Raw genomic sequence first — 56,755 nt, forward strand, 5'->3', positions numbered from 1 at the left:
CAACTTCCTTATCCAGGAGCAGTGTCGGGGCATCCACTACAACAAGGACGCGGACCTGTTGTCGTACCTGGTGGACCCCGAGCCGTTCCGGTTCGTCGACGGACACGCCTCACGCGGCGATGCCCCCGGCCTGGGCGTCAGCGTCGACGAGGCCGCCGTACGGTCGGCCGACCGGTCGGGCCACGCCTGGCGCAACCCGGTGTGGCGCCACCCCGACGGTTCCTTCGCGGAGTGGTGAGCATGCCGCTGGAGGTGGTCACCGACCCGGCGCACGGCGGCCGTTGGACCTCCCTGCGCACGACCGCAGGCCGGGAGTGGCTGTGGCACCGCGAAGCCCCCGAGCGGGAGGGGGTCTCACCGGGCGACGCCTTCGTGGACGCGGGCGGCCTGGAGGAATGCGTCCCCACGATCCGAGGCACCCCCGACCACGGATCGGCCTGGCCCCGCCCCTGGACCCGGGTCCCGGACCAGGTCCCGGGTCCGGCCTTGGCCTCGGGCTCGGCCCCGGACCCGGAGCGGGCCGAGGACCAGTACGTCGTCCGCTGTGACCGCTTCACGCTCGGTCGTACGATCCGTCGCACCGGCGACGGCGTGGCGGCCGACTACGTGCTGACGGCCGACGTGGGGTTTCTGTTCGTGTGGGCCGCTCATGCCCTGCTCGATCTGTCCGACCGGGCCCGCCTGCGCATCCGCGACGGGACGCGGACCCGGCTCTTTCCCGAGGCGGCCCCGCTGTTGGCGCGGACGTGGCCCGCGGGCGCCGCGTGGGTGGAAGGGGACTGGCCCGCCCCCTGCGGACTGCGTCTGGACCGGTTCGGTCCAGACGACGGCACCGCGGTCGGCGCCGTCGTGGACGCCCCCGGCTGCTGTGTCCACGACGGCCAGGACCGGCTGTCGACGGCCCTGGAGGCCGACGGGCAGCCCACGTCCGTCGCCCTGTGGCGCAACCTCGGCGGCTTCCCCGCCGGGCGCCCCTACCGCAGCACGGGCGTGGAACCCATGCTCGGCCGCGTTTTCGACCTCGCCGAGGCGGGTCCCGGCGACGCCGCCCGGGTACCCGCGTCCGGCGAGGTGCGGTGGCGGCTGACGTTCAGCACGAACTGCCGCTGCGCCTGAACCGACCTGTCCCACAAGGAGTACGCATGGACCTGCTGGACCTTCGCGCGGCCCTCACCGCCCACCGCCTGGTCGCGATCGTGCGCGGCGACGACCCGGAAGCGGCGGTACGCACCGTGCTGGCCCTGGCCGAGGAAGGGATCGAGCTGATCGAGGTGTCCCTCAGCGGCAAGGACGCCCTGTCGGTCATCGAACGGGCCCGCGAGGCGCTCGGCCCCGACCGCCCCCTCGGCGCCGGTACGGTCCTGACCGCCGCCGACGCCCACGCCGCCCGGCAGGCCGGCGCGGACTTCGCCGTCACCCCCGCGCTCGGGGACGGCGTCACCGCGGCACGCGAACTCGGACTGCCGGTCCTGGCAGGGGTGATGACCCCGACCGAGATCCTGGCCGCGCGGACCCTCGGCGCCGCCGCCCTGAAGATCTTCCCCGCCGCCCAGGCCGGCGGCCCCGGCTACCTCAAGGCCCTGCGCGGCCCGTTTCCGGACGAGCTGTTCGTGCCGGTGGGCGGCGTCGACGGGGCCGCCGCCCGGGCGTATCTGGCGGCCGGGGCGACCGCCGTCGGCGTCGGCTCACCGCTGATCGGGGACGCGGCCGACGGCGGCAGCCTGACCGCGCTGCGGGACCGCGCGCGGGCGTTCCTCGCCGTGGCGAACGAGGACACCGTCACCGTCGATGCCGCCGTCGCCTCCGTGGCGCAGGAAGACGCGTCATGACCGACGCCGTATCGCGGACGGCGTCGCAAGCCGCGAACGCCGGCCACCCCGCACCCGAGGCAGAGGCAGGGGGAGAGGGAGAGGGAGAGGAAGAGGCAGAGTGCATGAACAGCGCGTCCGCGCCCCGCGCCGCCTGGCGGCCCCGCGAAGGACCGGTGGTCTGCGTCGGGGAGACCATGGCCGCGCTCGCCCCCGCCCCGGCCGAGTCCCTGGAGAGCGCCGAGGACCTGCGGGTGTCGGTGGCCGGGGCCGAGTCGAACGTGGCGATGTATCTGGCCGACCTCGGCATCCCCGTCTCCTGGCTCTCGGCGCTGGGCGACGACGCGTTGGGCCGGCGGGTGCGCGCCACGGTCGGTGCGGCCGGTGTCGACGTCGGCGGAGTGCGGCACGACCCGGACCGGCCCACGGGCCTGCTCGTGAAGGAGCCCGCCGCCGCCCGTACCCGCGTCCACTACTACCGAGGAGGCTCGGCGGCCTCGGCCCTGGGCCCCGAGGTGCTGAAGGACGACAGGCTGCGGTCCGCCTCCGTCGTCCACCTCACCGGGATCACCCCGGCCCTGTCCCCGTCCTGCCGGAGCCTGGTGGAGGAGGCGCTCGCCACCCCGCCCGACGAACGCCCGTACGCCATCAGCTTCGACGTCAACCACCGCCCGGCGCTGTGGCCGCCCGGCACGGCCGCCCCCGCACTGCGCGACCTGGCCGACCGCGCCGACATCACCTTCGTCGGGCTCGACGAGGCACAGGACCTCTGGGACGCCGACCTCGAACCGGACGGCGTACGGGCGCTGTTGCCGCATCCTCGTCTCCTCGTCGTCAAGGACGGCGGCCGGACAGTCACCGTCTTCGGGGAGGACGGCTCCTGGACCGTGCCCGCCCTGCGTACGGATGTGGTGGAGCCGGTGGGCGCGGGAGACGCCTTCGCCGCCGGGTTTCTGACCGGTCTGCTGCGGGGCGCCGGCCTGGAGCGCGCCCTGCGGCTCGGACACATCACGGCCGGCTCGGCACTCCAAGTGACCGGCGATCACGGCCCGTTGCCCGACCGTGTGAAGATCGAGGAACTTCTCGACCTGTCCGCGCACGACTGGGCCCGGGTGAACCGCGCGTGACGGACCGGTCGCGGTGAGGTGGTCAAAGGCCGAAGGTCACCTTCGGGTACGACGAAGGTCACAATTACATATCGGACACTTCGCACTTCAATCTTCACGCGAGACACACAAGTTGGCTAAGTTGACGGCTGGGCCGTACGACTCCCTCCGGTGAACCTCGCCGGGTCGCGCGGTCTCCGCCGAATCCGACAGGCCCTCGTGGCGGCCGGAGCCGGAGGTCCAGTCGACTTGCAGGGTGAATCGGCCCAACTGTCCAGCGGACAGAGGTCGTAGGGCATGCCTTTCGGAGCAGTCCGCCCGAACCCCACAGCCGACCCGGCAGGCGGTGCACGGAAGGAGTCGTCTCCCATCGCGCCGGAACGAACGCAGCGCCCCGGAGGCTCCGGCCTCCCCGGCATGTCCCGCTCCGCCCTCGTGAAGGCGGCCCCCGCTTCCGGAGACCAGTTCGCCTCTGCGGGCATTCCCGCCCAGCGGAGCGACGAACCCAGCCGCGAGGAAGTGCAGCAGCGGATCACCAACCTCTACGACCGGGTCGAGAACGCCACAGGAAACTTCAACGTGACCCGTGCGATGAGCACGGCGACGCGCGACACGGTCAGGCCGGCCTCCGGGGACAGGGGCGGCCGGGGCGGATCCGCCGACGCCGCCGCTCCGCTGCCGGACGTCGCGAAGCAGTGGTTCGACGTGGGCCGCTCGCAGCTCGGCCCCGTCTTCCCGGCGGTGCTGCCGCCCGACCGGACGCCGGACCGGGGTGCGGACAGGTCCCGGCCCGCCGACGCGGGCGGCCGTCCGGGCGGCGGTGGCCGTGAGGCACGCGGCGGACGTGAGGGTTCCGACAAGCCCGTCCTGGAACTGACCGCCGGCCCGAGCGCCGGCCCCGGTGCCGGAGGTGGCGCAGGACCGGTCGCGGAACTGACCGCGCGGCCCGTCGCCGAGTTGACCGCGGGACCCGTCGCCGCGCTGCCGGCCGTTCCGGCCCAGCGCCAGGCGGCCGAGAAGGCCTTGCCCGGGCCGTCCGGCGGACCGTCGCAGGCGACCCTGAGGACTTCGAAGCAGCGGAACCAGCGCAAGCTCGGACAGGCCCGCGACCTGCTGGCCGGACACGCGGCCCGGCGCAGCGCGCCCGTCGCGGAACTGCGGCCCTTCCAGGCGGTCGAGGGCGCCTGGGGCCCTGCCGCCCAGGAGCAGAACTACCGCGCGGCCGGGACAGGCGTGGACGCTTGGCAGCAGACCGCCCTCGGCACGGACATGCGCGCGGGCACGGACATGTACGCCGGTACGGCCATGTACCCCGCCCTGCCCGGCACGGGAGCCGGTGTCGCCGCCGACCGGAGCATCGGCGACGGCGTGTACCTCGGAGTCGACCAGTACGCCGGTGCCCAGTACACCGCCGCCCAGCAGACCGACACGGGCCTGTACGTCGACGCGAGCACGCCCATCGCCATGGGCGTCGCCCTCGACATGCAGAGTGCGGCCAACCCCGGATACGGCGTGCCCGCCGCCGCACCCGCCGCCTCGTACGACTCCTACGACACGTCCGCCTACGCCGCGCCCACGTATGCCGCGCCCGACTCCGGGTACGGCGGGAAGGGCGCCAGAGCCGTCGAGTTCGCCCGCGCTCAGATCGGCAAACCGTGCGTATGGGGTTCGATGGGGCCGGGCTCGTACGACTGCTCCAGTCTCACGCAGGCCGCCTGGAAGGTCGCCGGAGTCGCGCTCCCGCGTTCCGTCCAGGACCAGGCGACCGCCGGCACGATGGTCCCCGTCTCGGACATCCACCCCGGTGACCTGGTCCTCTTCAGCGGACAGGTCGGCCACGTCGGTATCGCCACGGGCAACGGCATGATGATCCACGCACCGAGCCCGGGCGTCGCCATCCGCGAGGAGTCGATCTACTGGGCCGGTGAGGCGGCGATCCACAGCGTGATCCGCCCCGCATAAGCCCGCGTTGCGGGCACAGGGCACAGTGCTCAGGGCTCAGCGCGACTGCGGCGTCTCCGCAGGCTGTATCAACACCTTGGTGAAGCAGACGCTGAACGGATTGCGGTCGTACGGGGCGTACGGCCGCACCTCCTCCCAGCCCTCCCGCGCGTAGAGAGCCCGGGCCTCCGGCTGGAGCGCGCCCGTCTGCAGCCACAGCCGGTCGACGCCGAGGTCCAGCGCGGTCGACTCCACCGCCGCGAGGGCCGCTCGCGCCAGACCCCGGCCGCGGTGCTGGGCGTGCACGAACACGCGCTTCACCTCGTGCCGGTTGGGCAGCCTGCGCAGCGAGGCGGTGGCCACCGGCACTGCGTCGGCGTAGGCGACCCAGGTGACGACGATCTCCTCGGCCGCGGGCTGCGGCGCACGTACGCGCCGGTGCTCGACCGGCGCGTAGCGCGGGGCCAGTTCGGCGGACATCTGCTCCCGCAGCCGCGCCGGGGCCGGGGCGTCCCACTCCTCGGTCACCCAGCGGACCGCCGGCTCCCGACGGACGGCGAGGACTTCCTCCCCGGCCGCTGTTCCGACTTCTTCCCCGGCCTCTTTTCTGGCCTTCTCCCTGATCATGCGCACATGCTCACACCGGTGGGTGAGGTGTGTCGTCGGCCCGGGCCTCCTGTTCGCAGAACGGAAACACCGTGTTCGCAACGGCCGCCGGGCCGCCCTCTAACGCCTCGCCTGCCCGGTGCCGGAGAAGGCCGGGTGCAGGCCGAGCCGCCGGACGTACCGATCCAGATGGAGGTACGAAGACAGGGCGTCGTCGGCCGTCCCCAGGTGGGTGAGCGCCACCCAGAGGTCCACGTCGGCGGCCGTGATGGCGTCCCCCAACACATAGGGGCTGCAAGCCAGTTGGTGGTCGAGCAGGGTCAGGGTCGCCGCCCGGGCGTGGGACGGGGAGGCCGGTGTGACGTCCCGGGCGAGGAGTTCACGCAGGGCGTCGATCTCCGCGGCGAGGGCCGGCGGTCGCAGCGCGGGCACGCCGGACCCTTCGTCGTCGTGGAGTTCGGCGCGTTCCGCGAGGTCGGCGAGGTCGCGCAGGATGTCGGGCGTGTGGTTGCTGACGACACGTCCGCTCCACCGGTCGCACAGGGCGGGCGCGGTGAGCGGGCCGTCGTAGTGGTGCCAGGTCGCCTCGTAGGCCCGGCGCAGCGAGGCGAAGGCGTCCGGTGTCTCGGCGGGACGGGTCAGCACGGTGGTGGCCGTCGAGTTCTCAAGTCCCAGCAGGGCGAGGGTGATCGAGACGCGCAGCGAACGCTGACAGCCTTCGGACAGATACAGCTGATAGCGGTGCGGCGCCGGGTAGAAGCCGCCGGCGAGGCCGACGCCTATGCGGCCGCGGAAACGGTGCGGACGCGCGGTCGCGCTCGGTGCGACCGTGCCGCAGGCGGGCATGCCGGTGACGGGCGTACGTGCCGCCGTCGCGAAGGTACCTGTGCTCGCACCGCGGGAAACTGTCTCGGGCATGGCTCTCCAGAGGGAATCGCGGAAGCCCTGGCCGCCTTGTGGGCACCAGTGGCGAAACGGAGTGACTGCGCTGTGTCGTGCACGTCCGACGGTCCGGGTCGAGCGGACCGGACGGATGGCAGTGGACTAGTAAGCGCTGGAGACGCGCAACAGATCGATGTGCAGTCGCCTCGTCAAGCCGTTCCTGGGCAATTCCCACCCGTCCCGGTCGGGGCTCGCACGAGGCGAGACCACGCTTGTCCCGCCCCACCGGCGGAACCCGGTCGTCACCCGGGGCACCCCGTCGCGGTGGAAGGGTTGCCTGTCAGCGGGCCGGGGCCGATGACCGCACGGACGGGAAAAAACCCGTCCGACGGGCGCTGACAATCGTGACCGTCCCCGCAAGTGTCGGTGCGCTGAGTGAGGTCGTCAAGAAGGGACGAGACGGCGTCTCAGCACGTGGGCAGATCAATTTCGAGGCTGTCGGAAGAAAAGGCTCGGCCGTACTGTTGTGTGCGTCGACGAGCAGACGGTGCCCGCCACCGGGACCGTGACGGCGACCGAGGCCGGACGGACCCGCGTCCGCCGGGCCGCAGGACGGACAGGACGACAGGACGGAGGAGACGCACGTGCGACCGCACCCGGTGCCCCGCCTCCGTGTCCCGAAGCTCTCTCCGCGCCGCCGCGTACGCCTGTACTCGCGACAGCACATCGACCTGCTGCGCGTCGCCGGCGCGCTCTGTCGTCCCTGACCCGTACCTCCGCGGCCCCGCCCTCCCGTGGTGAGGGCCGGCTTCCTCCACGGTCGATCAGGAAGGCACCTCCGTCGTGTCGTCAGTACCTTCTTCCGCCCTGCCCTCTTCCCCCGCCCAGCCCTCCTCCTCCGCGCTGCGGCTCGCCGTCGCGCTCGACGGAGCCGGCTGGCATCCCGCCGCGTGGCGCGAACCGGTGGCCCGCCCCCGCGACCTGCTCACCGCCGGTTACTGGACGGACCTCGTCACCGAGGCCGAACGCGGCCTGCTCGACTTCGTGACCATCGAGGACGCTCTCGGCCTCCAGTCCTCGCACTTCACCGAACCCGACGGACGGACCGACCAGGTACGCGGCCGGCTCGACGCCGTCCTCATCGCCGCCCGGGTCGCGCCACTGACCAGCCACATAGGTCTGCTGCCGACCGTGGTGGCCACCCACACGGAGCCCTTCCACATATCGAAGGCGATCGCCACGCTGGACTATGTGAGCACCGGCCGTGCGGGCGTACGGGTCCAGGTGTCGGCCCGCCGCAACGAGGCCGCGCACTTCGGCCGCCGTACGGTCCCCTCGTTCCGCATCGAGGAGTTGGAGAGCCCCGCCGTCCAGGAGTTGACACTCGACCTCTTCGACGAGGCGGCCGACTACGTCGAAGCGGTGCGGCGGCTGTGGGACAGCTGGGAGGACGACGCCGAGATCCGGGATGTCGCCACCGGCCGCTTCGTCGACCGGGACAAGCTGCACTACATCGACTTCGAGGGCGCGCACTTCAGCGTCAAGGGGCCGTCGATCACGCCCAGGCCGCCGCAGGGCCAGCCGCCCGTCGGGGCGCTCGCCCACGACACGGTGACCGGTGCCCCGTTCCGGCTGCTGGGCCGCTCCGCCGACCTCGGGTTCGTCACCCCGCACGACACCGGACAGGCCCGGACGATCGTCGCCGCGGTGCGCGCCGAACAGGACGCGGCCGGGCGGGCGGGGGAGCCCCTGCACCTCTTCGGCGATCTGGTCGTCCTCCTGGACGGCGACCCCGCCGAGGCCGCGGCCCGCAAGGAGCGGCTCGACGGCCTCGCGGGCTACCCGTACACGAGCGACGCCCGGATCTTCACCGGCTCCCCGTCCCAACTGGCGGACCTGCTGCAGGAGTTGAGCGAGGCCGGACTGACCGGTTTCCGGCTGCGCCCCGCCGTCGTCGGCCACGACCTCCCGGCGATCACCCGGGGCCTGGTCCCCGAACTCCAGCGCCGGGGCGTCTTCCGGCACGCGTACGAGGCCGACACCCTGCGCGGGCTGCTCGGACTCGAACGCCCGGCCAACCGCTACGCCGCCGCCTCCGGGGCCATCGCCCCCGAGGCCGCCGCCGCCGTCACCACCGCCTGAGCCGGAAGGACCCACGAACATGAGCGAGCCCCGCAAGCCCGTCAAGCAGATCCACCTCGCGGCCCACTTCCCCGGCGTCAACAACACCACGGTGTGGAGCGACCCCCAGGCCGGCAGCCACATCGAGTTCAGCTCCTTCGCGCACTTCGCGCGCACCGCCGAACGCGCCAAGTTCGACTTCCTGTTCCTCGCCGAGGGTCTGCGCCTGCGCGAACAGGGTGGCAAGATCTACGACCTGGACGTCGTCGGACGGCCCGACACCTTCACGATCCTGTCCGCGCTCGCCGCCGTCACCGAACGACTCGGCCTGACCGGCACCATCAACTCCACCTTCAACGAGCCCTACGAGGTGGCACGGCAGTTCGCGAGCCTCGACCACCTCTCCGACGGCCGCGCCGCCTGGAACGTCGTCACCTCCTGGGACGCCTTCACCGGCGAGAACTTCCGCCGCGGCGGCTTCCTCCCGCAGGAGGAGCGCTACTCCCGCGCCAAGGAGTTCCTGGCCACCGCGAACGAACTCTTCGACTCCTGGCGCGGGGACGAGATCGTCGCCGACCGGACAACCGGCACGTTCCTCAGCGACGCCAAGGCCGGCGCCTTCGTCCACCAGGGACAGCACTTCGACATCGAGGGACAGTTCAACGTCCCCGCCTCCCCGCAGGGCCGCCCGGTCATCTTCCAGGCCGGGGACTCCGAGGAGGGCCGCGAGTTCGCCGCCGCCGGAGCCGACGCGATCTTCAGCCGGTACGCCACCCTCAAGGAGGGCCAGGCCTTCTACACGGACGTCAAGGGCCGCCTGGCCCGCCACGGCCGGACCCACGACCAGCTGCTGATCCTGCCCGCCGCGACCTTCGTCCTGGGCGACACGGACGCCGAGGCCGCCGAGCTGGCCCGCGAGGTGCGCCGCCAGCAGGTCAGCGGGGCGACCGCGCTCAAGCACCTAGAGTTCGTCTGGAACCGCGACCTGTCCGCGTACGACCCGGACGGACCGCTGCCCGACATCGACCCCGACCTCGGCGAGCACACCCTGGCGCGCGGCCGGGCCCAGGTGCGCATGTACCGCGACCCGCTGGCCACCGCCCGCGAGTGGCGGGAGCTGGCCGCCGCCAACAACTGGTCCATCCGTGACCTGGTCATCGAGACGGGCAACCGCCAGGCGTTCGTCGGCTCGGCCGAGACGGTCGCGACCACCATCAACGAGTTCGTGCAGGCCGACGCCAGCGACGGCTTCATCCTCGTCCCGCACATCACCCCCGGCGGCCTCGACGTCTTCGCCGACACGGTCGTCCCGCTGCTCCAGGAGCGCGGCGTCTTCCGCACGGAGTACGAGGGCACGACCCTGCGCGACCACCTGGGACTGGCCGAGCCCGCCGCCCGGCCCGGCACCCCGGAGCGGGGCGAGCGGGCGGTCGCCTCGTGAAGTTCCTGGCGATCACCCTGATCGTGCACGCGCCGGACCCGGTGACCGGCGTCCAGAAGTCCACCGCCGCCCGCTTCCGCGAAGTGCTCGACAACGCCCTGCTGGCCGAGGAGTTGGGCTTCGACGGGTTCGGTGTGGGGGAGCGGCACGAGCGCCCCTTCATCTCCTCCTCGCCGCCCGTCGTCCTCAGCCACATCGCCGCCCTCACCTCCCGGATCCGCCTTTTCACGGCGGTGACCACCCTCAGCCTCCTCGACCCGGTCCGCGCGTACGAGGACTACGCGACCCTGGACCACCTGTCCGGCGGGCGCCTCGAACTGATCATCGGCAAGGGCAACGGCGCCGCCCAGCGCGACCTGTTCCACGTCACGCCCGAGGACCAGTGGGACCGCAACGCCGAGAGCTACGAGGTGTTCCGCAAGCTCTGGCGGCAGGACAAGGTGAGTGCCGCGACCCGCTTCCGCCCCGAACTGGTGGAAGCGGAGGTGTGGCCAAGACCGCTGCAACAGCCCGTCCGCGTCTGGCACGGCAGCGCCACGAGCAAGGAGTCCGTGGACCTCGCCGCCCGCTACGGGGACCCGCTCTTCTCGGCGAACGTCTCCAACCCCATCGAGCCGTACGCCGAGTTGATCCGGTACTACCGCGAACGCTGGGAACACCACGGCCACGACCCGGCCCGTATCGTCGTCGGCGCCGGTACCGCGGGCTACTACGCGGCCCGTACGTCACAGGGGGCGATCAGCGCCTACCGGCCCGTCTTCGAAGGGCAGTTGGCGTTCCAGAAGCGGCTCGGCCTCGAACCGGTCTTCCCCACCCTGGACGACTTCGTGGAGCGCAGCTCGGCCCTGATCGGCAGCCCGCAGCAGATCATCGACAAAGTGCACCGCTACCACGAGCGGTTCGGCCACACCGTCCTCCATCTCCACGCGGACGCGAACGGTCTGACGGACACTCAGCACCGCGACTCGCTCGCCCTCTTCCAGTCGGCGATCGCCCCGGTGCTGCGCCGCGAGATCCCCGACCCGCCGTTCCCCTGGGGCCCGGTGCTGTCCGGACCCACGCCGGTACCCGCCGCCGACCGCTGAGGAGAACCCCCGCACATGTCAGACATCCCTCTCGGCGTCCTCGACCTCGTCCCGGTGTCGTCCGGCTCCACGGCGGCCGACGCGCTGCGCAACTCCATCGACCTGGCCCGGCGGAGCGAACAACTCGGCTTCTCCCGCTACTGGTTCGCCGAGCACCACCTCAACCCCGGAGTCGCCGGGACCTCCCCGGCGGTCGTGCTCGCGCTCACGGCGTCCGCGACCTCGACGATCCGGCTCGGCTCCGGAGCCGTACAACTGGGCCACCGCACCGCCCTGTCCACGGTGGAGGAGTTCGGGCTGATCGACGCGCTGCATCCCGGGCGCCTCGACCTGGGCCTGGGCCGCTCCGGCGGCAGGCCGCCCGGCGGACCCGTGGAACCGCTGCCGGACGCGACCCCGGTCGTGGACGGCCGGGCGCCCAACGGCCTGCTGATCCCGCCGAAGTTCTCCTTCGCGCACCTGCTCGGCTCACCCCGGGTGGCTCTCCAGCTGAAACTGCTCAAGCAGCCGAACGCCGAGTCGCAGGAGTACGGCGAGCAGATCGACGACATCCTCGCGCTGCTGGCGGGCACCTACCGGTCGGCGGACGGTATCGAGGCCCATGTGGTCCCGGGCGAGGGCGCCGACGTCCAGGTGTGGATCCTGGGCAGCAGCGGCGGCGAGAGCGCCGAGGTCGCGGGCCGGGGCGGTCTGCGGTTCGCGGCGAACTACCACGTCAGCCCCGGGACCGTACTGGAGGCGGTGGACGCGTACCGGGCCGCGTTCCAGCCCTCCGACGTACTCGACAAGCCGTATGTGAGCGTCTCGGCCGACGTGGTGGTCGCCGAGGACGACGAGCGCGCCCGTGAACTGGCCGCCGGATACGGGCCCTGGGTCCGCAGCATCCGCACGGCCGAGGGCGCGATCCCCTTCCCCACCCCTGACGAGGCCCGCGCCCATGTCTGGACCGACGCGGACCGGGCGCTGGTCCAGGACCGGATCGACACCCAGTTCGTCGGCACGCCGGGCCGGGTCGCGAGCCAACTGGAACAACTGGCCGAGGCCACCGGCGCCGACGAACTGCTGATCACGACCATCACCCACGACCACGCCGACCGCGTCCGCTCGTACGAACTGCTGGCGGCGGAGTGGCGACGGCGGTGAGGGGGCGGCTGAGGTGAGCGGGCGGCGGGGCCCAGTGCCCCGCCGCGGGCTCAGCTCAGGCCCACGTAGTCCTGCAGCGCCTGCGAGCGCGAGGGGTGGCGCAGCTTCGACATCGTCTTGGACTCGATCTGCCGGATCCGCTCACGGGTGACCCCGTAGACCTGGCCGATCTCCTCCAGCGTCTTGGCCTGGCCGTCCAGCAGCCCGTAGCGGAGGGTGATGATGCCCGCCTCGCGCGGAGTCATATGGGAGAGGACGGTCTGAATGGTGTCCCTGAGGAGGCGGAACGACACCGCGTCGAACGGGGAGACACTTTCGCTGTCCTCGATCACGTCACCGAGTTCGGTGCCGCCCTCCTCGCCCAGTGGCATATGCAGCGAGACGGGTTCCTTGATGTAGGTGTCGAGTTCCAGGATCTTCGAGACGGGGAGATCCAATTTCTCCGCGATCAGTTCCACCGTGGGCTCGACACCCAGTTCCTGCAGCAATTCCCGACGAAGCCTGGCCACTTTGTTGATCGCTTCCACCGCGTGGACCGGAATGCGGATGGTGCGGCTCTGATCGGCCAGGGCCCGGGAAATCGCCTGCCGGATCCACCAGGTCGCGTACGTCGAGAACTTGAATCCCTTGACGTAGTCGAACTTCTCGACGGCCCGGATCAGGCCCGTGTTGCCCTCCTGGATCAGGTCCAGGAAGTTCAACCCGCGGCGTGTGTAGCGCTTGGCTATGGACACGACCAGCCGGAGGTTCGCCTCCGTGAGGTGCGACTTCGCCCGCAGACCGTCCTCGGCGACCGCGGTCAGCTCCCGCCGGAACAGGGGGTCGAGACCGCGCTCCTCGCCCAGCTTGCGCTGGGCGAACAGGCCGGCCTCGATCCGTCTCGCGAGATCCACCTCCTGCGCGGCGGTGAGCAGGCGGACCCGGCTGATCACCTTCAGGTAGTCGCGCACCTGGTCGACGGAGGCGCCGTCGGACGTGAGCACGGGTTCAGGGGCGTCGGACTCGTCGTCCGGAGACAGCGCGAGGGCCGGCTGCTCCTGGTGGTCTGTCTCCATCGCGTTCAGCATCTCTTCCCGGGCCTCGGTCCCCGTGCACACTCAAGCAATGTCAACCAACGTGAACCAGGACCGCTGGGCCCTCGGAAACCTCACATTCTCGTCATTCCACTTTCCGCTCATAAAGGTACACCCGCCCGAGCGGTCGGAGACGGTCCACAATTACCGCAAAATTCGGGTGACAAGTATCACGTGATCTGCGTGCTTGCTTTTCGGGGCGTTTCATGGGTCCGGTCCTGTGATATTTCCGCGCGGTGAGAAGCGCCGGCCGCCAGGACCCGCAGGGCGCGTGGGACGACGTCCAGCGTGTACCGCGTGGCGTCACCGGAGCGGACCAGGTCGCCGTCGTACTCGAAGAGCAGCGGGCGGCCGTCGGTGCGTTCCAGGACGACCCGGCGGCCACGGGCGTAGACCACACCCTCGCGGCCCACATGGTGTCCCTCGCGCGCCAGTCGCAGCAGTTCGGGGGTGGGCAGGGCGGTGCCCGCGACACAGACGTCGAGGAGGCCGTCGTCCAGGACGGAGTGCGGACAGGCCATGAAACGGCCGGCCCGGTAGCGGCCGCCGCCCACGTTGGCGCAGACCGTGTCGCCGGAGTGAACCTCGGCGCCGTCCACGGTCACCCGGCCGGGATAGGGCGGGAACCCGGTGCGCAGGGCGTCGAGCAGCGCCTTCTCGTAGCGGTCGCGGCCCCGTGCCGCGTTCCCACGGGCCGGGTTCAGCGTCTGGGCCGCGAGGCCGGTCGAGGCGCCCAGCAGCGCGGTGCCACGGGTCTCCGCAACCCGGATCAGGTCGACCTGCCGTACGTGGGGTGCGGACAGGGCGGTCTCCAGGACCGACTGCCAGGGGCGGTCCGACCAGAGCTCCCGGTAGAGGGAGTTGCCGCTGCCCCCGGGCAGGACCAGCAGGGCCGGGTGCCCGGGGGAGCCGGCCAGGCCCGTCATCAGCTCGTGCGCGGTGCCGTCGCCGCCCAGCGACACCAGTACATCGGGGCCGCCGGGACCGGTGGCCGCCCTGGCGAGCGCGCGGGCGTGGCCGGGATGCCGTGTCAGGAGCAGATCGACGGCGGGACCGGCCTCCCGGACCAGCCGCAGCGCCTCGGCGGTGACGTCGGCGGAGTACGACCCGGCGGCCGGATTGACCACGAGGAGAACGGACTTGGGAACGCTCATCGGCGGACTCTCCGACGCGATCGACGACAGGGGGACGACAGGGTCGGGCGGCGTACGACAGAGACGGGCGGCGTACGACAGGAACGGGCGGAGAGGGCAGGATTCGAACCTGCGTGGGCTTGCACCCGAACCGGCTGACGCCGGCACCCCGTTGGGCCGCTGCGGGCACCTCTCCCGGTGGATCCGTGGAATTGGTGAGATCCGCGCGATCCGTGCGATCCGTGGATTCCGCGGAACCTTTACGAGTCCGATGCTGCCGCGTGCCGCTGAGACGCCGCTGACACGGGGCTGAGATCCAGGGTCCGTCCGCAGCCCGTCCGCGACCCGTCCGCGGCCCGACCGCGGTCAGGGGGCGGCGGGTGCCGCTCCCGAGTGCTCGGGCGGCCCGCCGAGGCCCCGGTGCGTCAGTTCCCGTACCGCCGTCACGACCGCCTCCGGGTCGATGTCCTCACCGCGGCTGATCATGTCGTCGAGCAGGCCGTCCGCCGCGTAGAACAGCATCCGGCACACCAGCCGTGGATCGCACGCCTCGAACGCCCCCGCCCGTGCGCCGCGTTCGACGAAGTCGCCGACCAGGTCCACCACCCGCCGGTTCGAACTCCGGCACAGTTCCAGGGCCTTGGCGTTCGCCGAGCCGTAGACGATGCGGTGCAGGGCCGCGTTCTCCACGGCGTGCTCCACGAGGGCGCGCAGCAGCCGGTCCAGGGTCGGCCACCAGTCCTCGCTCTCCTCCAGCCGCTCCCGGGTGGCCCGCAGGAACCCGTCGACGTACTCCTCCCAGATCGCGCCCAGCAACTGGTCCTTGGAGTCGAAGTACAGATAGAAGGTGCCCTTGGCGACCTCGCCCGCCTCCGCCAGCTCCGCGATCGTCGCCGCCGCGAAGCCCTTCTCCCGGAAGACCTTCGCCGCGCCCCTCACCAGCGCGGCCCTGCGGTCCTCGGGACTCCTGGCGACCCGTTTGCGTCGTGTGGCTGCCGGTGTCATCAGTTCGCCCTCTCTGTCCGGGAGTCGACCGACTGTCGGTCATGTCGCGTTGACTGACTGACCGTCGGTCATTACCTTCTCACGCAAGCCCCGCTCCGGCCCCTCACGGTGAGGACCCGCAATGAGCGACGCAGCACCCGCGACCGGTGCACGCACCACGCGCCGTTGGACCAGGCGCCGTTGGACCGCGCGCCGGCGGACCACGCACCACTCGAAGGGACTGCTCCTGTCCTTCGTCTGTTTCGGCGTGTTCATGGTCTACCTCGACGCCACGATCGTGAACGTGGCGCTGCCCGAGATCCAGCGCGACCTGAACGCGGACCTGTCCGGACTCCAGTGGGTGGTCGACGCCTACGCTCTCGCCTTCGCCTGTCTGCTGCTCACCTCGGGCACCGTCGGCGACATCATCGGCCGCAAACGGCTGTTCCTCGCCGGTCTGGCCGGCTTCACGCTCAGCTCGGTCCTGTGCGCGCTGGCCGGTTCGACGGAGACCCTGCTGCTCGGGCGGGCGCTGCAGGGCGTGTGCGGGTCCATCATGATCCCGGTGTCGCTCGCGCTGGTCTCGGCGACCTACACCGAGCCGGCCGCCCGCGCGAAGGCCATCGGCGTCTGGGCCGGGATCGGCGGACTCGCCCTGTCCGCCGGGCCGTTGGTCGGCGGACTGCTCGTCGACACCGTCGGCTGGCAGTCCATCTTCTGGGTCAACGTACCCATCGGGGTGCTCGCCACCGCCGTACTGGCCCGGCTGCTGACCGAGAACCGCGGACCGCGCGCCCGACGTCCGGACATCGTGGGACAACTGCTGTTCGTCGTCACGATCGCCGCACTGGCGTACGCGCTCATCGAGGGCAACAGCCAGGGCTGGACCTCCGCGCTCATCGTCGGCGCCTTCGCCGCGTCGGGTGCGGCACTCGTGGCCTTCGTGCTGTGGGAGCTGCGACAGGCGACACCGATGCTGCCGCTGACACTGTTCCGGGAACCGGTCGTGGCGGTGGCCGGAGCCGTCAACTTCCTGAGCCTGTTCGGCCTGTTCGCGGCGATCTTCCTGCTCACCCTCCAGCTGCAGAGCGTCCAGGGACTGAGCAGCATCGAGACGGGCGTACGGTTCCTCGCGCTGACCGTGCCCATCATGATCGCCTCGTTCGCGGCGAGCGTCGTCGCCGCCAGAACCGGACCGCGCGCCCCCGTCGTGGGCGGCTCGCTCCTCTCGGCGGCCGGTCTGTACGGCCTCACCGTGCTCGAGGCCGACAGCGGCTTCGGCGCCTACTGGTGGGCGCTGGCCCTCCTCGGCGTCGGCGTCTCCTTCACGGGCGCGCCCGCGACCGTCGCCCTGCTCGGGTCCGTACCGCCCGAGCAGGCCGGCACCGCGTCCGGCATCTCCAACACGTTCCGCCAGGTCGGGGCCGTGTTCGGGGTCGCGCTCGCGGGGGCGCTGCTGCTGCGCCATCTGCGGGACGCGCTGCCCGGCGCGCTGGCCGGGGTGCCCATGCCGCAGGACACCCGCGAGCGTGCGTACGCGCTGCTCAGGGACGGCGACCTGTCCCGCGCCGACGCCCTGCCGCCCGCACTGCGGGAGCCGGTCCTCGACGCCGTGGGCCCCGTGTTCGCCGACGGCATGCACCTCGTGACGCAGGTCGCGGCGGCCGGCACGCTTCTCGGCGGGCTCTGCGCGCTGCTGCTCCTCGGGCGCGGCGCGGGGCGGGTCGCCGCTGACGTCCCCGCCGTGCCCGAGGCCGCCGAACCCGCCGGGACGACGACGGGACACACCCGGTGACCTCCGCGCCGGCCGACGCCTCCGGTGGCCGCACCCTGATCCGGCGACTCGCCGAGTGGGCGAGCGACCTGGAACTCGACGACGCCCCCGACCGGGTCGTGGCCCACCTCGGAAGCCAGCTCCTCAGCCAACTGGCCGCCGCCCGCACCGGATACGCGCATCCGCTCGGCAGACGGATCGCGCGGGCGTACGGCGGCCCGCTGCAGCCGGACCCCGCGCGGGCGGCCGTCTCCCTGGCGATGGCCGCGATCTGCCTGGACCACGACGACACGGCGTACGCGGGACACCTCTCGCACTCCTGCGTCACCGTGCCCGTCGTGTACGCGCGGCAACTGCGGCTCGACGGAAGGCAGTTGCTCGCCGCGATCCTGGCCGCCGACGAAACCGCCGCCCGGGTCACGGCCGCCGCCACCCTCGGCCCCTTCCGTGGCCAGGCCGCCGCGCACACCCACCTCGCGGGCACGGTCGCCGGCCGGCTGCGAGCCCTCGATGCTCCCACCCGCACCTGGGTGAACGGGCTCGGCCTGGCCTTCTCCGTGCCCCCGTGGCCCCTCACCCCGGGTTTCCTCTCCACCGACGCCAAGGGGTTCGCCGCGGCGGCGCCGATCCAGACCGGCCTTACCGCCTGCGACGGGGCCCTGGCCGGACTGCGCGGACCCGCGGACGTACTCGAACACCCGGAGGGATTCCTCCGGCGGTACGCGGACGTGCCGCTGCCCGAGGAGGCGGTGGCCGGGCTCGGCACGCTCTGGCACACGGAGACGCTCTCCTACAAGGTCCACCCGGGCAGCGCCTACATCGGTGCCGCCGTCGACTGCGCGGTCGACTGCGCGGCCGGGCTGCGGGCCGCCGGGGCCGACCCCGACGACATCGCGGAGGTCGTCGTCGAAGGATCCCTCCTCACCAGCGGACTCGACCGGGCGTCCCGGGCACGGCACATCGGCCCGGACGCAGACGTCGCCGCACTCAACTTCTCCCTGCCCTACAACGTGGCGACCGCCCTCCTCACCGGCACCCTCGAACCCGCTGACCTCATGCCTCCCGCCGTCGAACGCCCCGAGCGCTGGAAGCTCGCGGCGAAGGTACGCACCGTCCACGACCCGCACCTCAGCCGCGCCGCGCTCCTGTCGACCGCGCCCCTGGGCCAGGCCCTGCGGCGCGCGGGCGAACACGCCGACGCCTGGGTGCGCGCGGCCGACGCGCGCGCCGCCGACATGCTGCCCCCCTCCTGGCTGGCCCCCGAGACCGACTTCCGCTTCGCGACCAAACGCCTGGGCGCGCGGGTGACCGTACGGCTGCACGACGGGCGGGAGCTGTCCGCGCACCGGGCGCAGGCCGTCGGGGCCGCGGGCGGCGGGGAGCACACGGCACTGGCCGGCGAGAAGTACCTGAGAAGCGGCGGGCACCCCGAAGTCCCGCACATGGTCGCGGATTTGGCGGGCCTCGATGCGAACGGGGTGGCAGAACTGATCTCCCTCGCGCTGTCCGGAGCGGCGGACGAGGCGCGGGCGGAGATCTCCCGGGGCGAACGGCGGCGCCCCGGACGGAGTCGGCGGACCCTCTCGGTGGACACCCGTGCGTTGGAGGGGGCGTACGGGCGTCTGCTGGGGTCCGCCGACTCCGTCCCCGACCGTGAGCTGGCCGAACTGGCGCTGGAGGCAGCCGCGTTGGCGGCCTCGGGAGTTCTCTCCGAGGCCGAGGTGGAGGCGGCGGCCGTCGACGCGCTCCTCGCCTCGGCGCCGCGGGACGTGCTCGTCGACCTGGTCCGCCGGAACGCCGCCCACCTGCTCGGGGTGCTCGACCGGATGCCCGCGGGCGACGAAGGTCACTGGGCACGGGTCGTCGAGGAACTCCGCGACCACGTCGAGCGTGCGCAGAAGAGCGCGGGGGAGCAGCGCGGGACGAGCGGGGAGAAGAGCGCGGAGCGGGCCCATGACGGATGACACGGACGCACCGCCCCGCACCCCTCCCACGGAGGACGACGACCCGCGCTGTCTGCGTCCCGGCGAGGCCGTCGCCGCCCTCGCGCACGCCCCCTGGCGGCGGGTGGTGATCCTGGGGGAGCACGAGTCGCGTCCGGCACGGGCCGCCGTCGTACCCGGCTACCGTGCCGTGAGCTGGAGCGACCGGGTGTCCGCCGCGCTCCGTGCGGCGCACCCCGACCTCGCCTGCCGTGCCGCGCGCGGCCGCAAGGACCTCTCCCTGTTCGAGATGCGCTCCCGGCAGGTGCAGGACGCCCTCGTCTTCCGCGGCGACCTCGCGCTGATCTCGTGCGGCGGCCCCGAACTGCGGGAGGCGACGTTCGACCTCGACTCCATGGAGGTCGAACTCAGCCGCGTCCTGGACTCCCTGCTGTGCGCCACCTACCGCCACGCCGTCGTGATCAGCCCCTTCGACCGGTCCACGGCGGGCGGCCCGCAAGCGGCCCCGCCGGATGCCGTACGCGAGCGTCAGCTGCGGCTGGTCCAGCGCATCGCCCTGGTGACGCTGCACCACGCGGCGCAGCACGTCGACCTGATGCGGCACCAGCGCGGACTCGACCCGCGGACCCTGTGGGCGCCGGGTCCCGGCCGGCTCAGCAGCAGAGGGCACGCGGTGGCCGCCGCGGCCGTGGTGCGTGCCCTCGCGCGTCGGCAGGGGTGAGTCGCGGGCCGTGTGTCAGACGGCCTCCGGCAGCCCCATGTACGCGAGCCGCCGGTTCTGCATCTCCTCCGACCACCGCAGCGCCGTGCCGACCCGCTCCTCGACGGTCGTGTCCACCAGGCGCCGCCCGGGCCAGATCTCGTAGTCGCCGACCAGATCGGCGTGCTGGTCGAGCCCCTTCTGGAACAGGGCCTCGCGGCTCAGCACCATGTCGGTGACGGGCAGTTCGCTCCACAGCCGCCGCCCGCGGACGATGAGGTCCAGGATGCGCGGCCGGTCCTCGGGGTGGGCGAGGAGGTGTTCGCGGGCGACGGAGCTGCCGACCGTGAGGTGGCGTATCTCGTCGATGCCCGCGCCCCGCTCGATGTCCGAGGCCGCCGGGTCGAAGATCCGCCACTTGCGTTCGCTCAGCTCGGCGGCCGGCGCCAGGACACCCTCGACGAGGATCGTCAGCACGACGACACCGCCGATGAAGTCGCTCTCCTCCCGCAGGACCCGCAGACCCAGCTCCTCCAGCGGGGCGAGGACCGCGTCCCGGTCCGCCCCCGCGAGCCGCTCGACATCGGCGGTGAGGTCCGCCACCCCCAGTGCGGTGAGGTGGTTGCGGAACACCATGGAGTGCCGTGCCTCGTCGATCAGCTGGGTGGCGTAGAACTCCATCGTCTCCAGGGACGGCGCCAGGGCGACCAGGTACGAGATGGCCCGGGTGGCCTTCTCCTCGGCGATCGAGCGGAAGGCCAGTTCCCGGGTGAGCGCGTCGTTGAGCGGGCCGGGCTCACGGGTGACGTCGAGAGGTACGACGTCCGGGGCGTGTCCGGCGACCTGGCCGCGCAGGGTGCCCTGCGGCACCGAGCGCAGCCAGTACCCCAGATCGCAGGTGGCGGCGGTCAGTTCGAGGTTCATCGCGCCCTCGACGAGCGAGGGGGCGTTCTCCCAGTCGGCCTCGGCCGGGACGCCCGGAGTGTCCGGGAGGTCGGTCATCGTCTGCTCCTGTCGTGGAGGGCACTGGTGGGTCGGGTGTTCAGCAGGGGTGATCCGGTGCCGGCCCGGGAGGTCAGGACACGGGCCAGCACCAGTTCGTGGTCGCCGACCGGCACGGTCCGCTCGACGCGGCACTCCAGCCAGCCCACGGCGTCGCGCAGCAGCGGGGCGCCGCAGGCCGAGCGGCCGTCCCACAGGCCGGTGGCGTCCGGCAGGTCCCAGCCGTCCGCCCGGTCGGAACGGGCGAAGCGCCGGGCCAGCGGGGCCTGCCCGTCGGACAGCGCGTTGGCCGCGAAACGGCCCGAGCTCAGCAGGGTCGCCAGCCCTCTGCTGCCCTGCCGCAGGGCGACGGAGACCATGGGCGGGCGCAGTGAGGCGACGCACAGGGTGCTGACCGTGACGCCGTGGGCCCGTTCCGCCGGGCCGCACGTCAGGACGGCGACCCCGGCCGCGGACCGCCACACCGCCGTGTCCTCGCTCAGGAGGCCGGTGCCGGTCATGTCGCCCTCGCGTCGAACCGTCCGGCGGACCGACGCTCCTCATCGGCGGTGTCCATGGTCTCCGTGTCCGGGGACGGTGCCGCGTACTCGGCGCGGAATCGCTCGTACGCCGGATGCGTCTGAGGCTCGAAGCGCAGCCCGAACGGTTTCAGGGAGTTCCCGAACAGCGCCCGGTCGCCGAAGAGATGGATCGGCAGCGCGAGCAGCGCCCACTCCGCGCCCGACAGCCCGGTCCACGCCAACGCCACCAGACCCTGGGTGACGAGGCTGTGTGTCACGTTGTAGAGGACGTGGTACGTCCGCGGGATCCGCCTGCCCCTGGCCCGCCGGTGGGCGATCGCCCCCGGGAGGTAGCCGATCAGGTCGATGTACAGGAAGAGGGCGAGCGCCGGCAGCCAGCGCACCTCGTCCAGGTGTGCCAGGAACAACGCCGTTGCGACGACGAGACCGAGCCCGTACTCCAGACGGATGAGCCGGTAGGTGACCGGCGTCTCGAAGAGATTGTGCGCGTCCATCAGGCCGCCACCGCGGGTTCGTGTTCGCCGGCCTCCTCGGGACCGACGACCGTCGCGTCGGGGAACAGGCCCGTCAGGACGGTCGCGATGGTCTCCTTGAGCACCCGCTCGGCCACCGGGTCGAGGATCCCCGCCAGGCTGGGGATCCCGAAGTCGAACTCGGCGGCGAAGTCGATCAGGCAGCCCGCGCCGACCCGCACCCGCCACGTACCGGTGAACTCCTCGAAGTCACCGTGCAGTTGGCGGAAGGCGATGGTCAGCCGCTCCTCGTCGAACCGGTCGGCCTCCGTCCAGCGCAGGATGCCGTTGCGGAAGAACACCTCCCAGTCGCTGTGCTCCTCGCCGTCCGGCCCCTCACGGACCGTCACCGACTTCACCACGGGCGACAGTTCGGGATAGCGGGCGAAGTCCCGGACCCGCCGGTACGCCTCGTCGGCGCCGACACCCCCGGTCCGTACCGTCAGTCGTGCGCTACGCATGTCGTCACGTCACCTTCCATAGCGGGCCGACTGCGCGCGGCAGGCCCGGTCGAGCGCTTCGTAGAGGAAGTCCAGGTCGCCGCGGGTCAGCACGGCGGGCGGTGTCAGCCGCAGGACCAGATGGGAGTTGAGCGAGTGGTTGGCGACGACCCCGTGCTCGATCAGCTCGATGAGCAGGTCGCCCGCGGCCCCCGGCTCGGTGAACTCCACGCCCAGCAGCAGGCCCCTGCCGCGCACCTCGCGTACCGCGCTGCCGTAGTGGGCCCGGACGATCCGGCCCAGCACGTTCAGGATCTCGTCGCCCAACACCCGCGCGCGGTCGACCAGTTCGTCCTCCTGGATCGCCGCGAGGGCCCCGCGCGCGGCGGCCGTCGCGAGGGGGGCGCCGGAGAACGTCGAGGTGTGCAGATAGGGGTCGCGGTCGAGCACCGAGAACGCCTCCGGTGTCGAGAGCACCGCCGACACGGGGACGACCCCGCCGCTGAGCCCCTTGCCGACCAGCAGCAGATCGGGGCGGACGTCCTCGGCGTCGGCGCCCCACCAGCTGCCCAGGCGGCCCATACCGGTCTGGATCTCGTCGAGGACGAGCAGCGCCCCGTGCTCCCGGCACAGCCGCTCCACCTCCCGCAGATAGCCGGGCGGCGGGATCACGACCCCGGCCTCGCCCTGCACCGGTTCGACGAACACGCACGCCTCGCCCGGCGCCGCCGCCAGTGCCTCGGCGAGCGAGGCGGTGTCCCCGTACGGCACATGGGTGATGTCCGGCAGCAGCGGCCGGAACGGGTTCTGGAAGACCTCCCTGGCGGTCAGGCTCAGCGCCCCCATGGTCTTGCCGTGGTAGCAGGACTCCATCGCGATCAGCCGGGTCCTGCCCTGGGTACGGGCCACCTTGATGGCGGTCTCCACGGCCTCCGCCCCCGAGCCCGCGAAGTGCACGCGCTCCAGGCCGGGCGGGGCGACGGACACGAGCGCGTCCGCGGCGAGGGCGACCTGCGGCTCCAGGAAGAGCCGGGTCGCCACGGGATGGGAGTGGAGCTGCTCGGTCACGTACCGCAGGACTGTGGGGTGCCGGGCGCCGGTCAGGAAGACGCCGTAGCCACCGCAGTTGAGGAACCGGCCGCCGTCGGCCGTGGTCACCCAGGCGCCCTCCGAGGCGACCTCCACATGGCCGCCGAACAGCTCGCCGAGGGTGGCCCGGCCCTTGCTCAGCCGACTGCGGTACAGCCGGCCGACGTCCTCCCGTGCGGTCGTCGCGGGTGCGACGGTCATGATGTCCTCCGCCTCACGCGAGCCGCAGCGGACTGCCCGCCACGTGCTCCAGATAGGGGGCGGCGAAGCTTGCCCGGGACGGCGGGTGGAAGCCGAGCGCGTGTGAGACGGCGGCGAGGTACGCGACCTCGGACGAGGCGATGAACGCCGTCCCGCCGAGCATCTCGACCGCCCGCCGCACCGCGTCGCCCAGCGCGTCCTGCGCCGCGAACCGTGCCACGAGCGCCTTGCCCAGAGCCTCGTCGTCGCTCTCGCCGTCCCGCAGCATCCGGGCGACACCCTCAAGGAGCAGGTTCGCCGTCTCCAGCCCCATCACCAGGCCGGCGCGGTCCGACGTGCTGTGCTGCCGTACGAGGGCACGCTCGACCAGTGCGCCGGCCGCGCCCAGGTAGGAGGCGGAGATGAGCAGTTCGAACCAGAGGAAGCCGGTCGTCTGCAGCTCGTCGAGCCGGCCCGGCTCGGCGGCGGCCGTCCGCATGAGCAGCTGCTCGTCCACGAAGACGTCGGTCAGCCGCACCTCGTCGCTCTCCGCCCCGGCCAGCGCCCAGCTCTTCCAGAAGGGGTGCACGCTGATGCCCTCGGTGGGCCGGGGCAGGAGCATCACCGCCAGCTCCGTACGGTCGCCGTCGCCGTCCTTCGTGGGCAGTGCCACGCTCGCGGTCAGCAGGTCCATCGACGCGGACAGACTGCACGGCTTCTTGCTGCCGTTGACCAGATAGCCGCCGTCGACCGCCTCCGCCCGGACCGTCGGGGCGAGGATGCCCTGACCCGGCCGCCCCTCGGCGAACCCGGACGCCACCAGCAGGCTCTGTTCAGCGATGCCTTCGAGCAGCGCCCACTCCATGCCGGAGCGCTGCACGCTGTCGGCGAGGGTGAACAGGGTGGCCACGGAGAAGTGGTGCATGGTCGTGGCGACCGCGAGGGACGGTGAGTGGGCGCCGACCGCGCGGACGACCGCGAGCGCCTGGAGCGGGTCGGCCCCACCGCCGTGATACCTGGTGGGGATCACCAGTCCGGGGCCCCCGCAGGCCCGGAAGTGGTCGAGCGCGGGACTGCCCGGTGTCTCCAGTTCGGACAGGGGGAGGTCGTCGAGCTTGTCGAGCAGGCCGGGGAGAAAGGCCTCACAGGTCTCCCGGGCGTGATCCATCGAACGCATGGGTTCCTCGAACTCCTGAATGGCTGAGAACTCATCTATGGCGAAGGCGCGGCGAAGGCGTGGCGACGGGGTGGTGACGCCCGCTCCAGGTCAGGCCGCGGGGCGGCGGCCGGTGCCGAAGACCGCGTCCCGGGGGCGGATCCCGCCCGGTGAGACGCTGACGCCCTGGACGTGCGTGGTGCGCAGGGCCGGGTAGTTGGCCTCGCCGAACACCCCGCCGGTCAGGCCGGTGCCGCCGTGCGAGGGCAGATAGGGCAGGAACCCGATGTGCGAGTCGTTGACCTTGAGCAGACCGCCCTCGGTGACACGGTCGACGAAGCGGTCGACCACCGTGCGGTCGGCGGCCCACAGCGAGTTGCGCAGCCCGTAGCCGGTGCTGTTCACGAAGTCGATGAACCTCTCCAACAGCCGCTCGTCGTCGTCCGGTTCGGCCACGATCACGGGCAGCAGCGGGAAGAACGTCTCCTGGCTGACGGCCGTCATCCGCCGGGCGTCCGTCAGTCCGCGCACGAGGACGACGGTCGGCTCCAGGAAGATGCCCGCGGGGTCGCGCGTACCGTCGACGAGCATCGCGTGCCCGCCGCAGACCAGCTCGGCGCCCTGCAGCAGGGCGTCGTCCAGACAGTCGAAGAACTTCTCGTTGCGCAGCACCGGTGTGAGCAGCACGTCCTCGTCGCCCGCGCGGCCGGGCCTGACGAGACGGGCCTGGCGGACCAGTTCGGCCAGCAGCGGCTCGGCGACCTCGGGATGGACCACGACCTGGTTGGGGATCATGCACAACTGGCCGGAGCCGAAGAACCCCTCGGTCAGCGCCTCGGCGGCCAGCTCGACATCGGCGTCCTTCCAGATGGTCACCACGTCGTTGCCGGCCAGCTCCAGGATCGGCTTCTTGCCCGCGGCCACGCACCGGTCCTGGAAGCGGATGCCCGCCTCGCTGCTGCCGAAGTACATGATGTCGTCGACCAGCGGGCTCTCCAGCCAGGCGTTCAGCAGGGGAGCGGGGTCGCCGCAGACCACCCCGAGGGTGCCGGGGGGAGCGCCCACCTCGTCCAGCACCGGGGCCACCAGCTCCTGCAGCGCGTACATCACCCCGAGGGGCCCGCTCCTCGGGGCGCGTACGACCAGGGCGTTGCCCGCGAAGATCGCGTGGACGCCGAGCAGCGCGCTGGCCATCGGGGCGTTCTGCGGCGGGTTCAGACAGACCACACCGTCGGGCCTGCGGCGTACGGAGATCTCCCGTACGCCGTGCCGGAACTCCTGGTGCAGCTGCGAGTGGTAGAAGCCGACGGACTCCGGACCCCAGCACTCCAGCATCCCGGAGACCTGCCAGCGGGCGAGCACCCGCGGGTGCCCCTCCTGGACCAGGATCTCCTCGATCTCCTCGGCGCGTTCGGCGACCCGGCGGTGCAGCAGCGTGCACACCCGGTCGAGCCGGACCTCCAGCGGCACGGCGGCCCACTCGACGGCGGCCCGGGACGCGGCCTCAAGGGCCAGGCGCACCTCGTCAGGACCGGCCTTGGCGACCCGGCCGACGATCGAGGACGGCAGTTCCCCGTCCGGGGCCTGACCGCGTTCGAGGCGCCGCTTGAGCGTCAGGTTGGAGAAGGCGTCGTCGAGCAGCGCGGCCGCGTCGACCACGTACACCCAGTCGTCCCCCGTGACACTCCGGCCCCCGATGTACGAGCCGTAGCTCCGTGCGTCGGGACCCAGCCGCACCTCGTTTCCCTCACGCACTTCACGCGTACTCGCCTGTATTCCGGTCACGCCGGCCCCCTGCTCGATCTCCCGCTGATTTCCCACAAGCTTCCAGCCGCTGCTGAGAAGGGTCTGACACCGGACTGAGACGGCCGTTTCAGGAGGATCGAAGGACGGGGCGCGAGGGTGGGGAATTGATGCGACGACAGGGGGACGGGATATGTCAACCACCCGGGAGACGGCGACATTCGAAAGGGTTCTGTACGCGCTCGGCGAGTACGCGGAGAATTCCAGCGCGTTCCTCGCCCTGAACACCGGGAACGAGTACTTCACCCGTCCCGGGAGTGCGGGAGTGGTCGTCTACCGGCGCGCGGGACGCTATCTGATCCAGTTCGGCGGACCGCTGGCCGCCGAAAGTGAACGGCCCGAACTCCTCGCCGCCTTCCTCGAATTCGCCGCCGCCCGGCGCCGGAGGGTCGTCGCCGTTCAGCTGCAGGGCGAGGACGTCGAGCTGCACGCCCGTGCTGGATTCACGGTGAACCAGATCGGCTGCTCGTACGCGCTGGAACTGCCCGGCTTCACCCTGAAGGGCACCCGGTTCGTGAAGCTCCGCAACAAGATCTCGCGGGCCCGGCGAGCGGGCCTGGAGGTCGACGAGGTGCCGTTCGGCGAGGTCGCCGACGAACTGGCGGCCGTGGACCGGCCCTGGCTGCGCGCCAAGGGACGGCATGTGAAGGAGATCGAGTTCCTGGTCGGACAACTGGGCGGACCGGCGCAGACCGAACGGCGGCTCTTCGTGGGGCGGATCGAGGGGAAGGTCGTCGCCTACATCTCGTACTCGCCGGCGTACGGACGGCACTCCGGGTGGCTGCACGATCTCACCCGCCGGGTGCCGTCGAGCGTGCCCGGGGTCCTGGAGGCCGTCAACCTGCGGGCCATCGAGGTGTTCCGGAGCGAGGGCGCGCAGTGGCTGCACCTCGGGTTCACGCCTTTCACCGGGCTGTCCGAGGAGCACGAGCCGGCTGCGGCCAGCGCGTCGACCGGTCGTTTCCTGCGGTTTCTCGCAGACCACGGGGAACGGGTGTACCCGGCGGCGAGCCAACTGGCGTACAAGGAGAAGTGGGCGCCCGGCCTGGTGCTCCCGCAGTACCTCGCCTTCCACGGGCGGGCCCGGGCGGGCGCGGTGTGGCGCCTGCTGCGGGTGACGAAGTCGGTGTGACGGTGGGGCGGGACGGTGGTGGGGCCGTGGTGTGACGGTGGTGAGGCGGTGGTGAGGCGGTGTCGTCGCCGGGCGCGGACCCGGCGACGACACCGCCGTACGACGGCCGTTCCTCAGACCGTCAGCGGTTCCCGTCGCAGCACCTTCTCGAACTGTGCCCGCAACGCGTCCCCCGGCTCCAGACCGAGGTTGTCGGCGAGCCGACGCCGGGTGCGGTGGTAGACGTCCAGGGCCTCCGCCTGCCGTCCCGACCGGTACAGCGCGGTGATGAGCTGCTCGCAGAAACGCTCGCGCAGCGGATAGCGCGCGTGCAGGGGATGCAGCTCCGTGATGATCTCCCGGTGCTGGCCCAGCCGCAACGAGGCGTCGAAGAAGTACTCGTACGCCGTCAGCCGGGTCTCCGTGAGCCGGGTGTACGCCATCCTGCTGATCAGGCCCTGCCCGGTGTCCAGCAGTGCCGGGCCCCGCCACAGGGCGAGGGCCTGGTTCAGCAGCGGGATCGCCTGCCCGGGCGCGGACCTGTGGAGCGTGGCCGCCTGTCGGGTCAGATTGCAGAAGAGTGAAGCGTCGATGTCGTTCTCGGGCAGAGAAAGCATGTATCCGAAACTCGATGTACGAATCAGATCACGCAGATTGTCCTTTCCGGTGTGCGTGTCAATGATGCGGCGAAGACGGGCGACATGGCCGTGCAGGGAGTTCTCCGCATTGCGCGGGAGATCCTCGCCCCACAACTCGTCGATCAGATCACTGCGTGAAACCGGCCTGTTGGGTGAGAGTGCCAGTGCGGCCACAGTCGCCCGGAGTTTCTCGCCGGGCAGACGCAGCGTGACGGGACCATCCGTGAGTTCTAATGGCCCGAGGAGACGAACCTTCAATTTTTCCCCCGTGGTTCGAGCGTGTACGAACACGTGAAGGAAGGGTAATTCCCGCTTTCGGGTGGAGCAACGAGGTGGCCGCAGAGGTGAGGCGTCCCACTGTCCGTGGCGCCATTCGCCTTCTGCGCCCCGGGAGCCCCGCGCCTTTCACGGCCACCGGCGGTGTTGTCCGGTCTTCTCCGGTGTTCCCCGGTCTTCTCCGGTGCCGCCCGGCCGTGGCGTTCAGCCCCGGTAACCGCGCAGCTTCCGGTACAGCGTCGCGCGGGCGATGCCCAGGGCCGCCGCCGCGCGCGCCTTGTTGCCGCCGTGACTGCGCAGTGCCTCCAGGATGGCGGTGCGCTCGGCGTGCTCCATCGGACTCAGCGGCCGTGCCGGGGGTCCTTCCCGGACGGGGTCCGGCAGTTCGGCCCGCCGCACCGGCCCGGTGGACCGCCGCCTTTCGGCCAACGCCCGGACCAGGTGGGCGAGTTCGGTGACGTTACCGGGCCACGTGTGCCGTTCCAGGGCGTGCAGCGCGTCCAGGCTCCAGGTCAGGGGCGGCTCGCCGGGCGCGGGCCTAGGCGTCAGTTCCGCCAGCAACTCCCTGAGGTCGTCAGGGCGTTCACGCAACGCCGGCAGCGCCACCGAGCAGGCGGCCAGGCTGTCGAGCAGCCGCTGGAGGCAGGGCCCCGGGGGAGTACCGGGCGTGTACGTGACCAGGAGAGGCGCGTGCGGATGCGCGTCGAGGAGGGAGTTGAGCGAGGCGACATCGGCCGACGCGAGCTGCTCGGCGTGCCGCAGCAGGAGGGGCCGGCCGGTGGCCGCGGCTGGGTCGCAGGCCGAGGCGACGTACCAGCCGTCGGCCGAGGTCTCGGCCCGGCTGTCGGCCGGCGTTTCGGCCCGGTCGTCGGTCGAGGTCCTGGCCCGGCTGTCGGTCGACGTTTCGGCCCGGCCGTCGATCGGCGTCCCGGCCCAGCCGTCGGCCGACGTTGCGGCCCAGTCGGCGATCGCGTCGGCGGCCGGGCGCTCCGCCGCGTCCACGACCAGCGGGGGCGGTCCTCCGCGCGCGGCCAGCAACTCCCTTGCCAGGAAGGTCTTTCCGGTGCCCCGCTCGCCGGTCAGCAGCAGGGGCCCACGGGAGCGCGCCAGTTCCGCCGCCCGGCTCGTCGCGTGCCGCCAGGGGACGGAACGCCCGGCGAGCGCGACGCGGGGCCGCCCGACGGGTTGTGCGGGCACTCCGGCGGGCGGTTCGATGACGGCGACGACGCCGATGACGACGCCCTCGTGGCGTACCCGCGTGACCCACGCGGTACCGGCGGCGTCGGGGAGCGCGAGGGCACACGGGCCTGGCTGTTGCGCCACATCCAGCGCGTCCGGGTGCTCCGGCTCCTTCGGCCCCTCGGGCCCGTCCGGCTGGTTCGGCCCGTGCGGCCCGTCCGGCCTCTTCGGCTCGTCCGGCCCCTTCGGCCCCTCTGGCCCCTCTGGCTGGTTCGGCCCGTCCGACCTCTCCTGCTCCTCCGGCCCGTTCGGCTCCTTCGGTTCCTTCGGCTCCTCGGGTCCCTTCGGCCCCTCCGGTTCGTCCGGCTGGTTCGGCCCGTCCAACCCGTCCAGCTGGTTCGGCCGCCCCGGCCCCTCCGGCCGGTCCCCAGCCGTGCCCAGTTGCAGCGCTGCCAGCGCTTCCAGCGCCGCCAGTGCCGACGGGGGAAGCAGTCCCGCCGCCGTCTCGTTCAGCAGGCGATTGCGGCCGTCCAGGGCCACCACCGCCGCCCCCGGCCGGGCGGCAGCCCGCTGGTAGGCGTCGAGCAGGACGCGTTCCGCCGTGCGGGACCGCGTCAGCAGCTCCGCCTCGACGGCCGCCACCGTGGCCTCGGCGAGGGCGGCCCCGGGATGCGGCGAGCGCTCGGCGCAGAGGCCGGACGCGACGGTCACCGTACCCAGGACGCGGCCGTTCTCCGGCGCCAGCACCGGAACGCTCACCGCGGACACGTCCTGCCACAGGTCGAGGAAGTGCTCGGGGCCGTGCACCTCGGCGCGACTGCGGCTGCGCAGGGCGAGTGCCGCGCTGTTGTGCCCGACCTCCCGCTCGGACAGGTCGGGGCACCTCTCCTCGTGCGGGGTGTTCCCGCCCGACCACAGCACCCGCAGGCGCTCGTCGGTGAGGACCACGGCCGACTGCCCGCAGGAGAGCGGGGGCTCCAGCCGTTCGAGTACCGGCCGGGCGGCGGTCAGCAGGGTGGACCCCACCGGAGGCGCGGACCGGGCGGACCCGCTGAGGTCGTGCGGTACGCCGAAGAAGCGGGCGCGGCGCCAGGCGGCGGCGACCTCGGCCGGTACGCCGTCGGGCAGCGGGAGCCCCGTCAGGAACCGCTCGCGTGCCCGGCGCAGCGGGGTGAGGGCGGGAGGGGTGGACAGGGCGGGGGAGTCGTTCGCGGTGGTCACAGCGCCGTCCACGGTACCCGGGTGTTGTTGAAGGAGTAACAAGGGGTGGTGTCGCCCGCCGGGCGCGCGGGCGTGTGCGGGCGCCCGCCGTGCCCGGCCGCGCAGTTCCCCGCGCCCCGGAGGGGCAGGCGCGGCGGCCTCGGCGGAGGTGGATGCGGGGCGATACTTGGCGGGACGCGGGAAACGCGAGGCGCGAGGCGGGAGTCGTCATGAGTGTGGATGCCGGTCGGGACACGGTCACCGACGAGGCGGTCGGCAGCCTCGGAGCGGACACCGATCCGCGGTTGCGCGAACTGCTGAGCGCGCTCATCCGGCATGTGCACGACTTCGCCCGCGAGACCCGGCTCACCCAGGCCGAGTGGGAGCGGGCCATCGGATTCCTGACGGCGACCGGACAGACATGTACCGACACCCGCCAGGAGTTCATCCTCCTCTCCGACGTGCTCGGACTGTCGATGCTGGTGGAGACCCTGAACGCCGACCGCGCCCCCGGCGCCACGGAGTCCACCGTCCTCGGACCCTTCCATCTCACCGAGTCCCCGGTCCGTGAACTCGGCGCCGACATCGACCTGGTGGGCAGCGGCGAGCCGTGCGTGGTCAGCGGCCGGGTGCTGTCCGAGGACGGCACCCCGCTGCCCGGAGCGGCCCTCGACGTGTGGCAGGCCGACGCCGACGGCTTCTACGACGTGCAGCAGCCCGACGTCCAGCCCGCGGGCAACGGCCGGGGCCTCTTCACCACCGACGCGGCGGGCCGCTTCTGGTTCCGTACCTGCGTACCGAGCCCGTACCCCATCCCCACCGACGGCCCGGTCGGCGACCTGCTCCGCGCCACCGGACGCCACCCCTACCGACCGGCGCACATCCACTTCATCGCCACCGCCGAGGGGCACACCCCGGTCACCACGCACATCTTCGTGGCGGGCAGCGACTACCTCGACTCGGACGCGGTCTTCGCGGTGAAGCACAGCCTGGTCCAGGACTTCGCGGAGACCGACGACCCGTCCCTGGCAAGGGAGTTCGGCATCCCGAACCCCTTCAGGCACGCGCGCTTCGACCTCGTACTGGCGCCCGGGCGGACCTCGTGAACTTCTCGTACGAGGCACAGCCGACGCGGGTCGTCTTCCGCCCCGGCGCCTCGGTGACCGCGACGGTCGGCGAGGCCGAACGGCTCGGGCTGCGACGGGTGCTGGTGCTCTCCGGGGCACGCGGCGCGGACACCGCGAAGGCGGTCGCCGACTCCCTGGGCGACCTCTGCGCGGGCCTGCACACCGAGGCCCGTATGCACGTCCCGGCCGAGGTCGCGGACCGGGCCGTCGAGGTGGCGCGCGAGGCCGGCGCCGACGGCTGTGTCGCGGTCGGCGGCGGTTCGGCGATCGGCCTCGGCAAGGCGATCGCGCTGCGCACCGGCCTCCCGCTGATCGCGGTCCCCTCGACCTACTCCGGCTCCGAGATGACCCCCGTCTGGGGCCTGACCGAGCACGGCGCCAAACGCACCGGCCGCGACCCGTCGGTCCTCCCGCGCAGCGTGGTGTACGACCCCGAACTCACGCTCTCCCTGCCCGTACCGCTCTCCGTCACCAGCGGCGTCAACGCCGTCGCGCACGCCGTGGAGGCGCTGTACGCCCCCGACACCTCGCCCCTGATCGCCCTGCTGGCCGAGGAGGGCGTACGGGCGATGACCTCGGCGCTCCCGCGGATCGCCGCCGAGCCGTCGGACCCGCAGGCCCGCGGGCGCGCCCTCTACGGGGCCTGGCTCTGCGGGTCCTGTCTGGGGGCGACCACCATGGGCCTGCACCACAAGCTCTGCCATGTGCTGGGAGGGACGTTCGGCCTCCCGCACGCCGAGACGCACACGGTGGTCCTCCCGTACGCCCTCGCCTTCAACGCGCCCGCCGTGCCCGGCGCGATCGGCGCGCTCGACCGCGCCCTCGACACCGACGACGCGCCGCACGCCCTGTGGACCCTCGCGGGAGACCTCGGCGCACCCCGCTCCCTCGCCGGGCTCGGCCTCACCGAGGCCGACCTGCCGGTGGCGGCCGAACTGGTCGCGCAGCAGGCGTACGCCAACCCGCGCCCGGTCACGACGGAGGGCGCGTTGACGGTGCTGGAGGCGGCGTACGAGGGGCGGGCCCCGCGCGTGGCCGCGTCCTGGTCCACGCCCTGACGTACGGCGACGTGAGCGGCTCGCCGACGGCTACGTACGGCGGCCCGCCGGCCTGTGAACCGTGGGACGCGTGCGTTCCGCAAGCCGCCTGAGACTTCGCAAGCTATCGAAAGAGAAAGCGCTGTCATGTGTCTCGACAACCCTCTGCCGCCACCCCATTCTTCAACCAGGTTGTGGCATGAGCGTGACAGGAGACCTCATGATCAAGCGCAGATCACTGCTGGCGGCGGCGGGCGGCACGCTGCTGGGCAGTGCGCTGGCGACAGGCACCGCCCGCGCCGACGCCACCATCGCGGTCAACCCCGCCACCAGCTACGGGCGTTGGGAGGGCTGGGGCACCTCGCTCGCCTGGTGGGCCAACGTCTTCGGCGCGCGTGACGACTTCGCCGACATCTTCTTCACCACCAAGTCCGTGGCGTACGGCGGCCGGACCCTGCCGGGCCTCGGGCTGAACATCGCCCGCTACAACCTCGGCGCGTGCAGCTGGAACAGCGTGGGCGGCGAGAGCATGGTCGCCTCGCCCAACATCCCGGCGTTCAAGCAGATCGAGGGCTACTGGCAGGACTGGAACAACGAGGACCCCGCGTCCTCCGCCTGGGACTGGACGGCCGACGCCAACCAGCGCGCCGCCCTCGTCAAGGCCACCCAACGGGGCGCGGTCTCCGAGCTGTTCGCCAACTCGCCCATGTGGTGGATGTGCCTCAACCACAACCCCTCCGGCGCGTCCGGCGGCGGCAACAACCTCCAGTCCTGGAACCACCGCCAGCACGCCTCCCACCTGGCCGCCGTAGCCCTGTACGCGAGGAACAACTGGGGCGTGAACTTCGCGACCGTCGACCCGTTCAACGAGCCCTCGTCCAGCTGGTGGACCGCCACGGGCACACAGGAGGGCTGCCACATGGACGCCACCGTCCAGGCGGCCGTCCTCCCGTACGTGCGCAGCGAGCTGGACGCCCGCGGACTGTCCGGTGTCAGGCTCTCGGCGTCCGACGAGACGAGCTACGACCTGGCCCGTACGACCTGGAACTCCTTCGGGTCCTCGACGAAAGCGCTGGTCAGCCAGGTCAACGTGCACGGCTACCAGGGCTCCGGGGGCCGCCGCGACCTCCTCTACACGGACGCCGTGACGACGGCGGGCAAGAAGCTCTGGAACTCCGAGACCGGCGACAGCGACGGCACCGGCCTCACCCTGGCGAGCAATCTCTGCCTGGACTTCCGCTGGCTGCACCCGACCGCCTGGGTGTACTGGCAGGTGATGGACCCGTCCACCGGCTGGGCGATGATCGCGTACGACGCCGGCACGCTGCAGCCGACCACCGTGCAGACCAAGTACTACGTGATGGCCCAGTTCAGCCGCCACATCCGCCCCGGGATGACCATCCTCGACACGGGGGTCGGCTACGCGGTGGCCGCCCACGACGCGACGCAGAGACGCCTGGTCGTCGTGGCGGTCAACTCCGGAGCCGCGCAGACGCTCACCTTCGACCTGTCCCGCTTCTCCGCCGTCACCGGCGGCACGGGCGGACTCGTACGGCGCTGGAGCACGCTCACCTCCGGCGGCGGGGACCTCTACACCGCCCGCTCGGACACCTATCTGAACGGCAGGAGCCTGAGCGTGCCGTTCGCCGCCGGCTCGGTGCAGACCTTCGAGATCGACGGGGTCACCGTGTGACGGTACGGGCCCGGACGCACTGACCAGGGCGGTGGTGCCGTCGCCCCGGGAGGGCGGGTGTCTCAAAGTGAGACACCCGCCTTCGCGCGTCCGGGTCCAGGATCGACATGAGCTGCGTGCTGTTTCGCCGGGGCTCCGACGCAGCCGATGAAACCCGATGAAAGGTGAACACCATGGCCCTCGCACTGCTTCGGCGCCGACGGCGGGAGCGGGCCTCCGGTGCCGGCGCGACGGGCGTCGCGCTTCCCCTCCCGCCCGGCGCGGGCGCCCTCGGCCGCGAGGTCGTCGACCCCATGGGCCAGCCGATGGGCGCGGCCGACGTGACGGTCACCGCGCTGGACACGCACCGGGTCGTGGCCCGCGGCACCACCGACCCGTACGGCTACTTCTTCGCGGCGCTGCCGCCGGGCCAGTACAGCCTGATGATCGCGGCCGAGGGTCTGCACCCCCACCGCGAGACGGTCGACGTGGCGGCGGGTCCCCCCGCTTCCGCCGAGCAGATCTACCTGCAGCCCGCCCGCCGCCTGGAGCTGCCGGCGCCGGGCACCTGGCTCTTCGACCCGCCCCACACGGCGATCCGGTTCATCGCCAAGCATGTCGGCATGGCCCATGTGCACGGCCGCTTCGAGCGGTTCGACGGGGGCATCCAGATCGCCGAGGACATGGCCGATTCCCGGCTGCACGTCCGCATCGACGCGTCGAGCATCACCACCGGCAACCGCACACGCGACGACCACCTGCGGTCCGGCGACTTCCTGGACGTCGAACGCTTCCCGCACATCGACTTCCACAGCACACGGTTCGCCTACCGGGGCGGCAGCAAGTGGAATGTGCACGGCTCCCTCACGATGCACGGGGTGAGCCGCTCGGTGGCCCTGGACACCACATACCTGGGCACGGTGAACGGCGGCTACGGAGAGGAACTGCGCTGCGCGGCCCTGGCAAAGGCGGAGTTGCACCGCGAGGACTACACCCTCAACTGGCGCTCCATGCTGGCAAGAGGCATCGCGGTGGTCGGCCCGACGGTCCAACTGGAACTGGACGTCCAGGCGATGTACCGCACACACGACACGCCTACGCCGCCGAGGTGACGCCGCCCCTGCGGGGCGCCGCCTGGCGGCCTCAGGCTTTGCCCGTGAGCAGGCGGCGAGGGTTCGCTATGCGGAAGGCGTACGCCGCCGCGCCGCCCAGGCCGAAGCCCGGGGTTTGTGGGGGGTCCGCGTACGGGCGGTCCGAGCCCTGGACGATCGTGGGCGTGCCCAGGGCGCGGGTGATTGCCTCTACCGCGCGCGGGCCGTACGACGAGGTTTCCACGAAGGCGTTCGGGTCGGTCTGCTTGTGGGCCTCCGTTCCGGCGCGGGCCGCGAAGCGTTCGCCGTGCAGGGGTGCCAGGCCGGCCAGCAGCGCGAAGCACACCCGCAGTTGTGGGTGGCGTGGCCGGCCGAACGTCCGGAACGCGAACCAGGCCGCGTGCATCTGCTGCACGTACGGCACCATCGCCGGCCACCAGTCCGGCCGCAAAGACGCGTCGGCCGCCGGGCCCGGGTGGACGAACAGCGGCAGGTTCCGGTCCTGCAACAGGTCGAGCAGCGGGGCGCAGCGCGCGTAACCGGCCGCGTCGGCCAGGGCGTTCGCCGGGAGCTGGAGGCCGGCGAAGCCCAGGTCCAGATATCCGGCCGTCGCCTCGGTGTCGATGTCCCGGACACCGGCCGCGGCCCACGCGCCGAACGGGCGGGGCAGCTCGGCGGCGTCCTCGTGGTACGCGTCCAGCAGGGGCCGCGCCTCGGCGGAGGGCAGCCACTCCACGCCCAGCGGGGAGGAGAGCGAGATCAGCGCCCTGCCGAGGCCGTCCGCGACCGCCTGCTCCGCCCGACGGGCTGTGTCGTGGTCGGCGGGGGAGACCTCGTAGGGCGGCTCACCCGCGGTGTGCAGCGTCCAGCCGTCCAGGAACGGCGGCTCGGTGCGCGCCCGCAGCGCCGCGACGAACGAGTCGGTCCACAGATGCTGGTGCACGTCGACGTTGATCACGAGGCTTCTTCCGTCAGGGCGCGCAAGGCGCTGCGTACCTCGTCCGAGCCCAGGACGTCGTCGCTCAGCCGGTCCACGTCCGCGCCGCAGGGCCGGTCGTCGTCCAGGGGCGGGACCAGCTCGCGGATCGCCCGGTGGAGCAGGGCCGGTCCCCGCCCGAGGGCGGCGGGCGCGGCCAGGTCCACCGCCTGCGCGGCGGCCACGGCCTCCACGGCGAGCAGCTGCCGCAGCCTTACCAGCATCGTCGACAGCCGCCGCGCCCCCAGCGCCGCGTTGGTCGAGTCGTCCTCGACACCGTCCGCGCCGTGCCGCGGGTCGGTGCTCACCGGCGCCGACAGGACGCGGATCTCGGCGACCAGCGCCTGTGCCGTCTTCGCCAGCGGCGCGAAGCCGGAACGCTCCGGGCCGTGCGGCGAGAGGTTGGCGGGCAGCCCGCTGAGCCCGGCGTTGAGCAGCCGCCGCATGCGTTCGGCGGAGATCGCCGCGGTCTGCGTCAGGGCCAGCGCGAGAGTGTCGAAGGCCAGGGCGAGGGCCGGGGTGTGGAAGTTGCCGGAGGAGAGGATCTCACCGGGTACGTCGTCGGTGGCGGCCAGGACCACCGGGTTGTCGCCGCTGCCGTTCAGCTCGGGATCCAGTGCCGCGCCGGCGAAGTCGAGCGCGGAGTGCAGCGCTCCGTGCACCTGGGCCGCGCAGCGCAGGCTGATCGGGTCCTGGACCCGGCGGGCGTGCTTCGGGTCCGTGAGGTCGCCGCCGGCCAGGAGCGCGAGCAGCCGCGCCGCCGCCCGGGACTGCCCGGGGGCGGCACGCAGTCCCAGCACCCGGGTGTCCAGCGGGCTGGTGTTCGCCCGGAAGCCCTCGAAGGTGAGCGCCGTGACCGTCTGGGCCAGCAGCAGGACGGTGGCGGCCTCGTGGAGGACGAGACCGCCGTGCCCGGCGGCCAGCGGGCTCGCGCTGCACAGCACGTGCCCGTCCTTGGGGCCGAGTTCGGCGGGGGCGAGGCCGGCCCGGCGCAGGGCCACCGCCCCGTCGAGCACCTCGCCGGAGAGTTCGGCGCGGCCCTCACCGATGACCACGAGACCGACATGGGCCAGCTGGCACAGGTCCGAGGCGCCGATCGACCCCGTCTCGGGGACCAGCGGATGGACGCCCGCGTTGAGCATGCCGACGAGCAGCGGCACGATCCCGGGGCTGACTCCGCTGCCGCCGCCCGCCAGCCCGTTGACGCGGGCGATCAGGGCGGCTCGTACGACGGAGGCAGGCAGCGGATCCCCGACCGCGTTGGCCCGGCCGCGTACCGTACGCACGCTGAACCGCGCGAGTTCGTCGCGCGGCAGGGCGTACGACGAACGGCTGCCGAGGCCCGTCGTCAGTCCGTACGTCGGCACCTGGCGGTCGACCACGTCGTCGACCACCGCGCGCTCGCACGCCAGCCGGGGCAGCACCTCGTCCGCGAGGACGACCCGGGCACCGCGCAGGGCGACGGCGGCCACGTCCGCGCAGGACAGGGAACGTCCGTCGACGACCACAACTTCGACCACTGCTTCGGACTCCGCGGGGTAGGGGCCCGTCATGAGAACCGCAGCTTCTGCCCGAGTCCGCGCTCCCCGGCCTTCGCGAGGACGGCCGCGCCCAGGGCGATGTCGGACAGGGACAGACCGCGGTGCCAGAACAGGATCGTCTCGTCGTCCCGTTCCCGGCCGGGCTTGTCACCGGCCACGATCTCGCACAGTTCGCCGTGCAGGGTCGCCTCGCTGAGCCGGCCCGACTCGACGTGCGCGCGCAGAGCACCGAAGGGCCCGGAGCGGCACTGGCCCCAGTCGTCGACGACGACCTTGTCCATGATGTCGGTGAGCGAGAGCTCGACCGCGCTCATCGTTCCGTACGGGACGACGAGCGCGCCCGGCGCGATCCACTCCGTCCTCAGCAGCGGCTCGGGCCGCTCCAGCCGGGACGCCTCCACGACGATGTCCGCGCCCTCGACGCACGACTTCCAGTCGTCGGTGACGATCACGGGCTTGCCGAGGTCGTCCTCCAGCCGCTTCGCGAAGGCCTCACGGCTCTCAGGGCGGCGCGAGTGGACGCGGATCTCGTCGAGGTCGAAGATCCGGTCGAGCAGCCGGACGTTCCAGTACGAGGTGGCGCGGGCGCCGATGTGACCGAGCACCTTGGAGCCGGGCCGGGCCAGGTGCCGTGCCCCGAGCGCGGTGAGCGCGCCGGTGCGCATCTCGGTGATCGCGGTCGCGTCCAGCACGGCCAGCGGCATGCCCGTACGCGGGTCGAAGAGGTTCAGCAGGGCCATCTCGGAGGGCAGACCGGATTTGTAATTGTCGACGTAGTCGCCCACGATCTTGACTCCGGCCAGGCCGAGCGGGGCGACGTAACCACGCAGGACGTTGAAGTGGCCGTTGAAGGCGGGGTCGGGCGTGAGATGCACCCGTGGTTCGATGACCGTCTCGCCGTGACCCTGGGCGAGCAGTCCCTGTTCGACGGCATCGAGCACTTCGGTGTCGCTCAGTTCCAGCTGTTCGATGTCGGAACCGTTCAGGAACGTGAACCAAACGGGGTCAAGAGCGGTCATTCCGGGCGTCCTCTCGCTTTCTTCGGACGAACGTAACGCCCCGTTTACAAAAGGGGATTGACTGAAATTCAGTCACGAACAACTCTGCATGACGATATGCAGTCGGGTAAGGGGCAGCTTTGATCAGATTCGACGCGGTGAGCAAAAACTATCCCAACGGCACCACAGCCGTGGACGCACTGTCCCTGGAGCTGGCCGAGGGCGGCCTCACGGTCCTGGTCGGCCCCTCGGGCTGCGGCAAGACCACGACGCTGCGGATGGTCAACCGCATGGTGGAGCCGTCGGCGGGCACGGTCAGCCTGCGTGGCCAGGACATCCGGGAGGTGGCCGCACCCGAACTGCGCAGGGGCATCGGGTACGTGATCCAGCACGCCGGCCTCTTTCCGCACCGGACCATCCTGGACAACGTCGCGACCGTGCCGCTGCTGCTCGGCTGGGGCAAGAAGAAGGCCCGCTCGCGCGCGGCCGAGCTGCTGGAACTGGTGGGGCTGCCGGCCACGATGGCCAAGCGCTACCCGTACCAGCTCTCCGGCGGGCAGCAGCAGCGCGTCGGAGTGGCCAGGGCGCTGGGCGCGGACCCGCCCGTACTGCTCATGGACGAGCCGTTCAGCGCGGTCGACCCCATCGTGCGCGGCGAGCTGCAGGCGGAGTTCCTGCGGCTGCAGAAGGAGCTGCACAAGACGATCGTCTTCGTCACCCACGACATCGACGAGGCCATCAAGCTGGGTGACCACATCGCGGTGTTCCGCACGGGCGGCAAGCTCGCGCAGTTCGACACCCCGGAGCGGCTGCTCGCGCACCCCGCCGACGACTTCGTGGCCGACTTCGTGGGACAGGACCGCGGTATCCGCCGGCTCTCCTTCGTCCAGGCGTCCGGTCTGCCGCTGCGCGAGGGCCCGGTGCTGCCGGTGACCGCGCCCGTCGCCGATGCCCGGTCCCTGGGTGAGCCGTGGGTACTCGCCGTCGACGCCGCCCGGCGGCCCCTCGGCTGGGCCGCGGTCGCCGACCTCCCGCCCGGCGGCACGCTGGCGGACGCGACGCTCGCCCCGCTCGGCCACACGTTCGCCCTGGCCGGGGACTCGGCCCGGGCAGCCCTCGACGCGGCCCTCCTGTCCCCCTCCCGCCTGGCGGTGGGAGTGGACGCGCAGGGCGCGGTCGCGGGCGTGGCGGACGCGTACGAGTTGTCCGCCGCGATAGCGGGGGCTTCGGCGGGCGTCACCACGACGGGTGACGCGGCGGGTGCCGGGACGGGCGATGGGACGGGCGTCCCGACGAGCGGCGCGCCGGACACCACGCCAGGCGGCGTGCAAGACGGCACGGCTGCTGGGGCGGGTGCCCCGGCCGACGGGGAGGCGGCGCCCGAAGCGGCTGCACCTGCTGCACCCGCTGCACCCGCCGGGCAGGCTGCACCGGCCGAAGCGGCTGAATCGGCCGCACCGGCCGAAGCAGTCGCACCGGCCGACCCGGCCGACCCAGCGGCCCCGGCCCGCCCCGCGGCGAAGCTCACCAAGCGTGACGCCGGCGAAGGTGGCCCGGCGGAGCAAGGTGGCGTGGGCGGTGGGGAGCGATGAGGGACGGGGAGCCGCTCATACGGTGGGTCTGGATCGGCGACCATGTCGGTGAGCTGGCCCACTACACCGGGGTCCATCTGCGCCTCGGCCTCCTGCCGGTGCTGTTCGGACTGATCATCTCCGTGCCGCTCGGCATGCTCTGCCACCGCTACCGGTGGGTCTACCCGCCGACCCTGACCGCGGCCAACGTCCTGTACTCCATCCCGTCGCTGGCCCTCTTCATGATCTTCGTCCGGTACACCGGACTGACCGAGCGCACGGTCATGATCCCGCTGACCCTGTACACGCTGTCGGTGCTCATACCCAACGTCGTGGACGGACTGGCCTCGGTGCCCGATCCGGTACGGCAGGCCGCCACCGCGATGGGATTCAGCACGGTCCGCCGGGTCCTCCAGGTCGAACTGCCGATCGCCGTACCCGTCGTCGTCGCCGGTGTACGGGTCGCCGCGGTCTCGTCCATCAGCCTCGTCGCCGTGGGACAGCTGATCGGCCAGGGCGGCCTCGGCTACTACATCACCCGGGGCCTCCAGCTCGACTTCCCGACCCCGATCATCACCGCGACCGTACTGATCATGCTGCTGGCCCTCGTCACCGACGCACTGCTCGTCCTGGCGCAGCGGCTGCTCACACCGTGGGCCCGCGGCAAGGGGGCGAAGGCGTGAACGATCTCCTGAACCAGATAGAGCTCGTCGGCGAGTGGCTGACGTCGTCCGCCCAGTGGCACGGCGACGACGGCATCCCGCACCGCCTCGCGGAGCACCTGACCTACAGCGGTCTGTCCCTGCTCTTCGCGACGCTGATCGGCCTCGCCTTCGGGCTGCTGGTCGGTCATACCGGCCGCGGGGCGTTCGCCGTCGCCACCGTCGCCAACCTCGCCCGCGCCATCCCCACCTTCGGCCTGGTCGTCCTCGTGGTGACCCTCGCCGGCCTCAGTACCGCCCCCGTGCTGGTCGCCCTGGTGGCACTGGCCGTCCCGCCGATCCTCATCAACACCTTCGAGGGCGTCCGCGGTGTCGACCCCGACACCCGGGACGCCGCGAAGGGGATGGGCATGACCGGCTGGGAGGTCCTGCTGAAGGTCGAGGTGCCGATGGCGATGCCGCTGATCCTGCTCGGCCTGCGCGTCGCCGCCATCCAGGTGGTGGCCACGGCGACCGTGGCCGCGTACCCCGGGCTCGGCGGTCTGGGCCGCTACATCGTCGACGGGCTCTCCCGCAACGACTACCAACTGGTCATCGGCGGCTCAGCCGTCGTCGTGGCCCTGGCGCTCGTCGTCCAGGCCGTCTTCACCGCGCTGCGGCGCGCCGTCGTCTCGCCCGGGCTGCGGCCCGTGGTGGCCAAGTCATGAACCACCGGCCTCCCGCGCACCCGAACCGCGCAACCGAACCGCGCGCAGGCCGCACCGGAGCCCCACCCGAGCACCACTCCAGCACCACCCGAGACCTGAGCCGTACCTGAGAAAGGGAACATCCATGAAAGCCACGTACCGCACCGCCGCCTTCAGTCTCGTCGCCGCGCTCTCGCTGACCCTCACCGCCTGCGGAGGCGGCGACGACAGCGACGACAATCCTCTGACAGGCAGCAGCGGCGACAGCGGGGACGGCAAGGCCATCGTCGTCGGCTCGGCCAACTTCCCCGAGAACCAGCTGCTCGCCGAGATCTACGCCCAGGCACTGGAGGACAAGGGTCTGAAGGTGACCCGCAAGTTCGACATCGGCGCCCGCGAGGTCTACTACGACCAGGTCGTCAAGGGAGGCATCACCGTCTTCCCCGAGTACAACGGCGCCCTGCTGTCCACGGCGGTCGACAAGAAGAGCACCGCCACCGACACGCAGGAGATCAACGCCGAGCTGAAGGAGAAGCTCCCGAAGTCGGTCGAGATACTCGACTCCGCCGCGGCCGAGGACAAGGACTCGGTCACGGTCACCGCCGAGACCGCGAAGAAGTACAAGCTCAAGACGCTGGCCGACCTCAAGCCGGTCGCGAAGGACCTGACCATCGGCGCCGGTTCCGAGTTCAAGACCCGCACCCAGGGCGGGGTCGGCCTCAAGAGCGTGTACGGCGTCGAGTTCGGCAAGTTCCAGCCGCTGGACGCGGGCGCCCAGAGCACCCTGCTGAAGCTGCTGAAGGACGACAAGGTGCAGGCCGCCAACCTGTACACGACCGACCCCGCCATCGTCGAGGACAAGCTGGTCGTCCTGGAGGACCCGAAGAACCTCTTCTCCTCGCAGAACGTCACGCCCCTCGTCTACAAGTCCGCGGTGAACGACAAGGCCCGGTCGGCGCTCAACGCCATCTCGGCCAAGCTCACCACCGAGGACCTGCTGGACATGATGAAGAAGATCAGCAACGACAAGGAGGACTCCGCGGACGTCGCGGAGGAGTGGCTGACGTCGGCCGGTCTCGCGGGCTGACCCGGACGGGGGCAGGGGTGAGCGACACGGAGGGAGCCGGCGCGGGCGCGGGTGCGGGCGCCGGTGACGGCGCGTCCTTCGGGGCGGCCGCGCCCACCCGGCTGCACCAGCTCTTCGAGGGACGCCGGCTGACGCCCACCCAACGGCGTATCGCCCACTGCCTGGTCCGCCGGACGGCCGCCGCGCCGTTCCTGTCGAGCGTGGAGCTGGCCCAGCTGGCCGGGGTGAGCCAGCCGTCGGTGACCCGTTTCGCGGTCGCCCTCGGCTTCGACGGCTATCCGGCGCTGCGCAGACATCTGCGCGACGTCGTACCCGCCGGGCCGGCCGTGGACGCGCGGCCGGCCAACCCCTACCAGCAGGCGGTACGGGCCGAGGTCGACAACCTGCTCCAGCTGGCGTCCCTGCTGGCCGACCCCGGGCCGGTGGAGGACGCGGGCCGGCTGCTCGCCGCCTCCCGGCCGCTGCCCGTCCTCGGGCTGCGCGCCTCGGCCGCCCAGGCGCGCGGCTTCGCCTACTTCGCCGCGAAGGTGCACCCCGATGTGCGCCTGCTCGACGAGGGCGGCTCGCTGCTCGCCGACCGGATCGACGCGGCCCGCCACGCGGGGGCGAGCGCGTTGCTGTGCTTCGCGCTGCCGCGCCACCCGGTGGAGCTCCTGGCCGCGCTCGACCACGCCCGGGACGCCGGGCTGAGCGTGGTGACGATCGCCGACGGCACGTTCGCCCCGGTGGCCGCTCACAGCGACCTGCTGCTGCCGGCCGCCGTGGGCACCGGCCTGGTCTTCGACACGGTGAGCGCCCCCATGCTCCTCGGCCAGGTCCTCCTGGAGGCGATGTGCGACGCCATGCCCGACGCGCAAGGCCGCCTGGAGGACTTCGACGCGCGGGCCGCGGCACGGGGCCTGTTCGTCGACTGACGGCTCGGGCGGCGGGCAGGCCGGGTGTCGGGCGGTCCGGGTGAGCCGAGCGGCCCGGGAGGCCCGGGCGACGGCCGGTCGGTGTGCGGTAAGGTTCACCTGCGTCTTCACGCGGTTCACCGCGGCGAAACGCATCGGGACGTGGCGCAGCTTGGTAGCGCACTTGACTGGGGGTCAAGGGGTCGCAGGTTCAAATCCTGTCGTCCCGACGGAAACGTCGCAGGTAGGGGTCACCTTCGGGTGGCCCCTACTTCGCGTTCGAGGCCCGGTGCCTTGATCCGGCCGACCCGTTCAGTCGCCCAAGGAACTGATGTCGCGCCGCGCCGACCATGTCGCCGACGTAGGCGGCCTTCTCGGCGTCGAGCCACTCGGGGTACTCGGCCCGCGTCATCGGCCGGGCGCCGAGGCGCTTGGCCCTGAGCTGACCGCGGACCCGGTAGTCGGCGAACAGCTCGCCGGCGGACTCGGTGAGCCGTACGTCCAGCCGTGTCGCACCGCGCTCCGCGCACCACTTCTCGGCCCAGTCCCGGGCCACCCGCTCGTGCCCCCGCCCGGCGTGGCGCGCCTCGACACGGAGGTCGACGATGCGGCCCGCTTGCGTGCCGTTGTCGTCGGCCACGACCACGGCCACGTGTCCCACGCGGGTCCCGGCGTCCGTGATCTCGGCGAGGGTCCAGTCGTCGCTGCCGGCACCTACCTCCTGGAGCCTGCGCTCCGCCGCTTCGGCGCCGAGCCCGGACTTCGCGTAGAAGGCGCGTAGCCGCAGTCGCAGGTCCTCCTGCCATTCCGTGCTGTCGTCGACGACACTGATCCGGGTCATCCGAGCACACTAACCGCCGTGCCAAGCAAGCGAGTTGGTGATCGGCAGGTCGAGTCGGCGGTCGGTCCTCCGTGGCGTCCGACGGGTCAACGTCCGGTATTTCGTTCGCGGTTCGAGGTTTCGGTGCCGAAATCTAGGGCCGCGCCCGCAGCCCGTCAATACCTTTGCCGCACCTGGGTGGAAGCCATGCGGAACGCACGGCCAACCCATGCCGTGGACGCGAGGCGCGCAACACCGGTCCGCAACCGTGCGCTTCCGGCGCGTTACGCAAACGTGACGTGCCTCCTGCTGTCGGCCCCCTTGACCGGCGTGAATTGTTAGCGCTCACAATGACCTCCGCAATCACCGGCCGACAGCCGGAGCCGACATCCGGGGCCGACACAGGTCCGGCACAGGGAATTCCCGGTATACGACCGCCAAGGAGGTGCGGCATGGCACAATCCCAGCTTCGGCCGCCCACCATGGCCGATGTCGCGCGACTGGCGGGCGTGTCCCATCAGACCGTTTCCCGTGTGCTGGGGGACCACCCCAACGTGCGGGACGAGACTCGGGCCAAGGTGCTGCACGCGATCGAGGAGATGGGCTACCGCCGGAACTCCTCCGCACGGGCCCTGGTCACCCGCCGCACCCGCACCCTGGGTGTGGTCGCCTCGGACGCCACGCTCTACGGTCCGGCCAGCACCCTCTTCGCACTTGAGGAGGCGGCACGCGCCGAGGGCTACCTCGTCTCCACGGTCAGTCTGCGCAAACTGACCGTCGAGAAGCTGGCCGAGGCGCTGGACCACCTGAGCGAGGGCGGGGTGGAGGGAGTCGTCGCCATCGCACCGCAGCGCTCGGCGGTCGAGGCCCTCGCCGGACTCCGCCACCCGTTCCCGGTGGTGACCGTGGGCAGCGGGCCCGGGGTGGGGATCCCCAGCGTGAACGTGGACCAGCACCTGGGTGCCCGGCTGGCCACCCGTCACCTGCTGGCCGCCGGCCACCGTACGGTCTGGCACCTCGCCGGACCCGAGGACTGGCAGGAGGCCGCCGACCGGGCCGCGGGCTGGCGTACCACCCTCGAAGCGGCGGGCGTGGAACCGCCGTTGATCCTGCGCGGGGACTGGAGTCCGCTGTCGGGCTACCGGGCGGGCCAGGAACTGGCCGGCTGGCTGGGCCGGGGGCTGACCGCGGTCTTCGTCGCCAACGACCAGATGGCGCTGGGGGTGTTGCGCGCCCTGCGGGAGGCGGGGGTACGCACTCCGCAGGACGTGGCGGTGGCGGGCTTCGACGACATCCCGGAGTCGGAGTTCTTCGCGCCTCCGCTCACCACCGTCCGGCAGGACTTCGCGGCGGTCGGCAAACGGAGCATCGCCCTGCTCCTCGACCTGATCGAGGGCAGGGAGCCGTCCGGGGTCCCGCGGATCGCCATCGAGCCCCAACTGGTCGTCCGCGCCAGCACGTTCCCGTACACCTCCGACCAGGGCGCCCCACCTGTCTGAAGTCCTGCCCGTCACCAACCAGCTTGGCCCGTCACGAGACCTGACCGTCACCAGACCTACCTGTTCGACGCACCACCTCGAAGGCCATTTCCCACACGCCCCTGTATGACCGATATTTCGAACAATGATCGACAGGCTGGACATCGTGGGACCTGTCCCGACGAGCGGCACGAGTACCAGCAGGCCCTTCACGGCCGGCTCTTCAAAGGAGAAGAACATGCTCAGCAGAAGGAACTTCCTCACCGCGGCGGTCGGCGTGGCGGCCGCGGGCGGCCTGGCGGCCTGTGCCAAGGAGGACGAGGGCTCCTCGGGCTCCGACTCCAGCAGCGGTGGCGGAAAGAAGATCACCCTCGGCTTCGCCCAGGTCGGCTCCGAGAGCGGCTGGCGCACCGCCAACACCAAGTCCGTCAAGGAGGCGGCCAAGGAGGCCGGTTACAACCTCAAGTTCTCCGACGCCCAGCAGAAGCAGGAGAACCAGATCTCGGCGATCCGCAGCTACATCGCCCAGAAGGTGAACGTCATAGCCTTCTCGCCGGTGGTCGTCACGGGCTGGGACGCGGTGCTCAAGGAGGCCAAGACCGCGAAGATCCCGGTCATCCTCACCGACCGCTCCATCGAGACCTCCGACGACTCCCTGTACGTTTCCTTCATCGGCTCCGACTTCATCGACGAGGGCCGTCGCGCGGCCAAGATGCTGGAGAAGGTCCTGGAGAAGGCCGGTCACAAGGGTGCGGTGAAGATCGCGCAGCTGGAGGGCACGACCGGTGCCGCCCCCGCGATCGAGCGCGCCAAGGGCTTCAAAGAGATCATGGACGCCGAGCACAAGGACGACTGGAAGGTCGTCGTCAGCCAGACCGGCGACTTCACCCGGGCCGGCGGCAAGCAGGTCATGGCGGCCTTCCTGCAGTCCAACCCGGACATCAACGTGCTCTACGCCCACAACGACGACATGGCCCTCGGCGCCATCCAGTCCATCGAGGCGGCCGGCAAGAAGCCCGGCAAGGACATCCTGATCGTCTCGGTCGACGGCGTGAAGGACGGCTTCGTCGCGATGTCCGAGGGCAAGATCAACGGCATCGTCGAGTGCAACCCGCTGCTCGGCCCCCAGCTGATGGACCTCGTGAAGAAGGTCAACGACGGCGAGACGGTGGAGCGCCGGATCAAGACCAAGGAGGGCGACTTCCTCCAGGAGCAGGCCAAGGAAGCGCTCCCGACCCGCAAGTACTGACTCGCAAGAACTGACCCGCGAGTAGTGACCAGTACCTGCCACTGACCGACCGCACCCACCGCCGGGGAGCCTCCGACCGGCCGAGACCGCCTCGGCCCAGGGGGCTCCCTGCGGGCCTGAACGCATACCGGGCCCGATCGAACGCCGGGCCCCATCGAATACCCGGGCCTGAACGAATATCCATGAGGAGCGCTGCCATGGCAGAGCCGCTGCCCGTCCTGGAGATGACGGGCATAGTCAAAGAGTTTCCGGGGGTACGGGCTCTGTCGGGTGTCGACTTCCGGCTCTTCCCCGGCGAGATCCACGCCCTGCTCGGCGAGAACGGCGCCGGCAAGTCCACCCTCATCAAGGTGCTGACCGGGGTCTACTCCCTGGACGGCGGCACCGTCACCCTGAACGGCACGTCCGTACGCTTCCACAGCCCGTCGCAGGCCCAGCAGGCCGGTATCAGCACGGTCTACCAGGAGGTCAACCTCTGCCCCAACCTGTCGGTGGCGGAGAACATCTTCATCGGCCGCGAACCCACCCGCTTCGGCCGCATCCAGTGGAAGCGGCTGCGCCGCGAGGCCGCCGAGCTGGTCGACCGGCTCGGCCTCGACATCGACGTCGAGGCCCCGCTGTCCTCGTACCCGCTCGCCGTGCAGCAACTGGTCGCGATCGTACGGTCGGTGGGCACCGGGGACGCCGACGGCCAGGGGGCCGGCACCAAGGTGCTCATCCTCGACGAGCCGACCTCCAGCCTCGACCGCGACGAGGTGCTCGAACTCTTCGCCCTGATGCGGCGGTTGAGGGGCGAGGGCGTCGCGATCCTGTTCGTCTCGCACTTCCTCGACCAGATCTACGAGGTCTGCGACCGGATGACGGTCCTGCGCAACGGCGCGCTCGTCGGCGAGCACATGGTCCGCGACCTCGACCAGGTCGGCCTCGTCCAGCTGATGATCGGCAAAGCCCTTGACCAGCTGGAGGAGCTGCACGACCACCAACTCCACGCGGACGTGGGGGAGTCGCTGCTCAAGGCCGACGGTGTCGGCAGGGCGGGCGGCATCGCCCCCTTCGACCTGGAGATCAAGAAGGGCGAGGTCATCGGACTCGCCGGACTGCTCGGCTCGGGCCGTACCGAACTGGCCCGGCTGCTCTTCGGCGCCGACCAGCCCGACAGCGGCAAGGTCACCATCGGCGGCAAGCACGTCTCGATGAGTGCCCCGAACGACGCGATCGCCGCGGGTGTCGCGTTCTGCTCGGAGAACCGCAAGACCGAGGGCCTCGTACCGGACCTGACCGTGCGGGAGAACATCATCCTCGCGCTGCAGGCCGCGCGCGGCTGGACCCGGCCCATCCCGGCCGCCCAGCGCGACGAACTCGTCGCCAAGTACATCAAGGCCCTGGACATCCGGCCGGCCAACCCCGAGGCGAGGGTCGGCCAGCTCAGCGGCGGCAACCAGCAGAAGGTGCTGCTCGCCCGCTGGCTGATCACCCAGCCCAAGCTGCTGATCCTGGACGAGCCGACGCGCGGCATCGACATCGGCGCGAAGGCCGAGATCCAGAAACTGGTGGTCTCGCTCTCCGAGGAAGGCATGGCCGTGCTGTACATCGCGGCCGAGCTGGAGGAGGTCCTGCGGCTCAGCCACACCATCGGCGTGCTGCGCGACCGCAAGCTCGTGGCCCAGCTGGCCAACGGGCCCGAGATCACCCCCACCCGGATCCTGGAGACCATCGCGAGCGGAGAGCACCAGTGACCACCACTCCCCGATGGCGAGCGCTGACACGCCACCACCTGTTCTGGCCGGTCGCCGTGCTGGTCGTCCTGCTGCTCGTCAACGTCCCTTTCACACCCGACTTCTTCTCGATCAAGATGACGGACGGCCACCTCTACGGCAGCCTCGTCTCGATCGTGCTCTTCGGCTCGCCCCTCATCCTGGTCGCCGTCGGTATGACCCTGGTCATCGCCACCGGGGGCATCGACCTCTCCGTCGGCGCGGTCGTCGCGATCACCGGCGCCCTGACCTGTTCGTACATCAGTGACCAGGCCGATCAGGACGCGCTCTCCGGAGTGCTGCTCGCGATGGGCATCGGGCTGGCGGCCGCGGTCGTCTGCGGCCTCTGGAACGGCTTCCTGGTCGCCCGGATGGGCATTCAGCCGATCATCGCCACGCTGATCATCATGGTCGCCGGACGCGGGGTCGCCCAGCTGATCACCGACGGGCAGATCATCACCGTCAACAGCGAGCCGTACAAGCTGATCGGCGGCGGTTACTGGCTGACGCTGCCCTTCTCCATCTTCGTGGTGGCCGCCGTGGTCGCCGTCACCGTGGCGCTGACCCGCCGCACGGCGCTGGGCCTGCTCGTCGAGTCGGTCGGCGGCAACGCCGAGGCCAGCCGCCTGGTCGGCATCCGCTCCCGCCGCATCAAGATCATGGTGTACGTGTTCTGCGCGCTGTGCGCCGGGATCGCGGGCCTGATGATCAGCTCCAACACGTCAGCGGCGGACGGCAACAACGCGGGCCTGTGGATCGAGCTGGACGCGATCCTCGCGGTCGTCATCGGCGGTACGTCGCTGCTGGGCGGCCGGTTCTCCATCGGCGGCACGGTCGTCGGCGCGCTCGTCATCCAGACCCTCACCACCACGATCTACACCATCGGCGTGCCCACCCAGACCAACCTGGTCTTCAAGGCCGCCGTCGTCATCATCGTCTGCCTGATGCAGTCCCCGAAGTTCCGCGCCAAGGTGTTCGGCGGCGGTCGCTTCGGCGGCAAGGGGGGCGCCCAGCAGGCCCCGACACCGGCGGACACCGCTCCGACGTCCGAGGCCGTTCGCAAGATGGAGGTGTCGTGATGACCACGACCACCCAGCAGCCCAAGGCGCCGGCCGGCTCCCCGCCGAGCAGGGCGGCACGTGTCCTCGCCGACCGCCGTCTGCCCGTCCTGGTGACGGCCGGTCTCTTCCTCGTGATGTACGCCATCGGCCTCAGCCGGTACCAGAACTACGGGTTCGCCGAGACGCAGGTGTTCCTGAACCTGTTCATCGACAACAGTTACCTACTGGTCGCGGCCGTCGGTGCCACCTTCGTCATCCTCTCCGGCGGCATCGACCTCTCCGTGGGCTCCGTCATCGGCTTCACCACCATGTTCACGGCGTGGCTGGTGGAACGTCAGGGCCTGCCGCTCGTGCTCGTCATCCCCATGGCGCTGGCCGTGGGCGCCTTCGGCGGCTACCTCATGGGCTATGTGATCCAGAACTTCGAGATCCAGCCGTTCATCGTGACGCTCGCCGGTCTGTTCCTCTTCCGTGGCCTGTGCCTGGTCATCAGCAAGGAGTCGATCTCGATCGGCGACTCCTCGGTGAGCAGCATGGCCCAGGCGCAGGTGTCCGTGGGGGGCGGGTTCCTCTCGATCGGGGCGATCGTCTCGCTGGTGGTGCTGGCGGCGGCGTTCTACGTGCTGCACTACACGCGGTTCGGGCGGCGGGTGTATGCCATCGGTGGCAACGAGCAGTCGGCGCTGCTGATGGGGCTTCCGCAGGGCGGGACGAAGATCGCGGTGTACACGATGAGCGGGTTCTGCTCCGCGCTGGCGGGTCTTCTGTTCACCCTCTACATCCAGTCCGGTGACCCGCTGCACGCCACGGGCCTCGAACTGGACGCGATCGCCGCGGTCGTGATCGGCGGGACGTTGCTGACGGGTGGGTCCGGGTATGTGGTGGGCACGTTGTTCGGTGTCCTCGTGCTCGGGCTGATCAAGAGCCTGATCCAGTTCGAGGGCACGCTGAGTTCGTGGTGGACGAAGATCGCGACGGGTGTGTTGCTGTGCGCGTTCATCCTGATCCAGCGAACGATGACGTCCCGTCGTAAGACCTGACTTCTCTCGCCCCCGCCGCCCCTACCCTCCCCCACTCTCGGCTGCGCTCGAGCGGGGGGACCCCCATCGTCCACGTCTCGGGGGCGCTGCCCCCGAACCCCCGCTCCTCAAACGCCGGAGGGGCTATCCCTAGCCCGTCCGGCGTTTGAGGACGAGCGCGGCGAGGGGGCGAAGCCCCCATGTGTGGACGGGAACGGGTAAGGGCGGCGGGGGCGAGAAGCCGTTCTGTCAGGGCCGTTGACGTGGGTAAGTGGCGTGTCTATCTTCTGGTCGAAGTTCCGCACGCTGGTCGAAATGTCGAACATAGAGCCGCCGCCGACCGTGGCGTGCCCCCGGGAGGAACACCGTGAGACGCACCATCGCAAGGGCGGCCATGGCCCTGTTCGTCACCCTGACCGCGCTGACCTCCGGTATCGCCGAGGCCGCCGCCCCCGCCTCGCCCGCCGTCACCTACACCAACCCCGTCGCCGAACAGCGCGCCGATCCGCACATCCACAAACACACCGACGGCTACTACTACTTCACCGCGACCGTGCCCGCGTACGACAGGATCGTGATGCGGCGGGCCACCACCCTCCAGGGTCTGTCCACGGCCGCCGAGACGACGATCTGGACCAAGCACGCCAGCGGTGAGATGGGCGCCCACATCTGGGCGCCGGAGATCCACCACATCGGCGGCAAGTGGTACGTCTACTTCGCCGCCGGGGCCTCGAACGACATCTGGAAGATCCGGCCGTACGTCCTGGAGACCAGCGCCACCAATCCGCTGACCGGGACCTGGACCGAGAAGGGGCGCATCGCCCTTCCCCTGGACACCTTCTCGCTCGACGCGACGACCTTCACCGTCGGCAGCACCCGCTATCTGAGCTGGGCGCAGAACGACCCGGCGGTCGGCGACGGCACCAACATCTATCTGGCCAGGATGTCCAACCCCTGGACCGTCAGCGGCGCTCCGGTCATGATCTCCCGGCCCACCCACGCCTGGGAGAAGGTCGGCCACACCGTCAACGAGGGCCCGGCGGTCATCCAGCGCGGCGGCAAGGTCTTCATGACCTTCTCCGCGAGCGCCACCGACAGCAACTACTGCCTCGGCCTGCTGACCGCCTCCGCCTCCGCCGACCTGATGAACGCCGCCTCCTGGGCCAAGACACCCGACCCGGTCTTCACCAGCAACGCGGCCACCGGCCAGTACGGGCCGGGCCACAACACCTTCACCACGTCCGAGGACGGCAGGTCCGACGTCCTCGTCTACCACGACCGCAACTACAAGGACATCAGCGGCGACCCGCTCAACGACCCCAACCGGCGCACCCGCTACCAGAAGCTGTACTGGAACGCCGACGGCACACCCAACTTCGGCATCCCGGTGGCCGACGGTGTCACCCCGGTCCGCTTCTCCTCGTACAACTTCCCCGACCGGTTCATCCGGCACTGGGAGTACCGGGCGAAGATCGAGCCGAACGTCACCAACCTCGCCGACTCGCAGTTCCGGGTGGTGACCGGTCTCGCCGGTACCGGAACCGTCTCCCTCGAATCGGCGAACTTCCCCGGTTACTACCTCCGCCACCGCAGCGACGGCGCGGTGTGGGTGGACAAGAGCGACGGCAGTACGGCGTTCAAGGCCGACGCGAGCTTCTACCGGCGGGCCGGTCTGGCCGACGCGGCCGCGGGCGTCTCCTTCGAGTCGTACAACCTCGCGGGCAGTTACCTGAGGCACTACGCGTACCTGCTCGTCACACAGCCCGCCGACACGACGACGGCCAGGGCGGACGCGACGTTCTACGCCGAGTAGCCCACCGGCGGGCGGTTCAGCGCCGGGACCTGGGGGCGGACGTGAGGACGCTGAGCGTGTTGGCGGCGACCACCGCGCCGACGGCGGCCCACTCCACCCACCCCAGGTTCTGGCCCAGGACGACCCAGCCGACCAGCCCGGCCAGTACCGGGTTGACGCTCATGAAGAGGCCGAAGGCCGCGGCGGGGACGCGGCGCAGGGTGAACATGTCCGCCAGGTACGGCACCGCGGAGGCGAGCACGCCTGCCGCGACGGCGTACCCCAGAGCCGTGGGGGTCGGCGGGTTCCGGAGCGCGAGGACGACGCCGACCGGCAGGAACATCAGGGCGGACACGGCCGCCGCGGCTGCGGAGCCCTGCGCTCCGGGGACCCGGCGGCCCACCGTGCGGTTGAGCAGGATGTAGGAGGCCCAGCAGACCGCGGCGAGCAGACCGAGGCCCATGCCGAGGTAGTCCGCCGACGGCTGCGGGCGCATCAGGGTGACGACGCCCGCCGCCGCGACCAGGGCGCAGCAGGCGTCGATCCGCCGGCGCGCGGCGGACAGCGCGATGGCCAGCGGGCCCAGGAACTCCAGGGTCACCGCGAGCCCGAGCCCGATGCGGTCGATGGCGGTGTAGAGGGACAGGTTCATCGTCCCGAACACCAGGGCCAGCAGCAGGACCGGCCACCACTGGTGCCTGGTGAACGAGCGCAGCGGGGGCCTGGCGACCGCGAGCAGGGCGAGGGCGGCCACGTACTGGCGTACCGCGACGACACCGAGGGGGCCGAGGACCGGGAAGGCCAGCGAGCCGATCGCCGCGCCCGTCTGATTGGACAGACCGCTGCCGAGCAGCGTGAGCAGAGCCGCCGGACGCCCGTGGCCAGGCTCCGGGGCCGTCGGCGACGTGGGTGCGTGCCGCATGGACGTCGGTGAAGGTGTGGACGTCGGCGAGGGCGCGGAGGCTGCGTGCATGTCCCGATGCTGCGCCGGTCGCGGGCATACGCAAAATGCATCGATCGATCCATCTATACGCTTGGGTCATGGATGTGGAACTGCGGCAGTTGCGCTGTCTCGTCGCGATCGTCGACGAGGGCGGCTTCACCGACGCGGCCATCGCCCTCGGTGTCTCCCAGGCGGCGGTGTCGCGCACCCTGGCATCGCTCGAACGCGCCCTGGAGGTAAGGCTGTTGAGACGTACCTCCAGGGAGGTGACCCCGACGGCGACGGGCCTGCGCGTGGTGGCGCACGCCCGGCGGGTGCTCGGCGAGGTGGAGGGCCTGGTCCGGGAGGCGGCCTCGGGCCAGTCCTCCCTGCGGATCGGATATGCCTGGTCGGCGCTCGGCCGCCACACGCTGGCCTTCCAGCGCGCCTGGGCCGCCGCCCGCCCCGCGACGGAACTGGAGCTGGTCCGCGCCAACTCCGCGACCGCCGGGCTGGCCGAGGGCACCTGCGAACTGAGCGTCGTACGGCGGCCGTTGGACGAGCGCCGCTTCGATTCGGTCATCGTCGGCCTGGAGCGGCGGCTGTGCGCCATGGCCGCCGACGACCCACTGGCCCGGCGCCGTTCGGTCCGGCTGGCCGACCTCGCCGGACGGGTCCTGCTGGTCGACCGGCGGACCGGGACCACCACGACGGAACTGTGGCCGCCGGACGCCGGCCCGGAGACCAGGGACTCCCATGACATCGACGACTGGCTGACCGCGATCTCCACGGGCCGCTGTGTGGGGATGACCGCGGAGTCGACCGCGCACCAGTACCCGCGGCCGGGGGTCGTGTACCGGCCGGTGCGGGACGCCGAGCCGATCGCGGTCCGGCTCGCCTGGTGGCGGGACGACCCGCCTCCCGCCGCGCCGGCGGTGACCGAACTACTCACGGGGCTCTACCGAGCGGGATGAGGCGGGCCCCACCGGAGCGCCCCGGATCAGCTCCCGCTCGCCAACTGGTCGTGGCGGCCCAGGTAGCGGAACCCGTCCCCCTTCGCCTGGTAGAGGAACCCGGCCTTCTCGCCGTTGAGTTGATGCCCCGGGCCCTCGTCGAACCGGATCTGCTTGGCGATGCCGTCATAGGTGAGGCGGAACAACCGGTCGGCGACCTGACCCGGGGTGACATCGGCGCCGTTCCCCAGATCCGTCAGGGTGCGGCTCAGCAGGCCCACCGCGTCGTACGCCTCGGCGGCCCACGGGGCCGGATCCCTGCCGTAGCGCGCGCGGTGCGCGGCGGTGAACTCCACGGCGGTGCGGGACTTCGCCGACTGCGCCCGCGTGTACGGGGCCTCGAACAGCCAGCCCTCCGCCGCCTCGGCCGCCTCGGCCAGGAAGTCCGGCCGCATCACGGGCTCGATCGTCGCCCGCGGTCCGGTGAACCCGGCGTCCGCCAGGGCACGGGCACAGGCCGCGCCCCGGCTCGGGGAGGTGCCCGCGTACACGACGGCCCGGGGCCGGGTGGCCAGCGCGGCGGCGACGACGGGCCCGAAGTCCGCGGTGCCCGCGGCGACGGTGTGCACGGTGGCCCTGCCTCCCCGGTCGCGCCCGGGCGGGATCTCGAGCAGATCGCGGGCGAGTCTCCTCGCCGTGTCGTCCGCCCGCCGGTCCTCGATGATCGCGGTACGCGTGACGGGGTGCACCCGGTGCAGATAGTCGAGGAGCGGCAGATGCCGGTAGGTACCGGGCGGCCGGGTCGGGCACAGGGTGCGCAGGTCGGTCGTGGACAGTCGGGCGGCGCCGATGTCGACCGACACCACCACCACGGGCAGGGACGCGGTGGAGTACGCCGATGACGCGGCCCGCGCGGTGGCCTCGGTCGTCGGGCCGATCACCGCGAGGACCGCGTCATCGGCGGCGATCTCGCGGGCCGCGTCCCGGGCCCTGTCCGGCTCCCCGCCGTCGTCGACGGTCCTGAGCGCGAGGGTGAAGGGCGCCTCGGTGCGGGCGTTGTGGGCGGCGACGGCGAGCCGCACCCCGCGCTCGTGCGCCGTGCCCGTCGCCCGCTGACTGCCGGTCAGGGCGGCGTGCAGCGCGAGGGTGCGGGTCGGCCGGGTGCGGGATGGGCCGCCGGTCGCCCGTGTACGACGTGTCAGCCAGACGGCGCCGGCGCCGGCGGCCGCCGTGAGGGCCCCGCCTGCGACGGCGAGGACGCGGCGCCGGGAGGGTGCCGAAGCCCTGTCGGACGGCGTGCCGGGGGCCGGGGCGCTCCGGCGGGGCGGCGGGTCGAGGGCGCGGGCGGACCGCTCGGCCACCAGCCGCAGCACCATGGGCGGCAGCCAGTCGCGCGGCCGGCTGGTGTCACCGCCGTGGGCGACGAGGACGTCACGCAGTTCCGCGGCCGTCGGACGGCGCTCCGCGTCCTTGGCCAGGCAGCGTGCGACCGCCTCGCGGACCGGCGGCGGGAGAGGCC

Annotated in this window: 49 protein-coding genes, 2 tRNA genes, 3 pseudogenes and 1 riboswitch (2 of these 55 only partly in view); of the genes and pseudogenes, 31 read left to right on the plus strand and 23 right to left on the minus strand. The window is 71.7% G+C overall.

The genetic code is table 11. The annotated features are described in order from the left end of the window. The 5 genes from dgoD to IE278_RS42445 all read left to right on the plus strand — a co-directional run. A protein-coding gene (dgoD, locus tag IE278_RS25730; protein ID WP_189775637.1) for a galactonate dehydratase crosses the window boundary here: on the plus strand, positions 1 to 238 show its end. The gene continues 908 nt to the left of window position 1, outside the view; only the last 238 of its 1,146 coding nucleotides appear in the window; the start codon falls outside the window, past its left edge; it ends in the stop codon at positions 236 to 238. Positions 239 to 240: 2 nt separating this feature from the next. Continuing rightward, positions 241 to 1,116 carry a hypothetical protein gene (locus tag IE278_RS25735; protein WP_373312082.1) on the plus strand — a complete coding sequence of 292 codons (876 nt, stop codon included), beginning with the start codon at positions 241 to 243 and terminating at the stop codon, positions 1,114 to 1,116. Positions 1,117 to 1,151: 35 nt separating this feature from the next. Then, positions 1,152 to 1,829 carry a bifunctional 4-hydroxy-2-oxoglutarate aldolase/2-dehydro-3-deoxy-phosphogluconate aldolase gene (locus IE278_RS25740; protein WP_189775707.1) on the plus strand — a complete coding sequence of 226 codons (678 nt, stop codon included), beginning with the start codon at positions 1,152 to 1,154 and terminating at the stop codon, positions 1,827 to 1,829. A gap of 104 nt (positions 1,830 to 1,933) precedes the next feature. After that, positions 1,934 to 2,935, plus strand: coding sequence for a sugar kinase (locus tag IE278_RS25745; protein WP_189775639.1), 1,002 nt, complete (start codon positions 1,934 to 1,936; stop codon positions 2,933 to 2,935). A 396-nt stretch (positions 2,936 to 3,331) separates the two neighbouring features. Then, a complete protein-coding gene (locus tag IE278_RS42445) occupies positions 3,332 to 4,876 on the plus strand; it encodes a C40 family peptidase (RefSeq protein WP_246570643.1) in 1,545 nt (514 codons plus the stop codon). Between the two features lie 36 nt (positions 4,877 to 4,912). Here IE278_RS42445 and IE278_RS25755 read toward each other — a convergent pair whose 3' ends face one another. The 3 genes from IE278_RS25755 to IE278_RS43270 all read right to left on the minus strand — a co-directional run bounded on the left by IE278_RS25755 (position 4,913) and on the right by IE278_RS43270 (position 6,649). Next, the gene (locus IE278_RS25755) at positions 4,913 to 5,482 is read right to left on the minus strand and encodes a GNAT family N-acetyltransferase (RefSeq protein ID WP_189775640.1); all 570 of its coding nucleotides are present in this window, start codon (positions 5,480 to 5,482) and stop codon (positions 4,913 to 4,915) included. Positions 5,483 to 5,581: 99 nt separating this feature from the next. Further along, positions 5,582 to 6,379: a glutathione S-transferase family protein gene (locus IE278_RS25760; protein ID WP_189775641.1), complete on the minus strand. Its 798-nt coding sequence runs from the start codon at positions 6,377 to 6,379 to the stop codon at positions 5,582 to 5,584. A 126-nt stretch (positions 6,380 to 6,505) separates the two neighbouring features. Further along, complete coding sequence (locus IE278_RS43270) at positions 6,506 to 6,649, minus strand: putative leader peptide (RefSeq protein WP_362011076.1); 144 nt, start codon at positions 6,647 to 6,649, stop codon at positions 6,506 to 6,508. Beyond that, positions 6,607 to 6,753: riboswitch (SAM riboswitch) on the minus strand. It overlaps the preceding gene by 43 nt. Before the next feature lie 249 nt (positions 6,754 to 7,002). Here IE278_RS43270 and IE278_RS43275 point away from each other — a divergent pair. From IE278_RS43275 to IE278_RS25780, 5 genes are all read left to right on the plus strand, one after another. Further along, entirely contained in the window at positions 7,003 to 7,110 is a 108-nt protein-coding gene (locus IE278_RS43275; RefSeq protein WP_373312084.1) for a putative leader peptide, read from the plus strand. Between the two features lie 76 nt (positions 7,111 to 7,186). Beyond that, complete coding sequence (locus IE278_RS25765; protein WP_246570645.1) at positions 7,187 to 8,485, plus strand: LLM class flavin-dependent oxidoreductase; 1,299 nt, start codon at positions 7,187 to 7,189, stop codon at positions 8,483 to 8,485. A 19-nt stretch (positions 8,486 to 8,504) separates the two neighbouring features. Beyond that, on the plus strand, positions 8,505 to 9,905 hold the full coding sequence (locus tag IE278_RS25770; protein ID WP_189775642.1) for an NtaA/DmoA family FMN-dependent monooxygenase: 1,401 nt from the start codon (positions 8,505 to 8,507) through the stop codon (positions 9,903 to 9,905). Continuing rightward, entirely contained in the window at positions 9,902 to 10,990 is a 1,089-nt protein-coding gene (locus IE278_RS25775; RefSeq protein WP_189775643.1) for an LLM class flavin-dependent oxidoreductase, read from the plus strand. The genes IE278_RS25770 and IE278_RS25775 overlap by 4 nt, the downstream gene beginning before the upstream one ends. Before the next feature lie 15 nt (positions 10,991 to 11,005). Continuing rightward, positions 11,006 to 12,133: an LLM class flavin-dependent oxidoreductase gene (locus IE278_RS25780; RefSeq protein WP_189775644.1), complete on the plus strand. Its 1,128-nt coding sequence runs from the start codon at positions 11,006 to 11,008 to the stop codon at positions 12,131 to 12,133. A 50-nt stretch (positions 12,134 to 12,183) separates the two neighbouring features. Here IE278_RS25780 and IE278_RS25785 read toward each other — a convergent pair. The 4 genes and pseudogenes from IE278_RS25785 to IE278_RS25800 all read right to left on the minus strand — a co-directional run. Beyond that, positions 12,184 to 13,230: pseudogene (locus tag IE278_RS25785) on the minus strand (RNA polymerase sigma factor); the annotation flags it as partial. A 146-nt stretch (positions 13,231 to 13,376) separates the two neighbouring features. Next, a complete protein-coding gene (locus IE278_RS25790) occupies positions 13,377 to 14,360 on the minus strand; it encodes a diacylglycerol/lipid kinase family protein (protein ID WP_189775646.1) in 984 nt (327 codons plus the stop codon). 88 nt (positions 14,361 to 14,448) lie between these two features. Continuing rightward, positions 14,449 to 14,535 (minus strand) — tRNA-OTHER (locus IE278_RS25795). 170 nt (positions 14,536 to 14,705) lie between these two features. Then, on the minus strand, positions 14,706 to 15,344 hold the full coding sequence (locus IE278_RS25800) for a TetR/AcrR family transcriptional regulator (RefSeq protein ID WP_189775647.1): 639 nt from the start codon (positions 15,342 to 15,344) through the stop codon (positions 14,706 to 14,708). 121 nt (positions 15,345 to 15,465) lie between these two features. Here IE278_RS25800 and IE278_RS25805 point away from each other — a divergent pair, with 121 nt between their 5' ends. From IE278_RS25805 to IE278_RS25815, 3 genes are read left to right on the plus strand one after another with little or no spacing between them, the layout of a single operon-like run. Beyond that, positions 15,466 to 17,118 (plus strand): MFS transporter, encoded by a 1,653-nt coding sequence (locus IE278_RS25805; protein WP_189775648.1) that lies wholly within the window; start codon positions 15,466 to 15,468, stop codon positions 17,116 to 17,118. Continuing rightward, positions 17,115 to 19,061 (plus strand): MmgE/PrpD family protein, encoded by a 1,947-nt coding sequence (locus IE278_RS25810; protein ID WP_189775649.1) that lies wholly within the window; start codon positions 17,115 to 17,117, stop codon positions 19,059 to 19,061. The genes IE278_RS25805 and IE278_RS25810 overlap by 4 nt, the downstream gene beginning before the upstream one ends. Further along, positions 19,051 to 19,761, plus strand: a complete 711-nt coding sequence (locus IE278_RS25815; RefSeq protein ID WP_189775650.1) for an SGNH/GDSL hydrolase family protein — start codon at positions 19,051 to 19,053, stop codon at positions 19,759 to 19,761. The genes IE278_RS25810 and IE278_RS25815 overlap by 11 nt, the downstream gene beginning before the upstream one ends. 15 nt (positions 19,762 to 19,776) lie before the next feature. Here IE278_RS25815 and IE278_RS25820 read toward each other — a convergent pair whose 3' ends face one another. The 7 genes from IE278_RS25820 to IE278_RS25850 form a co-directional block, all read right to left on the minus strand. Next, entirely contained in the window at positions 19,777 to 20,742 is a 966-nt protein-coding gene (locus IE278_RS25820; protein ID WP_189775651.1) for a ferritin family protein, read from the minus strand. Beyond that, complete coding sequence (locus IE278_RS25825) at positions 20,739 to 21,242, minus strand: flavin reductase family protein (RefSeq protein WP_189775652.1); 504 nt, start codon at positions 21,240 to 21,242, stop codon at positions 20,739 to 20,741. The genes IE278_RS25820 and IE278_RS25825 overlap by 4 nt, the downstream gene beginning before the upstream one ends. Next, positions 21,239 to 21,757, minus strand: a complete 519-nt coding sequence (locus IE278_RS25830) for a hypothetical protein (protein ID WP_246570647.1) — start codon at positions 21,755 to 21,757, stop codon at positions 21,239 to 21,241. Before IE278_RS25830 ends, IE278_RS25825 begins: the two co-directional genes overlap by 4 nt. Continuing rightward, positions 21,757 to 22,236: a type II toxin-antitoxin system RatA family toxin gene (locus IE278_RS25835; protein ID WP_189775653.1), complete on the minus strand. Its 480-nt coding sequence runs from the start codon at positions 22,234 to 22,236 to the stop codon at positions 21,757 to 21,759. The genes IE278_RS25830 and IE278_RS25835 overlap by 1 nt, the downstream gene beginning before the upstream one ends. Positions 22,237 to 22,245: 9 nt before the next feature. Next, entirely contained in the window at positions 22,246 to 23,505 is a 1,260-nt protein-coding gene (locus tag IE278_RS25840; protein WP_189775654.1) for an aspartate aminotransferase family protein, read from the minus strand. Between the two features lie 13 nt (positions 23,506 to 23,518). Then, positions 23,519 to 24,661, minus strand: a complete 1,143-nt coding sequence (locus tag IE278_RS25845) for an acyl-CoA dehydrogenase family protein (protein ID WP_189775655.1) — start codon at positions 24,659 to 24,661, stop codon at positions 23,519 to 23,521. A 90-nt stretch (positions 24,662 to 24,751) separates the two neighbouring features. Continuing rightward, the gene (locus tag IE278_RS25850; protein ID WP_246570661.1) at positions 24,752 to 26,416 is read right to left on the minus strand and encodes an aldehyde dehydrogenase family protein; all 1,665 of its coding nucleotides are present in this window, start codon (positions 26,414 to 26,416) and stop codon (positions 24,752 to 24,754) included. A gap of 160 nt (positions 26,417 to 26,576) precedes the next feature. Between IE278_RS25850 and IE278_RS25855 the strand changes: the two genes are divergently transcribed. Continuing rightward, positions 26,577 to 27,575, plus strand: a complete 999-nt coding sequence (locus IE278_RS25855; protein ID WP_189775656.1) for a DUF2156 domain-containing protein — start codon at positions 26,577 to 26,579, stop codon at positions 27,573 to 27,575. A gap of 113 nt (positions 27,576 to 27,688) precedes the next feature. On the opposite strand, the gene IE278_RS42450 is transcribed toward IE278_RS25855, so the two are convergent. The 3 genes and pseudogenes from IE278_RS42450 to IE278_RS42460 form a co-directional block, all read right to left on the minus strand. Next, positions 27,689 to 28,171 (minus strand): AfsR/SARP family transcriptional regulator, encoded by a 483-nt coding sequence (locus IE278_RS42450; protein ID WP_246570663.1) that lies wholly within the window; start codon positions 28,169 to 28,171, stop codon positions 27,689 to 27,691. A 6-nt stretch (positions 28,172 to 28,177) separates the two neighbouring features. Next, positions 28,178 to 28,483 (minus strand): annotated as a pseudogene (locus IE278_RS43095) (AfsR/SARP family transcriptional regulator); the annotation flags it as partial. A 189-nt stretch (positions 28,484 to 28,672) separates the two neighbouring features. Further along, on the minus strand, positions 28,673 to 30,868 hold the full coding sequence (locus IE278_RS42460) for a helix-turn-helix domain-containing protein (RefSeq protein WP_246570649.1): 2,196 nt from the start codon (positions 30,866 to 30,868) through the stop codon (positions 28,673 to 28,675). A gap of 209 nt (positions 30,869 to 31,077) precedes the next feature. Here IE278_RS42460 and IE278_RS25870 point away from each other — a divergent pair, with 209 nt between their 5' ends. From IE278_RS25870 to IE278_RS25885, 4 genes are all read left to right on the plus strand, one after another. Further along, positions 31,078 to 31,953 (plus strand): intradiol ring-cleavage dioxygenase, encoded by an 876-nt coding sequence (locus tag IE278_RS25870; RefSeq protein WP_189775658.1) that lies wholly within the window; start codon positions 31,078 to 31,080, stop codon positions 31,951 to 31,953. Further along, positions 31,950 to 33,032, plus strand: coding sequence for a maleylacetate reductase (locus IE278_RS25875; RefSeq protein WP_189775659.1), 1,083 nt, complete (start codon positions 31,950 to 31,952; stop codon positions 33,030 to 33,032). Before IE278_RS25870 ends, IE278_RS25875 begins: the two co-directional genes overlap by 4 nt. Positions 33,033 to 33,231: 199 nt before the next feature. Then, the gene (locus IE278_RS25880; protein ID WP_189775711.1) at positions 33,232 to 34,704 is read left to right on the plus strand and encodes a glycoside hydrolase; all 1,473 of its coding nucleotides are present in this window, start codon (positions 33,232 to 33,234) and stop codon (positions 34,702 to 34,704) included. Positions 34,705 to 34,877: 173 nt separating this feature from the next. Then, positions 34,878 to 35,795: a YceI family protein gene (locus IE278_RS25885; RefSeq protein ID WP_189775660.1), complete on the plus strand. Its 918-nt coding sequence runs from the start codon at positions 34,878 to 34,880 to the stop codon at positions 35,793 to 35,795. Positions 35,796 to 35,826: 31 nt separating this feature from the next. Here the strand turns inward: IE278_RS25885 and IE278_RS25890 are convergent, their stop codons facing one another. From IE278_RS25890 to IE278_RS25900, 3 genes are read right to left on the minus strand one after another with little or no spacing between them, the layout of a single operon-like run. After that, positions 35,827 to 36,732 carry an amidohydrolase family protein gene (locus IE278_RS25890; protein ID WP_189775661.1) on the minus strand — a complete coding sequence of 302 codons (906 nt, stop codon included), beginning with the start codon at positions 36,730 to 36,732 and terminating at the stop codon, positions 35,827 to 35,829. After that, complete coding sequence (locus tag IE278_RS25895; RefSeq protein ID WP_189775662.1) at positions 36,729 to 38,303, minus strand: HAL/PAL/TAL family ammonia-lyase; 1,575 nt, start codon at positions 38,301 to 38,303, stop codon at positions 36,729 to 36,731. The genes IE278_RS25890 and IE278_RS25895 overlap by 4 nt, the downstream gene beginning before the upstream one ends. Continuing rightward, the gene (locus tag IE278_RS25900; protein ID WP_189775663.1) at positions 38,300 to 39,310 is read right to left on the minus strand and encodes an ornithine cyclodeaminase family protein; all 1,011 of its coding nucleotides are present in this window, start codon (positions 39,308 to 39,310) and stop codon (positions 38,300 to 38,302) included. Before IE278_RS25900 ends, IE278_RS25895 begins: the two co-directional genes overlap by 4 nt. Before the next feature lie 119 nt (positions 39,311 to 39,429). On the opposite strand from IE278_RS25900, the pseudogene IE278_RS25905 reads away from it, so the two are divergent. The 6 genes and pseudogenes from IE278_RS25905 to IE278_RS25930 all read left to right on the plus strand — a co-directional run. Further along, positions 39,430 to 40,569 (plus strand): annotated as a pseudogene (locus IE278_RS25905) (ABC transporter ATP-binding protein); the annotation flags it as partial. A 308-nt stretch (positions 40,570 to 40,877) separates the two neighbouring features. Continuing rightward, the gene (locus IE278_RS25910; RefSeq protein WP_189775665.1) at positions 40,878 to 41,543 is read left to right on the plus strand and encodes an ABC transporter permease; all 666 of its coding nucleotides are present in this window, start codon (positions 40,878 to 40,880) and stop codon (positions 41,541 to 41,543) included. Continuing rightward, the gene (locus IE278_RS25915) at positions 41,540 to 42,229 is read left to right on the plus strand and encodes an ABC transporter permease (protein WP_189775666.1); all 690 of its coding nucleotides are present in this window, start codon (positions 41,540 to 41,542) and stop codon (positions 42,227 to 42,229) included. The genes IE278_RS25910 and IE278_RS25915 overlap by 4 nt, the downstream gene beginning before the upstream one ends. 124 nt (positions 42,230 to 42,353) lie before the next feature. Beyond that, on the plus strand, positions 42,354 to 43,295 hold the full coding sequence (locus IE278_RS25920; protein WP_189775667.1) for an ABC transporter substrate-binding protein: 942 nt from the start codon (positions 42,354 to 42,356) through the stop codon (positions 43,293 to 43,295). A 17-nt stretch (positions 43,296 to 43,312) separates the two neighbouring features. Continuing rightward, positions 43,313 to 44,209: a MurR/RpiR family transcriptional regulator gene (locus tag IE278_RS25925; RefSeq protein WP_189775668.1), complete on the plus strand. Its 897-nt coding sequence runs from the start codon at positions 43,313 to 43,315 to the stop codon at positions 44,207 to 44,209. A gap of 135 nt (positions 44,210 to 44,344) precedes the next feature. Next, a tRNA-Pro gene (locus IE278_RS25930) sits at positions 44,345 to 44,418 on the plus strand. Positions 44,419 to 44,456: 38 nt separating this feature from the next. Here the strand turns inward: IE278_RS25930 and IE278_RS25935 are convergent. After that, on the minus strand, positions 44,457 to 45,029 hold the full coding sequence (locus IE278_RS25935) for a hypothetical protein (protein WP_189775669.1): 573 nt from the start codon (positions 45,027 to 45,029) through the stop codon (positions 44,457 to 44,459). Between the two features lie 431 nt (positions 45,030 to 45,460). On the opposite strand from IE278_RS25935, the gene IE278_RS25940 reads away from it, so the two are divergent. The 6 genes from IE278_RS25940 to IE278_RS25965 all read left to right on the plus strand — a co-directional run bounded on the left by IE278_RS25940 (position 45,461) and on the right by IE278_RS25965 (position 53,382). Further along, positions 45,461 to 46,507: a LacI family DNA-binding transcriptional regulator gene (locus IE278_RS25940; protein ID WP_189775670.1), complete on the plus strand. Its 1,047-nt coding sequence runs from the start codon at positions 45,461 to 45,463 to the stop codon at positions 46,505 to 46,507. 217 nt (positions 46,508 to 46,724) lie between these two features. After that, positions 46,725 to 47,735 (plus strand): ABC transporter substrate-binding protein, encoded by a 1,011-nt coding sequence (locus tag IE278_RS25945; protein ID WP_189775671.1) that lies wholly within the window; start codon positions 46,725 to 46,727, stop codon positions 47,733 to 47,735. Positions 47,736 to 47,932: 197 nt separating this feature from the next. Continuing rightward, positions 47,933 to 49,471 carry a sugar ABC transporter ATP-binding protein gene (locus tag IE278_RS25950; protein WP_189775672.1) on the plus strand — a complete coding sequence of 513 codons (1,539 nt, stop codon included), beginning with the start codon at positions 47,933 to 47,935 and terminating at the stop codon, positions 49,469 to 49,471. Beyond that, a complete protein-coding gene (locus IE278_RS25955) occupies positions 49,468 to 50,568 on the plus strand; it encodes an ABC transporter permease (protein ID WP_189775673.1) in 1,101 nt (366 codons plus the stop codon). Before IE278_RS25950 ends, IE278_RS25955 begins: the two co-directional genes overlap by 4 nt. After that, positions 50,568 to 51,590 (plus strand): galactofuranose ABC transporter, permease protein YjfF, encoded by a 1,023-nt coding sequence (gene yjfF / locus IE278_RS25960; RefSeq protein ID WP_189775674.1) that lies wholly within the window; start codon positions 50,568 to 50,570, stop codon positions 51,588 to 51,590. The genes IE278_RS25955 and yjfF overlap by 1 nt, the downstream gene beginning before the upstream one ends. 373 nt (positions 51,591 to 51,963) lie before the next feature. After that, positions 51,964 to 53,382, plus strand: a complete 1,419-nt coding sequence (locus IE278_RS25965) for a family 43 glycosylhydrolase (RefSeq protein ID WP_189775712.1) — start codon at positions 51,964 to 51,966, stop codon at positions 53,380 to 53,382. A 16-nt stretch (positions 53,383 to 53,398) separates the two neighbouring features. Here IE278_RS25965 and IE278_RS25970 read toward each other — a convergent pair whose 3' ends face one another. Next, positions 53,399 to 54,283, minus strand: coding sequence for an EamA family transporter (locus IE278_RS25970; RefSeq protein ID WP_189775713.1), 885 nt, complete (start codon positions 54,281 to 54,283; stop codon positions 53,399 to 53,401). Between the two features lie 119 nt (positions 54,284 to 54,402). Here IE278_RS25970 and IE278_RS25975 point away from each other — a divergent pair, with 119 nt between their 5' ends. After that, a complete protein-coding gene (locus tag IE278_RS25975) occupies positions 54,403 to 55,257 on the plus strand; it encodes a LysR family transcriptional regulator (protein ID WP_189775675.1) in 855 nt (284 codons plus the stop codon). Between the two features lie 26 nt (positions 55,258 to 55,283). Here IE278_RS25975 and IE278_RS25980 read toward each other — a convergent pair whose 3' ends face one another. Next, positions 55,284 to 56,755 carry the 3' portion of a bifunctional serine/threonine-protein kinase/ABC transporter substrate-binding protein gene (locus IE278_RS25980; protein WP_246570651.1) on the minus strand. 709 nt of this gene lie beyond the right edge of the window, so the window shows 1,472 of its 2,181 coding nt (coding positions 710–2,181); its start codon lies beyond the right edge, outside the window — the gene reads right to left on this strand; its stop codon occupies positions 55,284 to 55,286.

Origin of the sequence: Streptomyces tauricus, assembly GCF_014650955.1 — a bacterium.
Classification (GTDB): Bacteria; Actinomycetota; Actinomycetes; order Streptomycetales; family Streptomycetaceae; genus Streptomyces; species Streptomyces tauricus.

Bases quoted from the DNA above. Each gene is read 5' to 3' on its own strand.
- IE278_RS25830 (WP_246570647.1), bottom strand. From the start codon at position 21,757: ATGGACGCGCACAATCTCTTCGAGACGCCGGTCACCTACCGGCTCATC.
- IE278_RS25745 (WP_189775639.1), top strand. From the start codon at position 1,934: ATGAACAGCGCGTCCGCGCCCCGCGCCGCCTGGCGGCCCCGCGAAGGA.
- IE278_RS25920 (WP_189775667.1), top strand. From the start codon at position 42,354: ATGAAAGCCACGTACCGCACCGCCGCCTTCAGTCTCGTCGCCGCGCTC.
- IE278_RS25940 (WP_189775670.1), top strand. From the start codon at position 45,461: ATGGCACAATCCCAGCTTCGGCCGCCCACCATGGCCGATGTCGCGCGA.
- IE278_RS25840 (WP_189775654.1), bottom strand. From the start codon at position 23,505: ATGACCGTCGCACCCGCGACGACCGCACGGGAGGACGTCGGCCGGCTG.
- yjfF (WP_189775674.1), top strand. From the start codon at position 50,568: ATGACCACGACCACCCAGCAGCCCAAGGCGCCGGCCGGCTCCCCGCCG.
- IE278_RS25845 (WP_189775655.1), bottom strand. From the start codon at position 24,661: ATGCGTTCGATGGATCACGCCCGGGAGACCTGTGAGGCCTTTCTCCCC.
- IE278_RS25970 (WP_189775713.1), bottom strand. From the start codon at position 54,283: ATGCGGCACGCACCCACGTCGCCGACGGCCCCGGAGCCTGGCCACGGG.
- IE278_RS25935 (WP_189775669.1), bottom strand. From the start codon at position 45,029: ATGACCCGGATCAGTGTCGTCGACGACAGCACGGAATGGCAGGAGGAC.
- IE278_RS25975 (WP_189775675.1), top strand. From the start codon at position 54,403: ATGGATGTGGAACTGCGGCAGTTGCGCTGTCTCGTCGCGATCGTCGAC.
- IE278_RS25770 (WP_189775642.1), top strand. From the start codon at position 8,505: ATGAGCGAGCCCCGCAAGCCCGTCAAGCAGATCCACCTCGCGGCCCAC.
- IE278_RS42450 (WP_246570663.1), bottom strand. From the start codon at position 28,171: ATGCTTTCTCTGCCCGAGAACGACATCGACGCTTCACTCTTCTGCAAT.
- IE278_RS25945 (WP_189775671.1), top strand. From the start codon at position 46,725: ATGCTCAGCAGAAGGAACTTCCTCACCGCGGCGGTCGGCGTGGCGGCC.
- IE278_RS25825 (WP_189775652.1), bottom strand. From the start codon at position 21,242: ATGACCGGCACCGGCCTCCTGAGCGAGGACACGGCGGTGTGGCGGTCC.
- IE278_RS25895 (WP_189775662.1), bottom strand. From the start codon at position 38,303: ATGACGGGCCCCTACCCCGCGGAGTCCGAAGCAGTGGTCGAAGTTGTG.
- IE278_RS25820 (WP_189775651.1), bottom strand. From the start codon at position 20,742: ATGACCGACCTCCCGGACACTCCGGGCGTCCCGGCCGAGGCCGACTGG.
- IE278_RS25950 (WP_189775672.1), top strand. From the start codon at position 47,933: ATGGCAGAGCCGCTGCCCGTCCTGGAGATGACGGGCATAGTCAAAGAG.
- IE278_RS25755 (WP_189775640.1), bottom strand. From the start codon at position 5,482: ATGATCAGGGAGAAGGCCAGAAAAGAGGCCGGGGAAGAAGTCGGAACA.
- IE278_RS25965 (WP_189775712.1), top strand. From the start codon at position 51,964: ATGGCCCTGTTCGTCACCCTGACCGCGCTGACCTCCGGTATCGCCGAG.
- IE278_RS25835 (WP_189775653.1), bottom strand. From the start codon at position 22,236: ATGCGTAGCGCACGACTGACGGTACGGACCGGGGGTGTCGGCGCCGAC.
- IE278_RS25855 (WP_189775656.1), top strand. From the start codon at position 26,577: ATGTCAACCACCCGGGAGACGGCGACATTCGAAAGGGTTCTGTACGCG.
- IE278_RS25880 (WP_189775711.1), top strand. From the start codon at position 33,232: ATGATCAAGCGCAGATCACTGCTGGCGGCGGCGGGCGGCACGCTGCTG.
- IE278_RS25910 (WP_189775665.1), top strand. From the start codon at position 40,878: ATGAGGGACGGGGAGCCGCTCATACGGTGGGTCTGGATCGGCGACCAT.
- IE278_RS25870 (WP_189775658.1), top strand. From the start codon at position 31,078: ATGAGTGTGGATGCCGGTCGGGACACGGTCACCGACGAGGCGGTCGGC.
- IE278_RS25800 (WP_189775647.1), bottom strand. From the start codon at position 15,344: ATGACACCGGCAGCCACACGACGCAAACGGGTCGCCAGGAGTCCCGAG.
- IE278_RS25780 (WP_189775644.1), top strand. From the start codon at position 11,006: ATGTCAGACATCCCTCTCGGCGTCCTCGACCTCGTCCCGGTGTCGTCC.
- IE278_RS25900 (WP_189775663.1), bottom strand. From the start codon at position 39,310: ATGACCGCTCTTGACCCCGTTTGGTTCACGTTCCTGAACGGTTCCGAC.
- IE278_RS25760 (WP_189775641.1), bottom strand. From the start codon at position 6,379: ATGCCCGAGACAGTTTCCCGCGGTGCGAGCACAGGTACCTTCGCGACG.
- IE278_RS25805 (WP_189775648.1), top strand. From the start codon at position 15,466: ATGAGCGACGCAGCACCCGCGACCGGTGCACGCACCACGCGCCGTTGG.
- IE278_RS25815 (WP_189775650.1), top strand. From the start codon at position 19,051: ATGACGGATGACACGGACGCACCGCCCCGCACCCCTCCCACGGAGGAC.
- IE278_RS25885 (WP_189775660.1), top strand. From the start codon at position 34,878: ATGGCCCTCGCACTGCTTCGGCGCCGACGGCGGGAGCGGGCCTCCGGT.
- IE278_RS25735 (WP_373312082.1), top strand. From the start codon at position 241: ATGCCGCTGGAGGTGGTCACCGACCCGGCGCACGGCGGCCGTTGGACC.
- IE278_RS25790 (WP_189775646.1), bottom strand. From the start codon at position 14,360: ATGAGCGTTCCCAAGTCCGTTCTCCTCGTGGTCAATCCGGCCGCCGGG.
- IE278_RS42445 (WP_246570643.1), top strand. From the start codon at position 3,332: ATGTCCCGCTCCGCCCTCGTGAAGGCGGCCCCCGCTTCCGGAGACCAG.